The 53,879-nt window shown below is 36.5% G+C and carries 79 protein-coding genes and 3 tRNA genes (2 of these 82 cut by a window edge); 6 read left to right on the forward strand and 76 right to left on the reverse strand.

Features of this window, described 5'->3' with window-relative positions; genetic code table 11:
* From NH286_RS03055 to NH286_RS03405, 71 genes are all read right to left on the reverse strand, one after another.
* Positions 1–1,193, reverse strand: the 5' portion of a protein-coding gene (locus NH286_RS03055) for an acetate/propionate family kinase (RefSeq protein WP_106460055.1). It extends 1 nt beyond the left edge of the window; 1,193 of the gene's 1,194 nt are visible here — the first part of the coding sequence; its start codon is at positions 1,191–1,193; only part of the stop codon is in view: it crosses the left edge, with 2 bases visible at positions 1–2.
* Positions 1,194–1,255: 62 nt separating this feature from the next.
* A complete protein-coding gene (locus NH286_RS03060; protein WP_265236740.1) occupies positions 1,256–1,636 on the reverse strand; it encodes a hypothetical protein in 381 nt (126 codons plus the stop codon).
* Positions 1,633–2,103, reverse strand: a complete 471-nt coding sequence (locus NH286_RS03065) for a prepilin-type N-terminal cleavage/methylation domain-containing protein (protein WP_265236742.1) — start codon at positions 2,101–2,103, stop codon at positions 1,633–1,635. Before NH286_RS03065 ends, NH286_RS03060 begins: the two co-directional genes overlap by 4 nt.
* A complete protein-coding gene (locus tag NH286_RS03070; protein WP_265236743.1) occupies positions 2,087–2,449 on the reverse strand; it encodes a type II secretion system protein in 363 nt (120 codons plus the stop codon). Before NH286_RS03070 ends, NH286_RS03065 begins: the two co-directional genes overlap by 17 nt.
* On the reverse strand, positions 2,439–2,876 hold the full coding sequence (locus tag NH286_RS03075; protein ID WP_265236745.1) for a type II secretion system protein: 438 nt from the start codon (positions 2,874–2,876) through the stop codon (positions 2,439–2,441). Before NH286_RS03075 ends, NH286_RS03070 begins: the two co-directional genes overlap by 11 nt.
* A gap of 4 nt (positions 2,877–2,880) precedes the next feature.
* Positions 2,881–3,582 (reverse strand): prepilin peptidase, encoded by a 702-nt coding sequence (locus tag NH286_RS03080; protein WP_265236747.1) that lies wholly within the window; start codon positions 3,580–3,582, stop codon positions 2,881–2,883.
* Between the two features lie 5 nt (positions 3,583–3,587).
* Entirely contained in the window at positions 3,588–3,959 is a 372-nt protein-coding gene (locus tag NH286_RS10650) for a prepilin-type N-terminal cleavage/methylation domain-containing protein (protein WP_106460049.1), read from the reverse strand.
* A 1-nt stretch (position 3,960) separates the two neighbouring features.
* Positions 3,961–5,055, reverse strand: a complete 1,095-nt coding sequence (locus NH286_RS03090; RefSeq protein WP_265236749.1) for a type II secretion system F family protein — start codon at positions 5,053–5,055, stop codon at positions 3,961–3,963.
* Complete coding sequence (frr, locus tag NH286_RS03095; RefSeq protein ID WP_265236750.1) at positions 5,056–5,616, reverse strand: ribosome recycling factor; 561 nt, start codon at positions 5,614–5,616, stop codon at positions 5,056–5,058.
* A 1-nt stretch (position 5,617) separates the two neighbouring features.
* Positions 5,618–6,331, reverse strand: coding sequence for a UMP kinase (gene pyrH / locus NH286_RS03100; RefSeq protein WP_106460046.1), 714 nt, complete (start codon positions 6,329–6,331; stop codon positions 5,618–5,620).
* A gap of 580 nt (positions 6,332–6,911) precedes the next feature.
* Positions 6,912–7,313: a type II toxin-antitoxin system HicB family antitoxin gene (locus NH286_RS03105; RefSeq protein ID WP_265213384.1), complete on the reverse strand. Its 402-nt coding sequence runs from the start codon at positions 7,311–7,313 to the stop codon at positions 6,912–6,914.
* Positions 7,314–7,359: 46 nt separating this feature from the next.
* A complete protein-coding gene (locus tag NH286_RS03110) occupies positions 7,360–7,647 on the reverse strand; it encodes a type II toxin-antitoxin system HicA family toxin (RefSeq protein ID WP_265236752.1) in 288 nt (95 codons plus the stop codon).
* A 506-nt stretch (positions 7,648–8,153) separates the two neighbouring features.
* Positions 8,154–8,561 (reverse strand): hypothetical protein, encoded by a 408-nt coding sequence (locus NH286_RS03115; RefSeq protein ID WP_265236754.1) that lies wholly within the window; start codon positions 8,559–8,561, stop codon positions 8,154–8,156.
* A 12-nt stretch (positions 8,562–8,573) separates the two neighbouring features.
* A complete protein-coding gene (locus tag NH286_RS03120; protein WP_265236756.1) occupies positions 8,574–9,350 on the reverse strand; it encodes a peptidoglycan amidohydrolase family protein in 777 nt (258 codons plus the stop codon).
* A gap of 123 nt (positions 9,351–9,473) precedes the next feature.
* Positions 9,474–9,938: a hypothetical protein gene (locus tag NH286_RS03125; RefSeq protein ID WP_265236758.1), complete on the reverse strand. Its 465-nt coding sequence runs from the start codon at positions 9,936–9,938 to the stop codon at positions 9,474–9,476.
* 17 nt (positions 9,939–9,955) lie between these two features.
* Positions 9,956–11,482, reverse strand: a complete 1,527-nt coding sequence (locus tag NH286_RS03130) for a hypothetical protein (protein ID WP_265236760.1) — start codon at positions 11,480–11,482, stop codon at positions 9,956–9,958.
* Positions 11,482–11,814, reverse strand: coding sequence for a hypothetical protein (locus NH286_RS03135; protein WP_265236761.1), 333 nt, complete (start codon positions 11,812–11,814; stop codon positions 11,482–11,484). Before NH286_RS03135 ends, NH286_RS03130 begins: the two co-directional genes overlap by 1 nt.
* Entirely contained in the window at positions 11,814–12,095 is a 282-nt protein-coding gene (locus NH286_RS03140; RefSeq protein ID WP_265236763.1) for a hypothetical protein, read from the reverse strand. The genes NH286_RS03135 and NH286_RS03140 overlap by 1 nt, the downstream gene beginning before the upstream one ends.
* The gene (locus NH286_RS03145; RefSeq protein WP_265236765.1) at positions 12,088–14,016 is read right to left on the reverse strand and encodes a hypothetical protein; all 1,929 of its coding nucleotides are present in this window, start codon (positions 14,014–14,016) and stop codon (positions 12,088–12,090) included. Before NH286_RS03145 ends, NH286_RS03140 begins: the two co-directional genes overlap by 8 nt.
* Positions 14,009–14,476, reverse strand: a complete 468-nt coding sequence (locus tag NH286_RS03150) for a hypothetical protein (RefSeq protein ID WP_265236767.1) — start codon at positions 14,474–14,476, stop codon at positions 14,009–14,011. Before NH286_RS03150 ends, NH286_RS03145 begins: the two co-directional genes overlap by 8 nt.
* Positions 14,469–14,810 (reverse strand): hypothetical protein, encoded by a 342-nt coding sequence (locus NH286_RS03155; RefSeq protein ID WP_265236769.1) that lies wholly within the window; start codon positions 14,808–14,810, stop codon positions 14,469–14,471. The genes NH286_RS03150 and NH286_RS03155 overlap by 8 nt, the downstream gene beginning before the upstream one ends.
* A complete protein-coding gene (locus tag NH286_RS03160) occupies positions 14,807–15,556 on the reverse strand; it encodes a hypothetical protein (protein ID WP_265236771.1) in 750 nt (249 codons plus the stop codon). Before NH286_RS03160 ends, NH286_RS03155 begins: the two co-directional genes overlap by 4 nt.
* A complete protein-coding gene (locus tag NH286_RS03165; protein ID WP_265236774.1) occupies positions 15,553–16,650 on the reverse strand; it encodes a baseplate J/gp47 family protein in 1,098 nt (365 codons plus the stop codon). The genes NH286_RS03160 and NH286_RS03165 overlap by 4 nt, the downstream gene beginning before the upstream one ends.
* Positions 16,629–17,081, reverse strand: coding sequence for a DUF2634 domain-containing protein (locus NH286_RS03170; protein WP_265236776.1), 453 nt, complete (start codon positions 17,079–17,081; stop codon positions 16,629–16,631). The genes NH286_RS03165 and NH286_RS03170 overlap by 22 nt, the downstream gene beginning before the upstream one ends.
* Before the next feature lie 9 nt (positions 17,082–17,090).
* Positions 17,091–17,480: a hypothetical protein gene (locus NH286_RS03175; protein WP_265236777.1), complete on the reverse strand. Its 390-nt coding sequence runs from the start codon at positions 17,478–17,480 to the stop codon at positions 17,091–17,093.
* A gap of 8 nt (positions 17,481–17,488) precedes the next feature.
* A complete protein-coding gene (locus NH286_RS03180; protein WP_265236779.1) occupies positions 17,489–18,466 on the reverse strand; it encodes a hypothetical protein in 978 nt (325 codons plus the stop codon).
* A 1-nt stretch (position 18,467) separates the two neighbouring features.
* The gene (locus tag NH286_RS03185) at positions 18,468–19,118 is read right to left on the reverse strand and encodes a LysM peptidoglycan-binding domain-containing protein (RefSeq protein ID WP_265236781.1); all 651 of its coding nucleotides are present in this window, start codon (positions 19,116–19,118) and stop codon (positions 18,468–18,470) included.
* Positions 19,115–21,544, reverse strand: a complete 2,430-nt coding sequence (locus tag NH286_RS03190; RefSeq protein ID WP_265236783.1) for a tape measure protein — start codon at positions 21,542–21,544, stop codon at positions 19,115–19,117. The genes NH286_RS03185 and NH286_RS03190 overlap by 4 nt, the downstream gene beginning before the upstream one ends.
* Positions 21,545–21,689: 145 nt before the next feature.
* Entirely contained in the window at positions 21,690–22,076 is a 387-nt protein-coding gene (locus NH286_RS03195; RefSeq protein ID WP_265236785.1) for a phage tail assembly chaperone, read from the reverse strand.
* Between the two features lie 8 nt (positions 22,077–22,084).
* Positions 22,085–22,531, reverse strand: coding sequence for a phage tail tube protein (locus NH286_RS03200; RefSeq protein ID WP_265236788.1), 447 nt, complete (start codon positions 22,529–22,531; stop codon positions 22,085–22,087).
* 10 nt (positions 22,532–22,541) lie between these two features.
* Positions 22,542–23,624 carry a phage tail sheath C-terminal domain-containing protein gene (locus tag NH286_RS03205; protein ID WP_265236790.1) on the reverse strand — a complete coding sequence of 361 codons (1,083 nt, stop codon included), beginning with the start codon at positions 23,622–23,624 and terminating at the stop codon, positions 22,542–22,544.
* Positions 23,625–24,284, reverse strand: coding sequence for a phage tail terminator family protein (locus tag NH286_RS03210; RefSeq protein ID WP_265236792.1), 660 nt, complete (start codon positions 24,282–24,284; stop codon positions 23,625–23,627).
* Positions 24,284–24,703, reverse strand: coding sequence for an HK97 gp10 family phage protein (locus NH286_RS03215; protein ID WP_265236794.1), 420 nt, complete (start codon positions 24,701–24,703; stop codon positions 24,284–24,286). Before NH286_RS03215 ends, NH286_RS03210 begins: the two co-directional genes overlap by 1 nt.
* Positions 24,703–25,068, reverse strand: coding sequence for a hypothetical protein (locus tag NH286_RS03220; RefSeq protein WP_265236796.1), 366 nt, complete (start codon positions 25,066–25,068; stop codon positions 24,703–24,705). The genes NH286_RS03215 and NH286_RS03220 overlap by 1 nt, the downstream gene beginning before the upstream one ends.
* On the reverse strand, positions 25,065–25,466 hold the full coding sequence (locus NH286_RS03225) for a hypothetical protein (RefSeq protein WP_265236798.1): 402 nt from the start codon (positions 25,464–25,466) through the stop codon (positions 25,065–25,067). Before NH286_RS03225 ends, NH286_RS03220 begins: the two co-directional genes overlap by 4 nt.
* 9 nt (positions 25,467–25,475) lie before the next feature.
* On the reverse strand, positions 25,476–25,670 hold the full coding sequence (locus tag NH286_RS03230) for a hypothetical protein (RefSeq protein ID WP_265236800.1): 195 nt from the start codon (positions 25,668–25,670) through the stop codon (positions 25,476–25,478).
* Positions 25,671–25,681: 11 nt separating this feature from the next.
* Entirely contained in the window at positions 25,682–26,545 is an 864-nt protein-coding gene (locus NH286_RS03235; RefSeq protein WP_265236801.1) for a capsid protein, read from the reverse strand.
* A gap of 12 nt (positions 26,546–26,557) precedes the next feature.
* Complete coding sequence (locus tag NH286_RS03240; RefSeq protein WP_265236803.1) at positions 26,558–27,136, reverse strand: capsid assembly scaffolding protein Gp46 family protein; 579 nt, start codon at positions 27,134–27,136, stop codon at positions 26,558–26,560.
* 98 nt (positions 27,137–27,234) lie between these two features.
* Positions 27,235–28,545: a DNA cytosine methyltransferase gene (locus NH286_RS03245; protein WP_265236805.1), complete on the reverse strand. Its 1,311-nt coding sequence runs from the start codon at positions 28,543–28,545 to the stop codon at positions 27,235–27,237.
* Positions 28,546–28,572: 27 nt separating this feature from the next.
* Positions 28,573–28,661 (reverse strand) — tRNA-Ser (locus NH286_RS03250).
* A 40-nt stretch (positions 28,662–28,701) separates the two neighbouring features.
* Positions 28,702–29,748, reverse strand: a complete 1,047-nt coding sequence (locus NH286_RS03255) for a minor capsid protein (protein WP_265236807.1) — start codon at positions 29,746–29,748, stop codon at positions 28,702–28,704.
* A complete protein-coding gene (locus NH286_RS03260; RefSeq protein WP_265236809.1) occupies positions 29,714–31,078 on the reverse strand; it encodes a phage portal protein in 1,365 nt (454 codons plus the stop codon). The genes NH286_RS03255 and NH286_RS03260 overlap by 35 nt, the downstream gene beginning before the upstream one ends.
* A gap of 2 nt (positions 31,079–31,080) precedes the next feature.
* The gene (locus tag NH286_RS03265; RefSeq protein WP_265236811.1) at positions 31,081–32,355 is read right to left on the reverse strand and encodes a PBSX family phage terminase large subunit; all 1,275 of its coding nucleotides are present in this window, start codon (positions 32,353–32,355) and stop codon (positions 31,081–31,083) included.
* Positions 32,342–32,785, reverse strand: coding sequence for a helix-turn-helix domain-containing protein (locus tag NH286_RS03270; protein ID WP_265236813.1), 444 nt, complete (start codon positions 32,783–32,785; stop codon positions 32,342–32,344). The genes NH286_RS03265 and NH286_RS03270 overlap by 14 nt, the downstream gene beginning before the upstream one ends.
* Positions 32,786–32,793: 8 nt before the next feature.
* The gene (locus tag NH286_RS03275) at positions 32,794–33,579 is read right to left on the reverse strand and encodes an S-adenosylmethionine synthetase N-terminal domain-containing protein (protein ID WP_265236816.1); all 786 of its coding nucleotides are present in this window, start codon (positions 33,577–33,579) and stop codon (positions 32,794–32,796) included.
* Positions 33,580–34,500 (reverse strand): DNA-methyltransferase, encoded by a 921-nt coding sequence (locus NH286_RS03280; protein ID WP_265236817.1) that lies wholly within the window; start codon positions 34,498–34,500, stop codon positions 33,580–33,582.
* Positions 34,497–34,850, reverse strand: coding sequence for a ParB N-terminal domain-containing protein (locus NH286_RS03285; protein ID WP_265236819.1), 354 nt, complete (start codon positions 34,848–34,850; stop codon positions 34,497–34,499). Before NH286_RS03285 ends, NH286_RS03280 begins: the two co-directional genes overlap by 4 nt.
* 325 nt (positions 34,851–35,175) lie before the next feature.
* Positions 35,176–35,667 carry a hypothetical protein gene (locus tag NH286_RS03290; protein WP_265236821.1) on the reverse strand — a complete coding sequence of 164 codons (492 nt, stop codon included), beginning with the start codon at positions 35,665–35,667 and terminating at the stop codon, positions 35,176–35,178.
* Complete coding sequence (locus tag NH286_RS03295) at positions 35,667–35,891, reverse strand: helix-turn-helix transcriptional regulator (protein WP_265236823.1); 225 nt, start codon at positions 35,889–35,891, stop codon at positions 35,667–35,669. Before NH286_RS03295 ends, NH286_RS03290 begins: the two co-directional genes overlap by 1 nt.
* An 11-nt stretch (positions 35,892–35,902) precedes the next feature.
* The gene (locus NH286_RS03300; protein ID WP_265236825.1) at positions 35,903–36,277 is read right to left on the reverse strand and encodes a hypothetical protein; all 375 of its coding nucleotides are present in this window, start codon (positions 36,275–36,277) and stop codon (positions 35,903–35,905) included.
* On the reverse strand, positions 36,274–36,609 hold the full coding sequence (locus NH286_RS03305) for a MazG-like family protein (RefSeq protein ID WP_265236827.1): 336 nt from the start codon (positions 36,607–36,609) through the stop codon (positions 36,274–36,276). Before NH286_RS03305 ends, NH286_RS03300 begins: the two co-directional genes overlap by 4 nt.
* On the reverse strand, positions 36,606–36,950 hold the full coding sequence (locus tag NH286_RS03310; RefSeq protein ID WP_265236829.1) for a hypothetical protein: 345 nt from the start codon (positions 36,948–36,950) through the stop codon (positions 36,606–36,608). Before NH286_RS03310 ends, NH286_RS03305 begins: the two co-directional genes overlap by 4 nt.
* Positions 36,944–37,222 carry a DUF3310 domain-containing protein gene (locus NH286_RS03315; RefSeq protein ID WP_265236831.1) on the reverse strand — a complete coding sequence of 93 codons (279 nt, stop codon included), beginning with the start codon at positions 37,220–37,222 and terminating at the stop codon, positions 36,944–36,946. The genes NH286_RS03310 and NH286_RS03315 overlap by 7 nt, the downstream gene beginning before the upstream one ends.
* Positions 37,223–37,224: 2 nt before the next feature.
* Positions 37,225–37,632 (reverse strand): hypothetical protein, encoded by a 408-nt coding sequence (locus NH286_RS03320; protein ID WP_265236833.1) that lies wholly within the window; start codon positions 37,630–37,632, stop codon positions 37,225–37,227.
* A gap of 55 nt (positions 37,633–37,687) precedes the next feature.
* Positions 37,688–38,062, reverse strand: coding sequence for a hypothetical protein (locus NH286_RS03325; protein WP_265236835.1), 375 nt, complete (start codon positions 38,060–38,062; stop codon positions 37,688–37,690).
* Complete coding sequence (locus NH286_RS03330; RefSeq protein WP_265236837.1) at positions 38,037–38,444, reverse strand: RusA family crossover junction endodeoxyribonuclease; 408 nt, start codon at positions 38,442–38,444, stop codon at positions 38,037–38,039. Before NH286_RS03330 ends, NH286_RS03325 begins: the two co-directional genes overlap by 26 nt.
* A gap of 20 nt (positions 38,445–38,464) precedes the next feature.
* Positions 38,465–38,668 carry a hypothetical protein gene (locus tag NH286_RS03335; RefSeq protein WP_265236839.1) on the reverse strand — a complete coding sequence of 68 codons (204 nt, stop codon included), beginning with the start codon at positions 38,666–38,668 and terminating at the stop codon, positions 38,465–38,467.
* On the reverse strand, positions 38,668–38,829 hold the full coding sequence (locus NH286_RS03340) for a hypothetical protein (RefSeq protein WP_265236841.1): 162 nt from the start codon (positions 38,827–38,829) through the stop codon (positions 38,668–38,670). The genes NH286_RS03335 and NH286_RS03340 overlap by 1 nt, the downstream gene beginning before the upstream one ends.
* 15 nt (positions 38,830–38,844) lie before the next feature.
* Positions 38,845–39,306 (reverse strand): single-stranded DNA-binding protein, encoded by a 462-nt coding sequence (locus NH286_RS03345; protein ID WP_265236843.1) that lies wholly within the window; start codon positions 39,304–39,306, stop codon positions 38,845–38,847.
* A complete protein-coding gene (locus tag NH286_RS03350) occupies positions 39,299–39,472 on the reverse strand; it encodes a hypothetical protein (protein WP_265236845.1) in 174 nt (57 codons plus the stop codon). The genes NH286_RS03345 and NH286_RS03350 overlap by 8 nt, the downstream gene beginning before the upstream one ends.
* Entirely contained in the window at positions 39,462–40,223 is a 762-nt protein-coding gene (locus NH286_RS03355) for a phage replisome organizer N-terminal domain-containing protein (RefSeq protein WP_265236847.1), read from the reverse strand. The genes NH286_RS03350 and NH286_RS03355 overlap by 11 nt, the downstream gene beginning before the upstream one ends.
* On the reverse strand, positions 40,224–41,117 hold the full coding sequence (locus NH286_RS03360; protein ID WP_265236849.1) for a recombinase RecT: 894 nt from the start codon (positions 41,115–41,117) through the stop codon (positions 40,224–40,226). It lies immediately after the preceding gene.
* The gene (locus tag NH286_RS03365; RefSeq protein WP_265236851.1) at positions 41,110–41,406 is read right to left on the reverse strand and encodes a hypothetical protein; all 297 of its coding nucleotides are present in this window, start codon (positions 41,404–41,406) and stop codon (positions 41,110–41,112) included. The genes NH286_RS03360 and NH286_RS03365 overlap by 8 nt, the downstream gene beginning before the upstream one ends.
* On the reverse strand, positions 41,399–42,334 hold the full coding sequence (locus NH286_RS03370; protein ID WP_265236852.1) for a YqaJ viral recombinase family protein: 936 nt from the start codon (positions 42,332–42,334) through the stop codon (positions 41,399–41,401). The genes NH286_RS03365 and NH286_RS03370 overlap by 8 nt, the downstream gene beginning before the upstream one ends.
* Complete coding sequence (locus NH286_RS03375; RefSeq protein ID WP_265236854.1) at positions 42,331–42,612, reverse strand: hypothetical protein; 282 nt, start codon at positions 42,610–42,612, stop codon at positions 42,331–42,333. Before NH286_RS03375 ends, NH286_RS03370 begins: the two co-directional genes overlap by 4 nt.
* A complete protein-coding gene (locus tag NH286_RS03380; RefSeq protein WP_265236856.1) occupies positions 42,609–42,794 on the reverse strand; it encodes a hypothetical protein in 186 nt (61 codons plus the stop codon). The genes NH286_RS03375 and NH286_RS03380 overlap by 4 nt, the downstream gene beginning before the upstream one ends.
* An 81-nt stretch (positions 42,795–42,875) precedes the next feature.
* A complete protein-coding gene (locus NH286_RS03385; protein WP_265236858.1) occupies positions 42,876–43,136 on the reverse strand; it encodes a hypothetical protein in 261 nt (86 codons plus the stop codon).
* Positions 43,137–43,144: 8 nt separating this feature from the next.
* Positions 43,145–43,402 carry a hypothetical protein gene (locus NH286_RS03390; RefSeq protein ID WP_265236860.1) on the reverse strand — a complete coding sequence of 86 codons (258 nt, stop codon included), beginning with the start codon at positions 43,400–43,402 and terminating at the stop codon, positions 43,145–43,147.
* Between the two features lie 14 nt (positions 43,403–43,416).
* Complete coding sequence (locus NH286_RS03395) at positions 43,417–43,584, reverse strand: hypothetical protein (RefSeq protein ID WP_265236862.1); 168 nt, start codon at positions 43,582–43,584, stop codon at positions 43,417–43,419.
* A complete protein-coding gene (locus NH286_RS03400) occupies positions 43,581–44,363 on the reverse strand; it encodes a phage antirepressor (protein WP_265236864.1) in 783 nt (260 codons plus the stop codon). The genes NH286_RS03395 and NH286_RS03400 overlap by 4 nt, the downstream gene beginning before the upstream one ends.
* 41 nt (positions 44,364–44,404) lie before the next feature.
* Complete coding sequence (locus NH286_RS03405) at positions 44,405–44,632, reverse strand: helix-turn-helix transcriptional regulator (protein ID WP_265236866.1); 228 nt, start codon at positions 44,630–44,632, stop codon at positions 44,405–44,407.
* 171 nt (positions 44,633–44,803) lie between these two features.
* On the opposite strand from NH286_RS03405, the gene NH286_RS03410 reads away from it, so the two are divergent.
* The 4 genes from NH286_RS03410 (at position 44,804) to NH286_RS03425 (ending at position 48,114) form a co-directional block, all read left to right on the forward strand.
* Positions 44,804–45,451, forward strand: coding sequence for a LexA family protein (locus NH286_RS03410; protein WP_265236868.1), 648 nt, complete (start codon positions 44,804–44,806; stop codon positions 45,449–45,451).
* An 18-nt stretch (positions 45,452–45,469) separates the two neighbouring features.
* Positions 45,470–46,138, forward strand: coding sequence for a hypothetical protein (locus tag NH286_RS03415; protein WP_265236870.1), 669 nt, complete (start codon positions 45,470–45,472; stop codon positions 46,136–46,138).
* Positions 46,139–46,174: 36 nt separating this feature from the next.
* A complete protein-coding gene (locus NH286_RS03420; protein WP_265236872.1) occupies positions 46,175–46,873 on the forward strand; it encodes a hypothetical protein in 699 nt (232 codons plus the stop codon).
* A 143-nt stretch (positions 46,874–47,016) separates the two neighbouring features.
* Positions 47,017–48,114: a tyrosine-type recombinase/integrase gene (locus tag NH286_RS03425; protein WP_265236874.1), complete on the forward strand. Its 1,098-nt coding sequence runs from the start codon at positions 47,017–47,019 to the stop codon at positions 48,112–48,114.
* Between the two features lie 71 nt (positions 48,115–48,185).
* Here NH286_RS03425 and NH286_RS03430 read toward each other — a convergent pair.
* A tRNA-Leu gene (locus NH286_RS03430) sits at positions 48,186–48,271 on the reverse strand.
* A gap of 1 nt (position 48,272) precedes the next feature.
* Positions 48,273–48,349: transfer RNA gene (locus tag NH286_RS03435), tRNA-His, on the reverse strand.
* Positions 48,350–48,672: 323 nt separating this feature from the next.
* Between NH286_RS03435 and NH286_RS03440 the strand changes: the two genes are divergently transcribed.
* Together NH286_RS03440 and NH286_RS03445 are read left to right on the forward strand one after the other, a co-directional pair.
* Positions 48,673–49,278 carry a regulatory protein RecX gene (locus NH286_RS03440; RefSeq protein WP_265236876.1) on the forward strand — a complete coding sequence of 202 codons (606 nt, stop codon included), beginning with the start codon at positions 48,673–48,675 and terminating at the stop codon, positions 49,276–49,278.
* Positions 49,278–49,532: a GIY-YIG nuclease family protein gene (locus tag NH286_RS03445; protein ID WP_106460044.1), complete on the forward strand. Its 255-nt coding sequence runs from the start codon at positions 49,278–49,280 to the stop codon at positions 49,530–49,532. Before NH286_RS03440 ends, NH286_RS03445 begins: the two co-directional genes overlap by 1 nt.
* On the opposite strand, the gene NH286_RS03450 is transcribed toward NH286_RS03445, so the two are convergent.
* The 3 genes in view from NH286_RS03450 to NH286_RS03460 are tightly spaced (at most 14 nt apart) and all read right to left on the reverse strand, a layout consistent with a single transcriptional unit that may run on beyond the window.
* Positions 49,521–50,447: a ribonuclease E/G gene (locus tag NH286_RS03450; protein ID WP_265236878.1), complete on the reverse strand. Its 927-nt coding sequence runs from the start codon at positions 50,445–50,447 to the stop codon at positions 49,521–49,523. The two genes, NH286_RS03445 and NH286_RS03450, sit on opposite strands and share 12 nt — an antisense overlap.
* A complete protein-coding gene (locus tag NH286_RS03455) occupies positions 50,444–51,067 on the reverse strand; it encodes a hypothetical protein (protein ID WP_265236881.1) in 624 nt (207 codons plus the stop codon). The genes NH286_RS03450 and NH286_RS03455 overlap by 4 nt, the downstream gene beginning before the upstream one ends.
* Before the next feature lie 14 nt (positions 51,068–51,081).
* Positions 51,082–53,879, reverse strand: the 3' portion of a protein-coding gene (locus NH286_RS03460) for a penicillin-binding transpeptidase domain-containing protein (protein ID WP_265236883.1). 559 nt of this gene lie beyond the right edge of the window; 2,798 of the gene's 3,357 nt are visible here — the last part of the coding sequence; its start codon lies beyond the right edge, outside the window; the stop codon is at positions 51,082–51,084.

Below are 53,879 nucleotides of genomic sequence, written 5' to 3' on the forward strand. Positions count from 1 at the left end.
CAAGCTTCTACGAGAGATTTTGTATCTCTTGCTATCATTAATTCTTCGTTTGTAGCTATTACCATAACCTTAACTTTAGAATCATCTGTAGATACTACATGGCAACCACCACGAACATTGTTCTTTTCTTTATCTATTTTAATACCAAATAATTCAAATCCTTCCATGATATCTTCTCTCATAGAAATTGAGTTTTCGCCGATACCACCTGTAAATACGATAGCATCACAAGCACCTACTTCTGCCATGTAGCCTGCTATATATCTTTTTACTCTTGTAGCAAACATTTCTAGGGCAGCTTTGGCTCTTTCATTGCCTTCATTTGCAGCATTTTCTAGGTCTCTAAAGTCTGATGATACACCTGATACTCCTAGAACACCTGATTTTTTATTTAGGACATTTTCCATTTCTTCTGGAGAAAGATTTTCTTTTTTCATAATGTAGGTTACAGCAGCTGGATCTATATCACCAGATCTTGTTCCCATTACAAGTCCTTCAAGTGGAGTAAGTCCCATTGATGTATCAAATGATTTACCATTTTTAACAGCACAAATTGATGAACCATTACCAAGGTGAGCTGAAATGATATTTAAATCATTTACATCTTTGCCAAGTACTTCTGCTGCTTTATTAGTAATAAAGTTGTGGCTTGTGCCGTGGAATCCGTATTTTCTTATAGCTTCTTCTTCGTAATATTTGTAGTCTATACCATATAAATAAGTTTTTGCAGGCATTGTTTGGTGGAAAGCTGTATCAAATACTGCTACGTTTTTAACGTTTGGAAGTAATTTTTCACAAGCTTCAAGTCCCATTAGGTTAGCTGGGTTATGAAGTGGTGCAAATTTTGTATATTCTTCTATAGCATCTCTTACTTCTTTATCTATTAAGGCAGATTTAGTGATTTTTTCTCCACCATGTACAAATCTGTGGCCTACAGCATCTATTTCTGAAAGGTCTGCTATGACACCGTTGTCTTTATCAACTAAAGCATCAAATACATGAGCAACAGCTTCAGTGTGATCTTTCATAGCTTCTTCTATTATATATTCGTCATCACCCTTTTCTTGGATAAGTTTTGAACCTTCGATACCAATTCTTTCTACTAGGCCTTTTACCATTACTTCTTCATTTTCCATGTTGAATAATTGATATTTTAGTGATGAAGAACCACAATTAATTACTAATACTTTCATTTTTCCTCCAATATTTTTCTTCTATTTACCTACATTATACCTTAAATGTTACTTTAGCAATATTAATAAATTCGCTTATTTATAAGAATAAATTTATCATTTTCATCAAATTTATATTTTATTAGGGCTCTGCTTATTGTATTTTTGTACTTTGATTTTAAATTGAACTGTAAATTATTTTCATCCTCAGATTGGTAGATTTCAATATCAGATCTTAAATATAGCACTCCTTTTAATGAGTTTGGTTCAAGGTTTTTATCAAGACTTAATTCTTCTATAAGAACATTTGCAAAACTTTCTGCATCAAATAAACTTTGTTTTTTATCGTTAATTTCATTTGAAAGTTCGGTATCAACTTGATTTTGTCCTGCTATAAAGCTTACGCTTAGGGCAAGTAGTAATAATATTATTAGCACATATATACTAATAAAGGCTTTTTTCATAGTTTATCTCCCACATCAATGGCTGTTTCAAAGTTAAAATTGCCTCTTAAACTTCTTATATAAACCCTAATTAGCTTACTATCCTCATCCAAAACCAACTTTATCTCTTTTATTTTAGCTATATTATTATCTCTGCCAGAAGCATCTGTTGACAGGTTATCTCTATTAATTTTTAGAATTTTATTGTCACGATAAAAATAGCATTTTGAATCTTTACCATCCCTATTAGTCTTATAAAAATAAAAATTACACACTTCATTATCCCTAGTTTCAATCTTTTTTGACCTTCTGATATTAGTATCAACATAAAGCATGGCGGTACATGCTTCCTTATACTCGGCCTCTCTAGTAATGGATGATGAAAGAATATTGAAATTCACCTTGAAAAAAGATGATAAAATAACGACTAAGATTGAGATTATAGCAAGGCTTATTATCAATTCTAAAAGACTAAAGGCTTTCTTCATCTCTAACCTCTATTACTTCTAAGCTATCATTTCCATAAGATGCCTTTACTTTTATGTATCTATCTGACTTAAGTCCTGAATTTTTATAAGGACCTATTGAGATTTTTATCTTATAATCCCCAATTTGTACTTCATTTTCTAGTTTATCTACATTCTTATTTTTCCTTGCCATATCCTTACCAAGCTCTAGTCCTGCTTGAAGGGAAAATGTCACTTGGGCCTTATCTTTTATTTTCTCTGATATTTGCATATTATTCCTAGCTGAAGGAAATACAAATAAGGCTATAAGGCTTAAAATCATAAGTGATACAATTATTTCTATTAAGCTAAAGGCTTTACTTTTCATTTAAATATCCTGTCAGTGCGCTTATGGTAAATTTTCTAATTTTTTTGCTTTTATTATTGATAAATACCAGCTCATATGTGCCGTTTTTAAGAGTACTCGCATAACCATCTGGCTTAAATTCAATTACAGTATCTGAATAGGTATAGCTTATATGTTTAAAAGCCTTAGATTTTGGATCGTTTATAGTGGTCTCATCACTATGAGTAGTATTCAGATAATAAAAATCTTTCCTTAAATCAAGATAATATGGAATACCTATAGCCATGGCTTTTTTTCTTGCCAAGTTATAATCATTGATAAAATTTTCCACCTCAATATCAGCTGCTCTATCTTCGATAAGAGATATTTTCATCATCGGAATGGCAATGACTATACTAATTATTGCAAGTACTATTATCAATTCTAATAAGGTAAAGGCTTTTTTCATAGTTTCATCCTAAAATTAATACAAGAGCAAAAGCAAGCAAAATTGATGGACATAGGGCAATCTCTCCTTTTAGGCTTTTAATCTTTATGGATTTAATAATTGCAAAAATCGCCCCTATCCATAAAGATATCAATACAAATTTAATTATTATGCTATTATCTAAAAATAAAAATAAGCCCAGGTAATAAAACAAATCTCCATCACCTAAGCCTCCCTTTGACAAATATCTAATTAATAAAAACACCAAAACAAATATAAGAGAAATCTTAAAAAATTCAAAATCATATTCAATGTATAAAAGCCTATATAGAAAACCAAGACAAATTAGGACGTAGCAATCTATATCATATATCTCCATATAGGAATAGTCTGTTAAGGCTATCAGAAGGCTTGTGACAAGGCCTATACCAAGAATAAGAGCTCTTATACCTCCATAAATATTAAAGGCAAATATAAAGGCTAGGCCGCCTAAAATTTCTATTAAAAAGGTTTTGATAGAAATCTTGTCCTTACAAAACCTGCATCTACCCCTTAAGATTATAAAAGAAATTATCGGAACTAAGTCATAGGGCCTTATTCTTTTACCGCAAGATTCACAGAAGCTTGGCGGACTAATGATTGACATGCCAAGCCTCCTGCGAGCCATCAAGGCGGATATGAAGGAGCCTAAGCATGCTCCTAAAGCAAAGATTAGTATGTTTTCCATATTTTCTATTGTATAGGATATACTTTTTCTTTACCAAATTTAATGGTAAGATTCCCATCAGTATATTCAACCGAATACTCAGAGGATTTATTTAAACCTTGAGGTGGTTCAGGCCATTTATCAATATATGTTAGAGCGTCACCCTTGTTAGTTTTAGTCCAAGTGAAATCTCTAGACTTACCACCTTCACTAGAATCAAGTTCCCTTAACTCAGCGGCCGATTTCAGCATCTCTATATTAGCCTTATGAGCAGTTTCTGCTGCTTTTATCTTAGACTTGTTATATCTAGGAATTGCTATTGCAGCCAAAATTCCTAGTATAGCTATTACAATTATTAATTCAATTAATGTGAATCCCTTTTTCTTCTTATTTCTCATCTTATACTCCAATATTTACTGCATCAAACATAGGAAGCGCAACCGCTATAACAACTATAAAAACAATTATACTCATTATAATAATTAGAACTGGCTCAGCAAGCCTTGCAAGTCTTTTGGTTCTGAATATATACTCACTTGCAAAATAATCCTTTGATCTTTTTAAAATATCATCAAGTTTGCCAGTCTTTTCACCAATCATAAACATAGATAATAAAAGAGGTGAGAAAATATCAGCTCTCATCAAGGCTTGGGCCTGGCCTAAGCCCCTATCAATATCACTTCTAATTTGAGAAAAAACTTCTTTAAGGTAAGAATTAGAAAATGAATCTCCAATAATTTCAAAAGATAAGATTGGATCAATTCCCCCAGTTCTTAATATGTAAAATAGCGAAGTTAATTGATATTCAAGATTCAATCTCCTTATCTTAGAAAAAATTCCATATTTAAATACAAATTTATCCATTTTTATTTTTTTAGTTTTATCTGTCCTAAAAAACAAAACAATAAAGATAAGTAAGCATAGAATCAAAATAATGAAAATGAAATTATTTGATAAAAAGCCTGAAAATTCTATTAAAAATCTAGTAATAAATGGCAGCTTCATATCAGCTCCCTCAAAAACGCTCACAAAAGTAGGCATGACATATTCTAAAATAAGTCCCACCATTAAGATAGTCACAACTAGAACTATAACTGGATAAGCCAAGGCTTCCTTTATGCTTTCTCTATTTTTACTATCTTCGTATATAAATTCTGATAAATCATCAAGAATTGAAGAAAGTCTGCCAGTCTTATCTGATGACTTAACTGAAGCAATTACAATAGGTGTAAAGTATTTTTCTGCCATAAGGAAAGATTCGTAAGGACTTTTGCCTAGATTTAGATTTTTAATTACAATATCTAAAGCTATATTTAACCTCTTATCGAGATTTTGGGTCTTTATCACCTTCAAACTATCAAAAAGTGATATACCTGAATTTAATAACAAGGATAATTGCTTTAAAAATAAGAACATAAGCCTAGGAGAAATTTTCCTAGGGCTTATGTCCTTATTCAATAGGTCCTTTATTTTATTTAAATTGACTCTTTTCACCTATACGTTCATCAACTCTTGGTTTTTCTTCTTTGCGATATCTTCGATTGACTTAATATATTTATCTGTGATTTTTTGAATTTCATCTTCTAGAGTGTACCTATCATCTTCAGTTACATCTCCAGCCTTTTCGCTCTTTTTGATTTCATCCATAGAGTCACGCCTTTTATTTCTTATAGCAATTTTTGCATCTTCTGCATAAGCATCAACTTCTTTGGTATATTCTTTTCTTCTTTCTTCTGTAAGAGCAGGGAAAGGTAGTCTAATAATTTCACCATCATTTTGTGGTGTTATACCAATATTTGACTTTAAAATCGCCTTTTCGATTGGGGCAATATTAGTCTTATCCCATGGTTTTATAACAAGAAGTCTAGCTTCTGGGATTGAAACTGTTGCGGCTTGGTTAATAGGAGTTTCTGTGCCGTAATAAGAAAATGTAATTCCATCAAGAACAGCCTCAGTTGCTCTACCAGCCTTAATAGTTGAAATTCTTCTTTCAAAAGAATCTACTCCTGCTTTCATGCCCTTCTCGGCATCTTGTCTTATTTGCTCATATAGCATATTAAAAACTCTCCTTTACTCTTGTACCTAAATCTTCATCTTCAAATACTTTGACCATGTTTGATGGGTCATCTATATTAAATACTATAAGTGGCATATCATTATCCATACACAAAGATGTAGCAGTTGTATCCATAATCTTAAGCTGTCTTTGTAGGATCTCCTTATAGGTAAGCTTATCAAATTTAACAGCATCATCATAGACATTTGGATCCTTATCATAGATGCCATCAGTACCAGTTTTACCTAAAAGAATAACATCAGCACCAATCTCTAGTGCCCTAAGGCTTGCTGTAGTGTCTGTTGAAAAATATGGGAGACCAGTACCAGCAGAGAAAATCACAATTCTGCCTTTCTCAAGGTGTCTGATAGCCCTTCTTCTTATATAAGGTTCTGCAACCTCAGTCATAGAAATAGCAGTCATAAGCCTAGTATCAAGGCCCATCTCTTCTAGAGTACCTTGAATTCTTAGTCCATTCATAACAGTGCCAAGCATGCCGATATTATCAGAGCTTGCCCTGTCGATATTTGTGCCAGACCTACCCCTCCAGAAATTACCTCCGCCAACAACAATGGCAACCTCAATTCCTCTTAGGGATAAAGTCTTAATATTAGTACAAATGTTATCAATAACTTCATCATCAAAGCCAAAACCAGCCTTGCCAGATAAAGCTTCTCCACTTAACTTTAATACAATTCTTTTAAAATCTTGCAAAATATTCCTCCTAGCTTATATAAAGTATAAACTATTTTAGCAAAAATTAAAAGAGCAAAAACGATTTTTTGCAAAATATTTGAAAATAAGTTTATATGTATATTTTATCATAAATATAATAAAAAGTCATCTTTTATTAGTAAATTAAAATATGGGTACAAAAAAAGACGTTATTTCTAACGTCTGAAGCTTGGTGCGGGATAAAAGTAACGAAGACCCCTTGCAATCACAGCAACCCAAGAAAAGAAGTGGGATAAGTCGGACTAAATCGGAGTATAGTGGATTAAGTTGCCCACACGTTGCCCACATAAGAAGAGGAGGCTCAAGCCTCCCTTTTTATTTATATTTACTATATTTTATAATCATTTCTGTATAAATTTCATTTTCTAAAGATATGTACTTACAAATATTGAAATCAAGCTGATTATTCATATTTTGCGTTCTAAGGCTTTTAAATTTCTTAGACATATAATTACCCTCTTAAGAAAATAACTTAGCCCTTATATATCAGCAATTTAAAAATAAGCACAAAAAACCACCCATTTCTGAGTGGTTTAGTGGTATTGCCTTTGACTTTATTCTATACTAACTTTAATTCTTTTTCAAGAGCATAAGTTAAAATTTTTGAAAAATTAAGCCCTCTGCTTTCTCCAGCTTTAGCTAAAAATTCTGGTATGGTGCAATTCTTTTTTACTTTAGTGTCATTTTCTAATCTAAAATATCTTCCTAAATCACAAACAACAAAATTTTTAAAGTCGTATTGATCTTCTGTTCCCTCATCTTCATCAGGCTCAATAATCGTTTCTCCATTACAGAAAGCATCATAAGCCATCAATTCAATAGCATCCTTAGCCATATACAAAGCTTCTTCTAAATCTTCACCTTGTGTAGCTATTGGTATACTATCATTCCATACTGCGTACCCTTTATTCGTTTTTTTAAGGTAAATCGGATATGCTTTAACATCTTGTGCCATTGTCATAAATCCTCCCTATATAATTATATTGCCTTACCCCTAAGGGTAGCAATTAGGGTCTAATCCCTAACTGCTTAAGAATTTTTTTAGCGGTGATTTCATTTATTTCATTATGTCTAGGTAATTGTGTTTTTTTATTACCTTGAGCATTTTGATAAATATCGTGGTCTGAACCATGTCTAACAAAACTTCCGCCATGACTTAGTATAATTTTTATTAAGTCTTTCTTCTTCAAAGGCAATACCTCCTTTCTAATAACTACTATACGCCCTTTAATACGCCTGTCAAGAAAAATAAAAATAAAAAAGCACTCCAGGTGCATAGCATTATCTGCTAGCATTAATCCTTCACAAGTGCTTTTTTGGTTTAAACCCTATGGTTAGACCATATAATTGCCCTCGGTAGACTTCGTCACACCAGTTTTAGTACTCACGAAGGGACTTTTCCGCTTTCCGACTAGTCTTATACACTATACCTTACTCTTAGAATATTTCCTCCAAAAATTCTTTTTATACCTAAATTATACCTCAAAAAAGAGCCAAGACCCTATCAGCAAAAAACCTCCAGCATCCTAGCTCTAAAACAATGGTAAAGAGTACCTTGTATATAAATCTTACTCCTTTTAGTCCTTAATTCCATAAAATTTTTCACAAAAAAAGACCTACCCCAGCACAAGAGTAGGTTTTATGTTATAGTATAAGATTTCAATATTTATGCTGTCTTTAAGTCCGATTCATCGACCCAAGTCGGAAAGCAATTTTTGCACGTCAACGTGAGTCGAAAATCATTTGGACTTAAAATCAAACTTTTTTTAGATTTTGATACCACTACATCAGTAGTTTTTATTTATTTACTAGTATTATACTTCTTTTTAGCCTCGTTGACTCTTCTATGGACTGCGTCGTCTATATACTCATCAAGATTTTTTTCTGATCCAAGATAATTAGTCAAAAGCTCCTTACTTTTATCGTCCAAATCTTTTTTGATTTTCTCCTTGGCATCATTCAAAACTTTTTCCTTTGCTTTTTCGTCAAACTCCAAAGTTTCAGAATTTTTCAAAGGCTCTACAAACGTTTGATTGAGACTAGCCACGATGGTCTCCGCCAAATCTATAACTTGGTCATAGACATACTTTTTAGTCTGATTTTCTTCCTTTTCAGCAATAGCCCTCGCCTTCTTAATCTCCTGATTTACAAGGCTTAAAAAAGCTATTAGACACACGACACCTATTAAAATTATAAAACTATCTTTCATCTTTTATCCTTTCTAAAATTTAATCCATGACTTGATATTTCCGCTAGTACATCTATAAGCAACCCATCTTCTTTGGCCTGACTCACCGATATAAGATAGCCACCTATAGCCGTTACCTTCCCAGACCTCATCATAGTAGATGACTTGACCAGGTCTATACTGGGCAACTACAGGGCTAGCAGTAGATGGGCCACTTCTTACATTGCAGTAAGCAGTAGTTAATCCGTGCCATCTCTCATTTTTAACCTTCCTAGCCCCAGCAATCACACTTGGACTTGGAGCAGTTTTCTTAGGTTCTGCTTTTTTCTTAGGCTCTTCCTTTTTATCCTCGCTGCCAACCCATCTGAAAAAGCGTACAGGATAATACCTATCATCTAGGTAATACCAGTAGCCCTCGTTCTCGTTGTTAGTGGTTACAGTCCAGTTAGAGCCAGCGTTACAGTGGATAATCTCACCTTTGCGTGTAAAAATTCCTGTATGACCATAAGCCCCACCTGATGCTCCCTCCTTACCTTTTACAAAGATATCACCACGCCTTACATCCTTATAGGATATCTCTTTAAGATACTTGCCTTGGCGGGCTAGCTTAAAGAGGTCCTCAGTGCTACCATTCCACATGGACTCAGGGATAAAGCCCCCAACCTTGGCACACTTATAGACAAAGCCAGAGCAATCCTCAAAAGGTGACCTATAAGAGGCCTCCGCTCCAATCCTGCCACCACCTAACTTATACTTAGGTTGGTGCCAGCGACTCTTTGCATACTCCATCATCTTTTCAATACTTGCCATATATACCTCCTTGTGTATATGCTTGTGCAAATCAAACACTTGTAATTCCAACACTTCCCTAAGGCCTTGTGACTATCCTTGTGAAGATATCTCAAAACCTTGTGCATCAAAAAAGGGACTTAACTAGTCCCTCTTAATCCTCAATATTTCCTGCTTCACTTCTTCCAACATCTCTTTAGTAGCAAGCTCCTTAGTCGTATCTTGGACTATATCAAGCCTACCGATGATATCCTTGACATCGCTTTTAAGCTCCCCAAAATTCTCTTCAGCACAAATATTATGTTTATCTAGCAAAGAGTCGCTATTTTTTAGTGCTTCTGTAAATTTTAGGATGGCCTCATTAGTCTGACTATGGAGGTCTATAAGGCTCTTAGTTTGCTCCCTTTGTGCTTGCCTGTCCTCTTTTCTTTCTTGTCTTTCAATCTCTTTCTCGGCTTTAAAGTTTTCTCTATCAAGCTTTTTCTGCTCCTCAAACTGTTTAAGACTTGACCTGCCAAAGACAAGGATCAAAAGGATAACTACTACAGACACTGCTATAGCTATCCCTTGATTAGCTGCTAGTTCAATAATTTTTTCATATAAAGTCACAATTTAACCACCTTCCTTTACACAATATCTGACCATCCCCCTACTTCTTCAACAAAAATCTTAGCTTTAAACTTAACTTCATTGCTTAAAGCATCAATAGAACCTTTATCCAAAATTTTAAGAGTATATCCAGGTCTATTAGGATAGATTTTATATAAGACCTTGTCGCCTTTCTTCTTTATGTCATAGGCAAGGTCTTCCGCCAAGTATTTAAATTTATCTTTAAATTTTAAATACATACCCGTCCCATTAGAGTTTATTTTAAAATTTTCAACATCTATTCTACGACCCTCACATCCAAAAAAAACGGGCAAACGCAAAATTTGATTTTCTAACATAGCATTAAAACTAGTATCAATACCAGGTTTCTCTAATAGCTCTAAATTACCAAAATACAAGATTGAGTCCCTATCTAGAGAGTTATAATGAATACTTTCATCTGCATCACTATAAGGTTGAAACCACACAAGGCTCGTATCTTCAGGCTGGTCAATAGACACTACAAAAGACTTAGGACCCTGAGGTCCAGGAGGCCCCATCTTACCATCCTCAGAAATCTTCTCCCACTTTTTAGTAATTAAATTATAAACCGAAGCTGTGGAGTAGGTTTCTTCTCCTGTTTTATGCCATAATTCTGTTTCATAAATAATTTGTTCTTTATAATTTAAGTAGAATTGTGTGTAACCATATTGCTTTAAAGATTTATCATCATACATTATATATTTTTTTAATATCTCTAAATCTTCATCTGATATTTTAAACCCATAATATCCTTCTTCTGTACCTTTTACTTTTTTTATAATCTCTGCTTCAAAATTATCAATTTTTAATAAATCTGCATCTTTTAATTCCTCGGGATTCTCTATCCCTCCAACTACTAAATTCACATCTTTATCAGTGAAGCCCAGTTTTTCCATTTCCCCAAAAAAACCAAATGCATATCCTTTTAAAAATATTTTTTTATAGGTTCCTCGCTTATTATCATTCTTAACCCACACTACATCCTTATCAGTAGGCTCAGTAGAAGAAAAGATTATAGACTTATCACCCTTAGGGCCCTTTTCTCCCCTAGGTCCAGTCGAACCAGTTAGACCTCTTTCACCTTGTGGGCCTTTAGGTCCAGTAGGTCCAGCCTTGCCCTGAATACCCTGTTTTCCCTCTGGTCCAGTATTACCAGTCTTACCAATAGGACCTTGAGGACCTACATTTCCAGTTTCTCCTTTATCCCCTTTGATTCCCTGAGGTCCTTTAGGGCCTGTCTTACCTTGAATACCTTGTACGCCCTTATCTCCTCGGTCCCCCTTGGGTCCCACAGGCCCTCTCAGCCTCTCAATATCCTCCTTGCTCAAATCTTTAATGATGATTTCACCAATGGTCATATAATCTAAATCTTTATACTTATTAAGCCCATTACCAAACTTCATCTTCTGAGTATCAGACTCAATTGCAATCTCCCCATCTAGAAGAATACCATCCCAAGCTTCCCATTCCTTTTTAGTCGCTCTCATAAACTGAAAGCGACCATTAATATTTGCTAGTGCCATTATTTACCCTCCTTAGTTTCCTCAGATTCATTCTTATCTTCGCCCTCAGACTCTTTTACATCATCCTTAGGGTTTTTACTAGGCTCTTCTTCTTTAGGCTCTTCTGGGCTTACTTCTGCCTCGATTTCCTTAATTTCTTTCTTATCCTCGACAGTTTTTTCTTCCTTTGCTTCATCCTTTGCTAAAGGCTTGCCATCTACTCCTAGCCCCTCAGCTTCTAAAGCCTTAATTACCTTTTGCTTAAGGTCATCAGGGAAGACATCCTCAATCTTGCTAAATCCTATCTTTATACAAGTAACATAAGGTCCTATCATAAAATCATATATTGCCATTATTTGATACCTCCTATAATTTGGTAGACTGCCACTAAATTCTGGGCTTGCTTTTCTTCTAGTTCTTTCTTAGCCTGTGCAATCATGGTGTAGGTAGATACCTGTGCCATTGCACTTTCAGCCTTTATCTTTTCAATTTCTGCCTTTAGTTCCCTATCCGACAAGGACCCAACGTTGATTTTATCAATCGCTTCAAGGACGGAAAAAGGAGCGTTGTAATCGCCCCTTGCCCTTAGTTCGTTTATTTCTCTTATCGGTTTTGGATTATATACTCTAATCAAAAGCTCCTCCTGTACTGCTTATATATGATGGTCCAGTGCTTGTCCCTCTCTCAATAATAACTCTAATATTTATCCCTGCCTTGCTTGCAGTTTTGGTCTTGTTTTGGAAGGTATAAGCCCTATTATCTAGGACCATCTTTGTTGCATCCTCCCAAGTTGGCTTGGCGTCAAAGGAGTTATTGCATACTTCATATTTAACTATAGCTCCCTTACCTACATAGGCTCCAGTAGTCGCTACAAGCACTCTTGTTGCCAATTCGTCAGTAGCTATACCTTTCCTAGCCAGAATTACAGCGACCTTACTTACCACCCTAGTAAAGCTTACTATCCTTGTAGACTTAAAGCCCTTATCATCCTCGACCAGGATTCTTATAGTATGCTTACCAGGTTTAATTTTTAGCCAGTCAGTCTTGCTAAAAGTTACGACTTGCTCCCTACCATCTGATATCGCTTTTCTTGCTTGCAAGACTTGATTATCCATAGTCACAGTCGCAAACATCTTATCTTTTTCAGGATCAGTCGCAGAGTAAGTATAGCTTAGTATCTTATCATCAAAATTACCCAAGTGCTTATCTACATCAGCAATGATAGGAGGCATGTTATTTCTAGTAAAGGTGATACGCCTATAAACAGTAGCAGTCCCGTCATTAGCCTCTATCTCGATGGTATTTTGCTTGTGAAGTTCAAATTTCTTAATCTGGTCAGCGGTAATAGTTATTACTAAATCTTGGCCTAGGGTAGCATTATATAAGGTCCTTATGATGTTACCATTAAGCTTTTCAACGACCTTCACATTATCATTCTCATTATCCTTAACTTGGTAAGTATAAGAAAAACCTGTATTTTTAGGCCCTAGGTTTACATCTTGGCCAGAAATAACTGGAGCCGAATTCACCTTTTGGAAAGTGTAAGTCCTTACAGAGCTTGCCCCCTTACTATCAGTCGCTATAACTTCAAGCTTATGGCGGCCTAGGTCTACCTTTTTGATATCAAGCTTATATACACGCCTTACCCCTAGGGTAGTTTTAGTAGGAGCTTGTAAGATTCTACCATCAAGCTTTATCTCGACCTTTACTTCGTCCCCATCGGCATCTTGGATAATATACTCGACATTTACATCCTTAAAGACCCCGCCTAAATCAAGGTTAGACCCTGATATGGTAGGAGCCTGATTAGACTTAGTAAACTTATATACCCTAGAAGTAGATGCATTCTTTGAGTCGGTAGCAGTCACAGTAACAGTATGAGTACCCAAAGAGTAATCAGCCAGCCTTATCCTAACTACCTGCTCACGATTAAGAGGAGTATCGATAGGGTACTGAATAACCTTATCATCCACCATAACTTGGACCTTAACCTTATCCCCGTCAGGGTCGCTAACAGTGTATCTTATATCAAAATCCGACTTAGTGCTGCCGATATCTGTGTTAGTACCAGTTAAAACAGGTGGTCTATTAGCAAGGCCTGCATACTCGTAGAAGTAGTTATTTTTTATAGCTTTATCAGGATAAGCCATCCTATCAGTGCTAGTAACCTCATCAAGGTAGTTACCCTTAACAGTCCTGGTCTTTGTAACATCTCTATACCTAGTAACTGGGACATCTCTATACCTAGTAACAGGCTTACTAACAGTTTTGTAATGTGATATTTCTTCATACTGATAAGAGTAAGCGTAGTTTCCAGAACTAACCTGAAAAACAAAAGTAGATCCGCCGTGTATAGCTTCACAACTACTAGCAGCACTTTCAGCCTCTCCCCTAGTATCATATCCTGATTCAGTACCTTTTTTGGTCTCATATACAGGTTCTTGTTCATTTACCCAGTCAGTATATGATTCAGACTCATAAGCCGTATAGGACTCCTTAACCACATAAGATTCTTCCTTAGTAGCAAATCTTTTCCATTTGTGTAAACTAGCCATTTAAAACCACCCTTCCGTTAGCCTCATCATACCATCCAGCCTCGACTTCCAAATCGCCATCAAAAACATTAGCCACGAAGGTGTTATAAGGCATGTTATTAGAGTTTTGACCCACAAGGGTGGCCACCTGCACTTGTAAAGACCTAAAAGCATCCTCAAGCTTGGTAGTCCTAGCCCAGTTTATCAAGTCATTCATCTCCATCCTGCCCAGATGCTCGGCGTTTACAGGCGTCCCCTCCTGAAAAACATTGCCATCATATCTTATATGCTGGATGATAGGATTACCATCCTTATCCTCCCCAGCCTTAATCTCAGCCCTATAGTCTGCAAGCTCAGCTATATGATCTCGCCAACCTACAAGGTCAATAGGCATAAGGGCCAATCTCTCTTTATTAGCCTCATTTTTATAAGCCCCAGATTCCTCAAGCTTATAGTATTCTTGTAAGCTAAAATCACTCATTACTATCCCCCCTTAATTTAAAAATGGACATAGGCTCAGTAATCTCCTCTTCTACAAATCGAACGTAAAAGCTTGAAACAATCCCATATCCATTATTTTTTACATACTTAACAGGCTTAGACAAGAGGATATTCCCCTTACTATCCATAAGCCTAATATCGCTAATTTCACCTTTACTAGTAGAGGTATTGACAAAGACCGTAAGAGCATTGCCCTTAACCTTAACGTCCATAATTTGTGCTTCCTTAGCCTTGCCATCAAGCACAACCTCAGCCCTACTAATCTTCTCCTTAGTTTCCTTAGCGATTTGCTCGATCAAATAATCACTAATCATTCATCCTCCTTACTAAAATCAATAATCCTAGAGCTTGAAATATCTTGTACATACCAAATCTCAGCTGGTTTAAAGTCGTTAATATCAGCACTTCGTAAGTCCTTACCAGCCCTTTCGTAGTACTGCTTAGAAGTATTAAGACCAGTAAGAGCCTTAATCTCAACCCTTTCCCTCATACCGACATTTCGTACATAAGGAATATCCCCGCAAAGATTCTCACCACATAGCCAAAGTTTGTAGGAGTTAACCCCATACTGACTTTTAAGCTTAAGCAAGCGGCCAAAAAATAAGTTTACCTTATCTTCAAGGTGGGCAGGTACGACCTCCCTTATAGCCTTATGAAGCTTGTCTAGGTCTACCCCCTCTTCGCTTACAACTAGATCAAGGATAAAAGCGTACTCCTTATAGTTTTCAGTATATCTTGCAGGTAAAGAAAAAGCCTTGCATATATCAAGGACAACCTCCTCAGTAGTAGTTTTCTTAGCCCCAATCTTAAGTAAAACTTCCTTAATCCTATCATCGATACTCCCTGACCCTGTCAATCCATAGTCATTTTCAAACCTTTTTAAAAACTCCCTAGGATTATCAATCTCCCCCATAAGACTTGCAGTAAGTCCATAAAGAAATTGATTGATTTTGTCATCAAGCCTATAAAATTCCTTATCCTCAGCATAAAAAGTATCGTCAAGGTCAGCAATCTCACCTATAAAGCTTGGTAGCCTTCTTTTAAATCTTTCACCTCTCATGATATAGTCACATCCCCTATAAGAAAAATTTCTTCATCCTTAAGGGCCAGAGAATCCTTATTGCCATTTATAGACATTTCAACTATATCGAGGACTCCTCCTATAGAGTAAAGAACATCAATAGCCTTAGCCACTGTAAGCCTTGCTTGTAGATAGCTAACACTGCTATCGATATAAGCTTGTAACCTTTCCTTAAGCTCCTTAGCTATCATGGTCTTAGTCTTGCCAGAGCCAGGGTCTAAATCTACCCTAGCTTTAATATTAATCCTTAACTCCTTAGCAGTAGACACCTTAATCAAAGCACCTATAGGGGCAAGGGCCTCGCCTCTTCTTTCGCCTTCATGATCTATATGGTATTGAACCTTTTGTATCAAGTCCTTAGATGCAGGCTTCTGATTAAAGTCTAAAATCGACACCTTAACAGTCCCAGGGCCATTCCAAAGTGGGAAGACCTTAACCCTACCGACACCGTCAACCTCTCTAGCCCAGTGCAAATAGTGCCACTGATTGCCAGAAGTTCCAGGATATCTCATCCTTAAAAGAGTTCTTTCTCTTAGACTTTCATCATCTTCTATCTCAGCCCCTCCACTAATAGGATTAGCATTAGTAACAGACTCTATGCCTATTTGGGCTTGAAATCTATCAATTTCATGACTACCTATATTGCTACCAGCCCCCTCAAGGTCTGAGGCGACCTCCACATCTAAATATCCACTAGGCCCTATATATGCAGGTTTTAAAGTATAAAAACTTTTCACTCCAGCATAGACCTTAAGGCCAGCAGGTATAAAGCTATCAGGCTTGCCAGTAAATCTTACAAAACCAGTAGACCTAGTTTTCTTTCTCCTAAAAATCCCGACCTCTTGGGCCTTCTTATCTAAAAATTCTCCTGAGGCAGTATCCGCAAAGTGCATATCCACAAGCCAATCTATATAGGCATAGAACTTAGCAAGCTCCTTAGCTACCGCCTGAATATTATCACTAGCAAAAGACCCCTCGACCTTGTTAGGTGGATTTTTCAAATCCTCCTTCATCCTCTTAGCTATCTCTTGCCAGTCAAGGCTTTTTAGCCTTACTCTATCTGTACTTGGCATGACACCCTCACAATCTCATCACTAAAAACAGTAGTATAGTAGACATCCACATTAAGGCCTGCCTTAACAGGCTTAATATCAATCTTATTAATCGATACCATAAAAGGATGGACCATAACTGCTTCAATGATGTATCTCTTAATTTCAGCCTCCTTAAATTTAGATGAAATTACTTCACCTATGAGGCTATATATCTCAGTCCCAAAGCGGTCAGTATAGGCGGAGTGCTTAAATCTTGATGTAATCATAGCCTTATATATCCATATCTTCATAGCCTCATTACCATAAACATAGTAGTGCTTGCCATGCTTGGTCTTTAGCTGATTATTCTCAAAATCATAAGCATATTCGCAAAATCCCTCACGCTCCAAAACTTCTTCATCTTCTTCTATTTCCTCAAGATAGGACATAGACTTAGGTAAAACCCCCATCTATCCTCCTTACTGTCTGTGTACTTGAGGATGGATTTCTTTTTCTTCACCGATTTTTATAAGTCTTCCGTGAATTATAAAAGAATCCCCCCTATCAGTAACATCTATCAAATCTCCTACAATAAATCTTCTTTCGTATTGATCAGGCTCAAGCTCCAAGTCCCCTATATCAACTTGTATTTTTTGCTTATAAGGGGAATTAGTCTCAAGGTCATCACCCAAAACCTCCTCATACTGCTTAATCCTATCAATAGCAGGTAAGTACATAACAAAGTTTTCTGAAGAGTACTCCTGGCCATTAATAGAAAAAGCAAAAGGCTTTATACTAGTAACAATCCCGATTTCGCTTGAATCTTTTTGATTTTTTAAATCTTTGACATCTCTAACCAAAGCATCCATAAGACCTCCTAAAACTCACTAACTAGCTTTAAGTCCACAGTATGGACTGCATCATCTAGGTAATGCTTATCAGACTCTATATAAAACTTGCCTGAAACAATAGAAGACTTAAGCATAATTGACTTGCCAGATACCATGTCCCAATTGCCAATACATTTGACCTCGACTTCTTGCTTGGCTCCCTTCATAAGTCCAGCAACCTCGCTAGAGTCACCTTTAAGGACCTTTTGAATCTTACCAAACCTTTCTTGGCTTGCCTTATCAGAGCCCCCGTCTTTCTTTTCATCTTTCTTTTCATCCTCCAGGGCCTTAACCTCATTGACCAAGTCATCAAGGCTTTCCCTATAGGATGTATCTAAAAGCTTGCCGACTACAGGCTCATTTTTTTCCTCTATCACGACATCTACCATATCGCCAGCCTCAAAGACATTTATAACCCCGTCGATATCGACCAGTTTATAAACCTTTCCAGTCTTTTCACTATCCTTCTTGTAGGCCTCCATGATAGCATCATAACCCGTCTTATCCCTTAGGTTATAGTCATCTATACCAGTATCAGCAAGCTTACCTGGAGTAAGGCCCAGCTCAGAAATCACAGTGGTAGCAACTTCCTTGGCAGTCTTCTTATTAAAAACTTGAGTTTCAGGTTGGTTTTTATTAAGGTATATGGCCTTATCATAGCAAGATATATCCACATCTACCGAATTATCTTTCACGCTCTTAGACCAGATAACCCCTTCATAAAACTTAACAAAAGATTTTTGTTCATAGGCTTTTTCATAAAAAGCAACCGCCGCCCCCAGGTCTACATTATAAGCTGGCATAGTCTTATCGACATCCCCTCTTAAGGCCTTAAAGTCCAAGGTCCTAGTAGACTCCTTAAGGGCTCCAGCTACGCTTATATCGCCTACAAAGTCAGATATATCTATAGACTCACCCGAAGCCCCAGTAATAATAGCTTTTATCTTTATTTGTTCACTACTCATACTAGCTCCTTATAGGCATCTTAAGCTTAGTCCCTATTTGAAGCTTCCTAGGGTCCTTTACCCCGTTAAGCTTGGCAATTTCCTTCCACCTAGACCCATCGCCTAGGTTTTTATCAGCCAAGTCCCAGAGGGTATCATTTTTTTTAACTACATAGATACCGCCATCATCCTTATTAGCTTCCTTAGGCCTATCCTTAAGCATAGATACACCACTAGGAGGGCTAGAACGCTCCATATTTAGATAAGAGTACTCTTTTAAATTAAGAGTGAAGACTATATCACCAGACCCGTCCCCCTCAGCATGGCCATAGTCAAAAGACTCAATAGCCATAGCAAGGTTGATATCAGTATCCATAATAGCAAGCCTTATAGGCTTACCTGATAGCCTCCACTTGTCAATCATAGCTACACAAGTGTTAGGATCAGGAAAATTATTAGAAAACAGAAAAGGATAAGGCTTAGATGGAAAGGTTGAATTTATCGTAATTGTCTTAAGTTTCTTCTTACCTATAGCCAAGACCTCGCCCATATTTATAGTACTAAAATCATAAGTATTATGAGGGCTTGACAAGCTATGTTCCTGCAAAGGCCAAGGTAACTCCAATACCTCAGCCCTACCATTAAAAGATAAAACTAATTGCTGCATGCTCATACAACTACCCCCAATCTTCTTAGCTCCTTAGATATAACACGGCCGACATCCTGATTAGTCATATTAGCCCCAGACACATTTATAGTAATGTTAGGACTAGATATAGACCTATCAACATTAGAAGTATTCTTAACTTCCTTCCTGATAATCCTATCAGTCTTCCCAGCAGGATAAATCTTAGTTCCCTGAGGTAGTCTCATCATCTCCTGGCCACGCTCATTGATCTGAGTCATACCACCAGCAAAGTACTCTGTACCTGTGGCGTGCCCTTTTTTGCCTAGTCCTAAAAATGATACAGCCGAATTAATTTTATCAGATACCCAACTACCTATCTTTCCAGGAAGGCCAGATAATGCACTTGCTGCATCAGATACAGCCCCTACAAGATTATCAAAGGCGGTTTTTGCTGCATTTACAGCATCACCGATAAACTGAAAGGCCTCTTTAACCCATCCGCCTACTATATCAGCAAGCTCACTAAATTTAGGTATAAGTGACTCAGCTGCCAAAGTCTCTAGGTCAGTAAGGGCTGGAAGTACGACATCAGTTATAAAACTAGCCAAAAGCTCCCAAACAGGCTGCAAAGCTACTATCACATCAGCCAAAACTCCTAAGGCTCCAGAAACTATTTCTATTATCCCATTTAAGACATTAAAATTATTAGTGGTCTTATCTCCAAAGAAACTACTTAGAGCCTCAGTAACAGGAGCGAAAGCCTCCGCTAAAACATCAAAGGCTGCCGTAAACTTTTCCTTAAGTGGACCGACAACCTCTACCAGTTTGTCAAAGGTCTTTCCTAATCCATCTCTTGTTTTTTCCATAACAGGAGCCATAAAGTCTTTAGCAGCAGATAGGCCCTTCTTAGCCTTTTCTACTCCACCGCCTATAAAACCTTTAATACTGTCCTTGTTAATCTTAGACCCTATCTTCTTAGTCAAAGGTGCGAAAAAATCCTTGGTCTTGGCAAAAGCTTGTTTACCTTTTTTGATACCATCATCCATAAATCTCTTGAGGCCATCTCCAGCTTTCTGGAAGGTTGGTATCATTGCATTTAATGCGTCATTAACCTTTAGCAAGGCAGGTGCCATAGTTTCAAAGACACCACCCTTGTCACCACCTGTACCACCTAGAAGTCCAGCCCCTAGTTTAGAAAGGGCAGAACCGAAATTCATCTTAGCAGCATCCCAAGTTTCATTCATTTCTTTAGCTGAATTACCAGCTGCCATAGATGCAGCCTTAAAGGCATCTTTAGAAGAAATCTGACCCTTAGAAATCATCTCCCTAGCTGTAGCAGAATCTACACCCTTCATCTCAGCAATCTTATCCAAGATAGGTAGACCCCTGTCAGATAACTGCATTAGTTCGTCACCCTGGAGCTTGCCAGTGGTTTGGATTTTATTCATCAAAGAGCCAATCTCATTAAAGTCTGACCCGGTCGCCGCTGAAATATTCGCTATATCCTTAAGATAACCGCCAAGGTTTTCTTGCTTAACTCCTGCCGCTATAGCAGAAGATGCGGTAGTCATTGCATCGCCAAATCCATAGGCAGTTCCTGTAACTGCATCCATAGCAGATTTAGATATGCTTTTAATTGCTGCATCATCAAACTTTCTAGACCCGTCAGCGTTGGTCTGACCCCTTAGCCTGGCCTTAGCAGCTTGGATATTGTTAAGCCTATCAAAGCCCTTACCTATAGTAGTCTGGAAAGTACCACTTAAAGCAGATAGCCCCTTGGTAATAGCCCCAGTAATAAGGTTACCACCGACTATGGACCCCAGCATACCCAGGCCACCGCCTCCACCAGGTCCTCCAGCGTCACCTCCACCGCCAAATCCACTAAAAGGATTAAGCTTAGAAAAGAAACCGCCGACCTTAGAAAATCCTGACTTAAGACCTCCGAACATCTTATCAAAGCCACCCTTAAAGGCTGACTTTATAGGATTTTCCATATCAATATTGACCTTGTGCCTTCTGCCAGTGATATTTTTAAGTTCTTTTTGTAAGCTCCTAGCTTCCTTCTTCGCAGCCCTAAAATTAGACAAATCCATCTTAAAATTATTTAAAGAATTAGATATATTATTAAAAGGCGACTTCAAAGAATTAGCCGTATTCTTAACCGCTGATAAGTTAGACTTAAGTTTCTCCAGGCGGCCCATCTTGGTGGTAATTTCGATACTATAAGGCTTATTAAGCTTATCCAGCTTACCTTGTATCATTCTTAGGCTATTATTGACCTTATTAGATCCAATTTCTTTTATATTTACCGTATATTTTCTATCAAAAGCCGACTTCATAGCAGAGCTAAAGCTGCTAGCCTTACCCTTTATAGACTCCATTGCAGAAGCCATGGCAGAAGTCGACTTGGCAATATTTTTAGCCTTGGAGGAATAATCATCCACCAGGGTAACTTTCTCTACGATTGCCATTTGCTAGCCTCTCTTTCTCTTTCAGCCTCCATAATTCCTATAATCAAATTGATCTCAAAACTATCAAGACTAAAAATATAATCAAAGCTGTGTCCTCTCTCAATCATGTAAGCTACATAATTAAGCTCAGAATCTCCAGCCAATATTAGTTTTTTACTTCTTCAACCACCTTAAGGGCTTCTTTGTCAAAACCTGCCTTTTCTACTAGGATTGTAGCTATAGAAGACACCTCACCAACAAGCATAAGCTTATCAATTAGGTCAACCGCTGCCTTAACTTCAAAGCCTTTCATCAACTCCTCATCATCAAGCTTAGGATCAAGACAACAAGCGTAGATTAAATACTTGTTTTGCTCATAACCAGGATTATCCCTATTTTTGCCATAAGCTTGGGCATCTTCATAGTCAGCTATACTTGGTAGCCTAAAAGTAAAGGTGCCAATATCTGGCACCTCAATTTCAATCTTTTTATTCTTCTTATCCTCGATAATATTTTTCTTAGCAAGTAACTCTTTTGCACTTAACTTAGCCATAAATCCTCCTAGTATACACCTTCAGCAATATCAACATCATTTGGAGTAAATCCAAAGTCATAAGTTTTTTCTACAACCTCGCCCTTGGTGAAATTTGTCACAGGTAAGTTATTAACCCAGCAATTTCCGATATTAACACGTTCTTTTTGACCGCCTACTGCGTCAGGGTCTGAGAGAGCACTTGATAATAAAAATCTAGGGTCTCTGCCCGCTTTTAAAACATCAAGATACTTCTTAACACCCCTAGTATAAACGTGTTTAATGGTAATACTACCAGTACCAGCAAGTCCGTTAGCCTTGCTATCCAGGTTATTGTTAACATAAACATCGCTTCTTTGTATCTCAATATTAGCCTCTACACCTTCGCACTCAAAGATAAGCTCCCCATCTATATGAAGAGTACCCCAAGTACCAGAAAGTCTTCTAAATCCTTTATTTTGACTTAATTCTGCCATCTAATCCTCCTTATTCATTCCAGAAGTTTATATATAGGTCTTCCATAGCATCGATAAGAGAAACATTGCCCTCAAGAAAAACCTTAGAACCAGTATTAAACTCTTTGATTTGCTGGGTAGTCATATAATCCACCTCAGCCCCTCTTTCGGTAGCATATTTAAGGTTGGCATTGATATTTATATCCACCTTATTCCTATCGTTGTTTTCAAGGACGCTTCCCTTTAGTTCAGAAAAATAAACCCTATTGATCATAGCAATAAATTGCTGCTTATTATCATAAGTATTAGGGACCTTACCGACATAGTACTTATCAAAAGTATCTCTAATGTCATCCTTAATAAAGTGCATAGCTTCAACAATTTTTATCTTCTTAAAGTCATCACCCTTCTTATCCCCTCCATCAGTAAGGGAGTTTACAGCCCTGGCCACCTTGTAATTCTCACCATCATAGGTTAAGAAAAGCTTGCCTTGATCAACCGCTGCATCTTGATTATCAATAAAATCAAGACTAGCTTCACTAATCTTAGGCCACTTAAAATAGGTTAGGGACCTATTTAAAGGTAGGCCTGCAAGCTGACTAGCAACAAGAGCGGTAAACTCCTGACCAGTATAGTTAACCCCATCATAGGTGATAGACGAAGTCGCCCAATTTATAAGGGTTTCGTGATTAGCATTTACTAAATTAAATCCTACAAATTTAATAGTTTTATCACTATTTATAGCAACCTTATCATGCCAACCCATAACCTTCTTAACATCCTCAGCCTCTAGGTTAGGAGCAGCATAATAATTAAACTTAACAAGCTCATACTTCTTAAGAACCACATCAAGAGGATTTTTCTCGCCAACCACTTCGATAAGCATCTTGTTAGGAGTCCCCTCAAAGGCTAGCCTTATAAGCTCAGCATTCTTCTTGCTAAATTGTATAGTCTCTTTCATGTCCAAAATAGTACTAAATTTATATGAACCTTGTTCATTTTCATTTTCGCCCTTAAGAAGTAAAAGTACTATTCCCCTCTCACTTCTCTGGATAGCAGATAGGCCTTGAGATTCAAACACTATCTTAATTTCAGGCATTCCAATTTTAGCCATTTATACCTCCAAAATTTCATAATTTAATTTCAAACTTTGCATTAGTTTGATTTTTTCTTCTTCGTAATCTTTCTTTTTGTCTTCGCTCTTAAATTCGATATCCTTAGCAAAATCTTTTTTATCAGCAGGCCTTATGCTTGCATTAGTTTTAGGCTCTTCATCAGTCTTGCCATCAGAACCATCAGGCTTCTTACTTATAGGCTTTTCATAGTCCTTGTTATAAGCCTTCATCTGGCCATCATCAGCCAAGTGGTAAGCCTCTAACTCATCAGCAAAATCAAATCGAACCAAAAAATGTAGGTCTTGATCAACCAGCTTATACTCAGGCGGCTTCATACAGTGCAAATGTCTTTTTTCAACCATTGCTCCGTCCTTGCCATAGGCTCTAACCGATAAGCCCAAAGAAAAAGCACTCATCAGCTTATCCGCAACCTTGAGTGCTTCTTCGATAGTATTATCTTTAGCAAAGTAAATAATATCTAAATCTATGGACTTGTTAATAATAAATCGTGACTGAGGGCTCGTAGAAAAAGTTATAAGCTCTACACTCATAAGAGGCCTATCAAGCTTGTTAATCCTCTCCTTGTAGGTCTTAATATTCTTAAAACTTGCTTTTATAGTATCATTGACCGCTACAAAAACATCTGTAAGCTTTATCATCAGTTACCCACCGCCTTTTCAACTTCTCTTTTAACCGCAGGCCCTAAAGTTCCTTCAAGCCTTCTAGTTCCATCCCTTAACATGTAGTGACCAGGGACATAGTCAGCCTTAAGCCTCTTACCTATAGCGGGGACAAAGCGACCAGGCTCTTGGCGGTGTCCGTACTCAACATGTTCCGCATACTCAAGGTTATTTGATAGGTCCATTTCAAACTTAAGTCCCTTTTTATCAGGACCAGTAAGAGTCCAGGACCTCCTCAAGTCTCCAGTGTCTACAGGAGTATTAGCCCTGACATCATCTCGCCAGTCTATACCTTCATCGCTCATAGCAGATATAACCGCCTCGTCAATCCTAGGACTTAAATTAATGACTCTATCAAGCAAATCATCAAGACCCTTAGTATCAATCTTAATAGTCATCAAGCATCATCCTTCCTGATAAGAGGAGTCTCCCTGTGGGACTGATAAATAGCCCCTTCACCTGCCCTAAATTCATAAGGATTGCCAAGTACATCAGCTATTATCCAGTCGCCAGGCTCAATAGTGATTTCAGGCCTGGTAAAAAGTGTAGCTATATACATAATAGGCTGGGTAGTGTCAGTAATATCAGAGGTGGACCCCTGATTAAAACTCACCGCACACTCAATATCCTTATAAACTTCCTCAAAGACAAAGGAATCAAAGCCCAGCTCATCCTTAGATGGGACAGGCCTTTTAACCGTGCAGGTATGATAGTAAGTCGCAGCCAAGATATCAGCCTCACCCTTAAAAATAGGCTTAGTCATAATAGCCCGACCTTCCTATACTGCCTAATCCTAGCCTTATAGTCGTTTATAAAGCCCGCTGGATCAAGGGCAAGGTTAGAAGGCGACCCATATTCAGTTACCTTAGCATTATCTCCATATGATATGGTAGTATCACCCCTAGTTACTGAAGAAATCTTCCTAGAATCAGGATTGTTAGCCGCATCTAAAGCTTTTTGCTTATAATAATTAGCCTTGGTATACTCAGCTACCATCTGAATAACTATAAGCATAAGACCAGTCGGGAAGTCCCAGCGGTTACAATAAGCAAGGACCTGACTTTCTATAAGGTCAAAATTAAAGCTTAAAATCTCATCGCTTGTAGCTTCATTGACCTCCTTATCCATCAAAAACCTTGCTTTTTCAATCTTTTTCTCCATTACAACCTCCTATTTTGCAGAGGTCTTTTTATCCTCTTTTTTAGCCGCTGCCTTTGCAGGTGCCTCTTCTATTTCTACGACAAAGCCAGGGACAAGCTCATTAAGTTCATCAAACCTAGCCTTGGATACTTCAAATTCATCTCCTACACTCCTGTAGGTATCTTCTTTTAAATCATAAAAACATCTTGTAGTCTTAACTAACATTTAATCACTCCTTATCCAGCAATTTGTGCCTTGATTATAGCTACCTTATTGTCTTCTGGTACATAGTTTGCTAATTGACCAGCACCTTGGATAGCTACACCATTGTAATCAGCAGAATCTATAGTCCTATAAGTATCGATACCTAGACCAACAACCCCGATATTATCAGGTACAAAGATTGAGGTAGTATTCTTTTGGAAATACTCTTCTGGTAATTCTCTTAGGACAAAGCCTTTGAATTTATATAATATTTGTTCATCCACATTAGCAGAAGAATTCTTCGCAGTAGTGGCAAGTTTTGAATTAATTAAGATGTCGTAAACATCTGGAGTAACATAAGCATTCCAAGTCCTAGACTTAGATACTTTCTTATTTATAAAAGTCTTTCTAGACTCAAAGAAAAGCTTAATAAGGGCTTCCTCAGTAAGGGCCACTTGTTTAGTTTCTCCAGCGTTGGTATCAAGGATCTTGCTCATGTATTGGTTTAGGTATTCAACCCATTTTTCAGCGTGTAGGGCAGCCCTTTCAGCTAGTACTTGGGCTGGTATATCATTAACAGTAAACCTATCCAGACCCTCGTGGATTGCTATAGGCTCATCGTATTTTACAGCCTTGTCAATAGACTTAATTTCTTGTCTTGGTCCAAACCTATTAGAATTGCCAGTACCAGTACCAAAGGCCACGTTTTCGCCCTTGTCATACTTATTAATTACAACATTTGTTGGTGATATTTTTAAATGTAGAAAGTCCTTGTCATATTCAGCACCTTCTGCCACTTGTAAGCCACCACCAAAGGTATTAAAAAAGTGTTGTTTTGTTTCAAATATTTTCTCAATAACTTGTTTATATTTCTTTGAATAAATTTTCATTGCCATAATAAAAAACTCCTATCTTATTTTTTCAGCCGCAGTAAGCCATGGATCAGCAGGCTCTTTACTATCTCCAGTTCTTGGAGGGTCTGATTGATAAATTTCTTTCTTAACCCTCTCCAGGTCTTCCTCATAGGTCTTTTTAAAGTCCTCAATGTTAGCCTTGGTAGTCTCGATGTCTCCTTGCATCAAAAACTTTCCAAACTTTTGGGGAATCTTCTTTTCTTCAAGTACCTTAGAAGTCTCATTTTCAAGCTTCATAAGCCTAATTTCTTCCTGGGCCTCTGCCAGTTTCTTCTGTGTTTCAGCTCTTTCTTCCTCAGCGAGTTCCTCAGCACTCATCTTAGCCCTAGCCGCTTCCTTAGCCTTTTCAGCCTTGACAATCTCATTGACCTTATCCTTGCTAAGCATGCCCTTAGTAGCTTCCTTGACTGCCTTATTAACCGCTTCTTGTAACTCTTCTTCGCTATAAGAGATAATATTTTCACTATCCTTGCCCTCGTCTTGCTTAGTGGTATCAGCTTCCTTAGCCTCAGCCTCATCAGCACCCTCAGCAAATCTCTGCAAATTAATATCTCTAATAAATAAATCTTTCATTCCTACCCCCGTTTAAGGTCCGTATGACCATATATTTCCACACTTCTTTAACGTCGAGTGAGTCAAAGACAATAAAAAATCGCACGATTTCCGCACGATTAATTTTTATTAAACAACTGCATAAAAATAGCAGCTAATACATCTACTACGATTGCATTACCTGCCTGCTTATATAACTGACTATCGCTATTTACTTTTCTAGCCTTGTAAAAATCTTTATCTTCTATTCCCATGAGTCGCCAAAACTCTAATGGTGTTAGCTTTCTGATCCTAAAATCATCTGTAACCACTCCCCTATCATTATTACAAGTTAAGGTCTGACTACAATCTTTTTGCACCCTACCCCTACGATTGTTGCAAGTAGGATTAATAAGGTCTATACCGTCACCTTGGTGGGCTTCTAGGTAACCTTTCTTGGTTCCGTTTTTAATTGGTATGGTTTTGTTAGTATCGCTTGTAACTAGATAGTTGTCTTTTTCAACTGTTGTTAAGGTATTAGTGATCCCATTTTTATTAAATTCTAATTGCTGTACATACTTTTCGTCTTTTTTTCTGCCCCTACTTGCTGCAATAGCTGGTAAGTCTATGCTTATACAAGGTTGCCTTCCTCCACCTTGACAAGTGTTTAAGGTAGGACTTAATCCCTCTTTGTCAAACACTCTATATCTTTCTGGATTATCTCTTTTATCATTGTTAAGCTTATAAGTTTGTATAAGTTCCGTTTCTACGGTTGAAGAATCAAAAACTGTTTTACCCTTAACACCCCAATTTCTTACAATTCCTACAAGTTGTTTTACTCGATCATTGCTTAAATAATATTTTTCATCTACATTGTGTTCTAATACATCTTTAAGTCTGGTTTCTAATACTTGTTTTTCTGGAAATTCAAATCCTTGTTTATCATCTAGTATAGATATACAAAATACCCTTTCTCGATTTTGTGGTACTCCATAATCTTTTGCATCTAATACCTTTGAATAATTCGCATAACCTAAAGAAGTGAGTGTATCAAGCCATTTCTGATACCCTCCCTCATTTTTCTTAAAGGTTAGGGCCTTTACATTTTCCATAAGTAAATATTTAGGTCTTTTTTCCTCGATTATTCTTTCACATTCCCAAAGTAGGCTACTTCTTGTGCCGCTTTCTTTGTCAAACCCTTTTTGTTTTCCTGCCATAGAAATATCCTGGCAAGGAAAAGAATAGGTAAACAAGTCAAAATCTGGTAAGTCTTTAGGGTCTATCTTGCTAATATCACCATAATTATTTACTTGTCCGTGTATAGCCTCGTATGAGTCAATAGCAAATTTATCTATTTCACAAATTCCTACCACCTCATGGTCTATGCCCGCTCTTTCAAGTCCCATTCTTTGCGTGCCTATACCTGCAAAGCTTTCAAAAACTCTTAACATAGACTAATTCTCCTTATTTCATTTATCTGGCGGCAAGAGAGGGACTCGAACCCTCGCACCTTTTAAGGCCTAGCTAGTTAGCAACCAGCACCCTTCACCAACTTGGGTATCTTGCCAAACAAAAAAGACGGCTTTCACACCGTCTCAATTACTTATTTATTTTTTTCTTTCTATCCATTCTCGCCATTCCTTATATTTTAAACCTAAAGGAACCTTGATATTCCTACCGTCTTTATCTTTAGCCATCCTAGTCCTATCTCCATAATCTTCCCTGTATTTTATAGTCGTAGTCCTACAATTAGGATGGAAAGGCGGGTAATTGATACCTACCTGGATTTTATCAACTGGATAATGTTGGCCATCTTTTTCTTGGCAAATAGAAGATGTTCTGTTGTCTAAAGTCGCCAAAAGCTCATATTCCTCGACCCCTAATTTCCCATAGGTCAAAACATCAGCCTGACCCTTAACATAAGCAGTTTCTGTTCTGATAAGCCTCTTGGCATTAGAGTAGTATTGCTGGCCATAGACCTTGGCAAAGTCCCTGGATAAGTTTTCAATCGACCTACCAGCAATGATATTCTTAGCCACCATAACCTGGGCCCTCTTTGCTATAAAATAAGAGCTATTCCAAATATTTTGAGAATAATTAGCCCCTGACCAAGGCAGCTCAAGCACTTTTTTAACCTGATTTCTAGAAATACCGACCTTGTGCCTATCCATAAGCTTTAATACTTCAGGATTTTTGTCTTTATACTCATCATAGACATTTTTATAATAGCTATCCTCAATGGAATCAGACAAAAAAGACCCGATAACCTCTTCCTCCTTGCTAGCAATAATAGCCGACTGGGCCAATATTTCAGCCTGCAAGGCCTCTAATCGGTTAATTCTAGACCTCATAGCAAGGGTATTAAGTTCAAGCAAGAGGGCCTTATCCTCAGTCGCCTTAATCTGATTTAGGTATTCCTCCATAGTCATACGCCAGTCTCTAAATTCTTGACCTTTGATAAGTTCCTGGGCTTTTTTAGCCGATACCATATTATCGACCATAAATTGCCCGTAGAGGCTTTTTATAGACCTGTCTATATCTTTACTTGCCTTATCATAATATCGTCCCAATTTAAGGACCACAGAGTCAGCCTGACCTAATAGGTCTAATAGCCTATCCTCACTTCTCTTTTGCCAGTAGGTCTTCTTCTTCATCGTGACCTCCTAGGTTCTTATAAGCCTGCATAGACTTATCAAAATTTTTTTGATCTTCATCAGCTTTTTTCTCCATCTCATCAGCAGGGTTTTCTATAAAAGGCAGCAAAGATAACCTGGTCTCAGTCGATACATCTTGACTTAGGTTTTGGACAATCTGAGTAAGCTCAAGGATATTTTGAGGTAAAGAATCAGAAAATTGCATCTGGATTTGATTTCTAACAACCTCTTCATTATTAGCAATTTCCAAGCGTGCTGCAATTAAGGTCATCCTCTTAGTCAAGGACTCCCTAAAATACATCTCCTTAGTATTCCTTAATTCCTCAGCGGTAAGAAGCTTAAGCCTTAAAGATATACCAGGTAAATTAGTACCAAAAGACTCATCAGCAAAATCAGGTGTAAAGGAAAACTTGTGAATATCCTTATTAACTCTAAGTTTGAAATTCTCTACCCATGAATCGTTAACATCCTTAATAACCCACTTAGCATCTCCATCTGAGTCAAGCAAGAGAATTCTTTCTTCATTCATCTTCTTAACATCTTCCACATTAGTAGCCCCATAATTAACAAGGGCCAAGTAAGCATCGCTAAACTGGTCCATATCATTAAGGGTATTAGATTGCTCACGATTATAAGCATCAATCAAGGATATAACTTGCTCAAAGTCCCCTTGGAGCTCCTTATTATTTTTAAAATGAATCAAAGGCACCGCCTTAAATGGATGCGGTTGTTCTTTATCTTGTAATTCAAATTGACCGACATGGTTTTCATCTGAGTAGAAATAAACCTTAGAATCATCATATAGATAAGCATAAGTAATAATCTTGTTATTAAGTTCAGATGTAAAATACCTGACACCAAACTTAACCTTATCCTCGATGCTCATGTCATAGATTAAAAAAGCATTATCAGGCTCAATAGCCTTAAATCTGATATTACCATCAGTATCAATCCACAAAAGCTCATAGGCCTCACCCTTGATAGAACAGGTCTTGGCCAGAGTCAAATTCTCCTTGGCCTCGTTATTTCGGTTACATACTTCCTGGTATTGCTCCAAAAATTTATCGTCTTGGTCCTCATCAATGGCAGTAGCCACATACTTAACCGACTGACCCATAAAAAAGCCCGTATTAAAATCAGTAATATATTTAGGATAAGGATGGACCAATTTATTGTCTTTATCCTTATCAGCCGCCCCTTTCTCTAAAATTGAATGATTGCCTAAATAATAATCTTGTAACTTCTTGTATCTTTCAATCAGAGCAGAATGTTTCTTAATAAAGTCCACAACATCTTTTGGACTTAGTTTGTCTTTGTTAGTTCTAAACATAATTATAAGCCCAGAGCCTTCTTGCTCATAGACCTTACCTTCCTTTCTAGCATATCTTCGCTTAGTGCATACCTAGTAGCGTCAATTGTGTGATTGTCCTTATCTTCAAGCCTTGGAATTGTATCGCCCCACCTATCAGTCTGATAATCAATGTTCTCAAACTCCATCGCCGTGTTAGGACACCTCTTAGGATCAATAATAATAGCCTCCAAATCATCAAGCCATTTCTCCCCAAACTCCACCGAGCCAGGTTTCTTTTCAGCCCCAGCAATCTGGACGCCATAAGACTTAACCTCAGCAATCGACTTAGGTTCAGCAGAGTCAGCTATAATCCTAGTATCATCAAAGCCACGCTTTTTAATTAAATCAGCAGCCTCACGGTTAGAAATCTTAACTCCATATAATTCATCAAATATAAAAATCCTTCGCCTGGTCTTATCATAATGAATACGAACCATAGCCAAAGGATCAGTAGCATAGCCCCAGTCGAGGCCTTGTCTTATATTGTCAAAATTATCAATCTCTTCTCTTTTTATCTCCCTAAAGACTAAATTATCAAAAGGAACAACCCCAGAGCCAATAGCCTTACCCATATACTCCCATTCATATTTTAAAGGCTTTTTTTTCTTAACGTGTTCAGCCTCATCTTTAAAAGCTTGAGAAATATAAGGATTATCCAAATAAGTCGAATGATGAACATAAGTCAAATCGGAAACAAACTGACTCTCAAACTTCTTATTAACCCAGGATTGCTTACGCTTGGGAGGGTTGTAAGAGTAAAAAAGCTTATACGATAATCCCTCTGGTAATTCAGCCCTCAAGACCGAATTTTCAATCATAGAAACTTCTTCCTCAGTCTTAAACTCCGCCAACTCCTCAATCCATAGGGTAGCAACAGGGAACCTCGCCACCTTCAAAGACTTAATCTTAGCAGGGTCATCAGCCCCACGAAAGATAATAGAATTGCCACGAGGTAAATAAGTAATCTTTAAAGGGCTTTTACCAAAAGCAAAATAAGCCCCAACCCCAAGTACATCCACAGCCTCCTTAAGCTGCTCATAAACCGACTCAAAAAGGGTATTGCCAACCTTACGCACACAAAGGACAGAAATAGGATTATTGATAATATCCAGAATAATCTCCAAAGAAATCATAAAAGACTTACCAGACCCACGGCCACCTTTTAAAACATATCTTAAATACTCTTTATTCTTAATCTTTTTATGAAAATCAATAAAGCAAGGATTGAAAAGAGTCGAAAGCCTAGCTGATATCATCGATTATTTTTACTCCTTCGATTAAGTTAAGGTCAACCTCTTTAGCTTTTCTATCGAGCCAAACATCGGGCTTTCTATTCTTTAGCCAAAATATCTGGGCTGTGGTGTCGGGCATAACATGTCTAGTAATCGTGGTTTTTTCAACATATTTTTTACCATCAACCATCTTCTGAACGGTTTTCACCTCATCATAATCGTAACCTAGGGCCCTTTTTAGAAGTTTATTTTCAACCTCAATGTCGACTACTTCCTTCCCCTTTTTTAAGGCTGCCGAAATTGGCGGATACTTATCCCTCCAAACTCTTAAAGTAGAATAGGCAATCCCCATATTCTTAGAAATTTGCTCATCAGTAAGTCCATCCCTGGCCCAGGCCTCTATTTTTATTAAATTGTCTCCCTCTAGCCATTCTTGATACTTACCTCTAGCCAAATAATCACCTACCTAATCAGTCCCCACTCAGCGAACTTCTCAAATCCTCCGATGATTTCAATATAGTTTCTAGCAATACGGACTATCTCTTCATAAGGTCTACCGTCTATTATTTCATCTCCAATAGCACACGATAACTTCACTTCTTCCCCTGTTTCCTGTGCCTTTAAATGTGCATAGATATTAACTGATACATCCGCCTTGGATAAGTCTTTTCCGTGTAAACCTCCACCAGTCACACCATCTCCCATATCTGAGCCTAACTTTCTATTAGTGCAACCAGTATCAACATCGAGTCCGCCTGTCCAATCCCCTAAAGGATTAATAACTGCTCCCCTATACTTATCTTCTATTTCTTTACTATCAGCATTTGACTGGCAAATAATAAGCCTTCTTCCATCAAGGATGTACTTCCCATCTTCCCCGTATAGATCATAAATGTTTTTAGCTATTAAGGTTAGATGTTTTTGCTCATTAGTAACAGGGCTACCCTTAAAAATTCCATTGTCCCCACACCTAACTTTGCCATCTTGATTTTTAGCAAGGTGTTCATCTTGTCTAGCATGGATAATTTCCACATCATCAATCCCTGCTATCCTCTTAACTATTTTTTGTATATCTTCAAAATCAAAAAAACACGAAGATTCAATAATAATATTGCATACCCCGTGTCCAATTAAAACCTCTACTGCTATTTTAGGCTCTTCTTCAATTTTATATCCCAAATCCACTATTGCTCCTGCTATCCTATCAGCTATCTTGTCAGGATGCATCGGATTAACTTTTTCAAACATTTATATCTCCTCCTCTAATATTGCTTTATGCCCAGTAAATTCTTCCCACCTATTTATAATCGCCTCTGCATAAACAGGCTCAAATTCCATCAAATAGGCTTTTCTACCTGTTTGCTCGCAAGCTATCAAAGTGCTGCCGCTTCCACCAAATAAGTCCAAAACTCTTTCTCCTTTTCTTGAGGAATTGAGAATCGACTTAGCCATAAGTTTAATAGGCTTCATGGTTGGATGTAGCTCGCTTCTTTCAGGTTTATCTTCTCGAATAATTGTAGAGCCAGAATCGATGATATCTTCAAGAGTTTTTGCATAGTCTCTTAACTCATCATAATCCAACTGATTTATATTAGGTTTGTTGTCAATTACTGTTGTTTCTGTAAAATCTTGGCAATAGTAATGTCCAGCTCCTTCTTTCCATCCATACAAGCAAGGCTCATGCTTCCAGTTATAATCCTGTCTAGATAAGGTAGCCTGACTTTTTACCCAAATCAAAACTTGTCTTGCGGGCATATCGAGCTCGGTCAAAGCATAATGCCAAGGTGCACTTTTAGCATCTGCGTGCCAAAGATAATAAACCCCTCCTGGTTTCAATACTCTTTCTATTTGTTTACAAGCTAAATAAGCAAACTCTTTGAAATCATCATCTGATAGATTGTCATTTTCAATCTTGCCAGCTGCATTCTCATAATTAACATTATAAGGTGGATCCGTAACACATAGATCCATTTCTTGGTCTTGAGTTAACTTGTCTACATCTTCAGGCTTAGTGGAGTCGCCACACATAAGCCTATGGTCACCCAAAATCCATATCTGCCCTTTAGAAACTTTGCACTCTTCTCTATCTTCTAGGATGGATACATCTTCGACATCTTCGATAATTTCCTCAGCCAATTCTTCAAGCTCATCGAAACCAAACTGAGTCATATCAATGCCTTCCACCCCCCTAATTCATTTTCAAGGGCTTCGAGGTCCCACTGTGCAAGCTCTCCGACCTTATTATCAGCAAGCCTAAAAGCTTTGACTTCATTATCAGTTAAATCGTCAGCTACAATCACAGGGACTTTGTCCATATCTAGTTTTTTAGCTGCAAGCAACCTGGTGTGACCAGTTACAATCTCGTTTTGGCTATCTACAACTATAGGCACCTTAAATCCAAAATTCTTAATCGAACTAGCCACCGCATCTACTGCATTTGCATTATCCCTAGGGTTATTTACATAAGGTATAAGCTCTTCAACACTCTTATAGACTATATTAATCTCTTTTTTATCCATAAATCCTCCTTTTCTTTAAGCCTATCAGCCAGACCATCCACCAAAAACATTTAGCATTTGAAAACACAAAGAGAAACCACTCTCTATAAAGTGGGGAAAGAATGGAAACCCCACAACCCGAATACTTATAATCTATTTTGAAAGGAGGTGCTAATCGTGGATAGCCTGACTCATAAGCTTAAATTTTATAAAAGAAAAGGACAGGCCCTATTGCCTATCCTAGAGTTAAACATCTCCGAAACATTCTTACAATACCATTATAGCACATTATAATGGCTTTTGTGTCGCTTTTTTGTCTCATTTTTGTCTCAAAACTGTCGCAATCTTACCTTACATCGATTTCACCTCCCTCAATTAGATATAACTTACTAAATATTTCAAGCAAAGCTGAATCACTTCGCCTTTGTGCCGTATCTTTTGACATTTTTAGAAATTCCCCGCATTTCCTATAAGAAAGTCTTTTATCCTTCGTAACCACCCACATATGATGAACTATAAACTGCTTGTCTGTGTCAAGATCTTTTATAGCATTAGTCATTGCACGATTTTCTAGTTCAATGATTTGTATATTTCTTTTGCAAATATCAATCTTATCAATCATATTTACCTGCAAATCCTCTTGACTAGATCCACCGCCCTTAGCTACATCAGATGCAGACCAGGAAGCCCCGATTGACAATCTATCTTTGTACATTTCAATCTTAGTCTTTTCCGCCTCCATCCTACGCATATCCTTGCCATAATACCTTAGCCTGGTTCGAATAGTTTCTATTCTCTCTTTTTCTCTTTCTTCCTGCCTGATTCTATCAAAATCCATTATCCCTTCTTCCTTTTGTCATATCTTTTTTGTAGGTTCATCCATGTCTCAGCACTTACTCCAATAACCTTTTCAATCCTTTTAGCAAGGTCATAATCGATAGGATAATCACCCTTAAGCAAAGCTTGATAATCCTCCACCTCAAGGCCAAGCCTACTAGCATAATCATCAAGCATATGGTCTTCCACATACTCACCAGGTGCAAAAAAAGTAGAATCGCTCATAATCAATCTCCTTAAGCATGTTTTCTCTTAGCCTTCATATCTTCGATTTCCTTTTTCTTAAGTTCTCTTAAATCATCATCAATCTTATAGACCTTTTTATCCTGAACTACAATGGTCTGGATATTCATATTTGCCCTGATGTCCTCAAAATCCACCAGGTCTGTATTGATACAATCCAACTTATTAATCAGTCTTTCTCTAAATCGATTAAGTATAACATTCCCCCATCCGAACTCATCTGATAAAGTCTCACAAACCAAGGCTAGAAAAGACTCAATTAAAGATGTACTAGTATTAGAAGCCGCAACCTTTTGTACTTCTTTATCGTAAATTCTCCTAGACCTCATCTTTTCCGCTGGACTCAATCCCTTAAACTTAAAACTCATAAGTCCTCCTCTTTTATGAAAGTCCCCCTGATTGTGCGGCCCTTTCTGTTGCTTATTTTCTTGTAGGCCATTTCTAAACATTCAATAGGATCTATTCCTATTTGCTTACATAAGATAATTAGTGTTACAAATATATCGCCCATTTCTAGTTTTAAATTATCCAGGAACCTCTCAGACACCTTTCCGTCAAAGACTGATATATCCATTTCTGTTTTAAACTCGAAGACCTCTTCCACGAATTTCAAAAATTGTCTTGGAGCATTAATCACGTGTAGAAGGTCTTTATCCTCCGCCCATTCAATAACCTTAGTTTGTAGTTCTTTAAAATTCATTCTTCTAACTCCTCATTATTTTTAATTATCTCTCTAGATTCCTCTATTTCTCCGTTAATTTGTTTTAAGTCGCTTTTATAAAAATCAATGAATCTCTCATCTGGATTGTTTTCTAACCTTTCTTCAAGACTCTCTTTCCTACTATTCAACCAAGAAAAATGGTCTTCTTCACTTGATAGGTAAACATATAGTATAGGTTCTAGGCTAGCTCTTATTGATTTTCCACAATTAGGACACTCGACAGACTCATCAGTTTCGTTTCCACTTACTTCGCTTGTTTCAAAAATATCTTCTGGGTTTATTTCATGATTACAATATGGGCAAAAATCACTTCCTAACATCTTTTATCCTCCATTTTCTCATCAATAACTCTATTAGCCACATATAAAGCGACCGCCACCACTAAACAAAACAAAAGGCTTTTCCAATCATGCTTATCCATAAAAATCTTTAAAACCATAAGCCACAAAAGCCAATCGTTGATATCTTTCTTCCCAGCCCTAGCTATATACTTAAAAGCATTACCAAGGTTAAAATCAAGGTCAAAAGCATCTATCACATCAAAGGCTTCTAATCCGCCGCTCTTATAATAATCTGGTCTAATTTCTGTCATCTTCACTCTCCATCCCCACTACCCAAAGGTGCATAATAAATACTTTTGATTTTAAATGCAACTACAGAATAATAATAATCCCCATTTCCATTATCAGCATATAAATCCGCTTGCCCTATCTTGTTTTGATTGTGAACAAATACCACCTCTTGGGTACTGTAGGTTTCATCTTCACAACGGTTATTTAAAATAGGTTTATTGAATCTTATATCCGTGATAACAGCTTCTAATTCGACATTTTTAAATTCCCCAGAAGCTGTTGCACAACAATCAGATTCTGTCATTTCAATAGTTATTACTGTTCCATCATCTAACTTTAAATAATCTTGATTCCAATCAACGATTTTTTTACCTACAAGTCTATCAATCATATCTTGTTTATCTTTATACTTAATTTCTTCGTAACACACTCTACTTAACTCCTACTCAACGCTACTCAACTTTTCTCCGTTTTACTCAACTCTTTCATCCTATATTTTCTTTCCAATCCCTTTTGTTAATCTCAATAAGCTGGTCCACTAATCTTTTACACTCGCTCAAGGTATACTCCTCATCCTGCACCTCTGGACTATCTCCATAATGGTTACAATCAAAACCTATTAAAAATCCGTCAATTCCGTCAAGTTCACCTGAAAAAGTCAATCCGCCATGCACATCAATATCATCTTCTACATCATCATAATCCACACCATAAAAAGGATGGTCTTCAGGTATCACCGCATATCCGCAATACCAAGTATTGCTCGCACTTGTGTCTGGAAAAAATGGATAAATGCTATATTCATACAATTTCTTTACAACAATTGTATATCCCCTATAATCTTCTTTTTTTACAATCATTTGTTTCATCTCCAATCCTTTCAATCTCAATCTCAACCCTAGGCCTATCCTTATCAAACAAAACCCTAGACCCATCAACTGACTTCACAATCTTATAATTATCATCAGTAATCACCCCATAGTCCTTCAGAATATCACAAGTCGCCGCAAGTAGATTATTTAGATCCACACAGCGCTTAGTCTTCCTGTAATACACACACTTGAGATTAATAGGATAATCAATATTTTTCTTATACTTCCCTGTAATTTGCCTTCCGCAATCCTCCGCATACTCCTTATACCTAGAAGACTGGGACAAAAATCTTTGCCCCGTCTTGTGATTTTTAAATATCTGCATGCTGTTCTTTTTCGTCGCAGGATTGCCATATAAGACTAACTTCATACATCACCTTTCTTTAGGACTCAATCAAGCAACATTCTTTTTACAAGTCCTCTTTTTACTCTTTCGCTATCAATAATCTTAACAAAACAAGACTCTTTTCTTGCTGGATACTCATCATAAACTACATATGAGTATAACTGGTCAAGCTCCAAATCTGTTAGCTTATCAAAATCCAAAACCTTAACTAATAATTTATTTAGCTTATCTTTGTAATCATCAGCCATCAATCCTCCACAAACCAGTAAACAATTTGATTAAAAGCAATCATACCTACTTCGTAATCATCTCTACGTATTCTAAGATATCCCTTTTCTTCATCGACACTATAATCATCAGCTTTAATGTTTTTTTCTCTGCCATTTACAAATCCAATAATAATATTCATACAATCCTCCTATTATCAAAATGGAATACGACCATCGTCCTGAATCTCCTCAAAATCGTCCTCAAAAAAGTCCTCAGATTGATTTTTATTGCCTTGATAGGTATTTACACCTGAATTGCTTTTGCTTCCCTCCTGAGTCGAATTAGATAGATATTCCACGCTTTCTGCTACGATGTCAGTAGTGTAAACAGTCTTACCTGTCTCCCTATCTTGATAAGACCCAGTCTGAATCCTGCCCTCAACAGCACACTGACTACCCTTAAAAAGGTATCTAGAGGCATTCTCCCCCATCTTGCCCCAGACAATAATCCTAGGGAAGTCAGCGGTCTGGCGATTACTCGCCTCCGCCTCCTCTCTCTTATCCCTAGACATCTTCCTATCAAGGGCTAGGGTAAAGCTACATATCGCTTGATTAGTTTGTGTATATCTTAGCTCAGGATCCTTGGTAAGCCTCCCGATAATAATTGCCTTATTCATGTAAACTCCTTGCAAAATCACTGACTTTTTTGTGCAAGCCATCAAATACTTTTCTTATCTTTTTAGCATCTACATCAATAAAAAAACCATCTTCATTGTCTTGTGAAAGCTCAGTCAGAATATTATTAAGCATTTCTATTTCATCATTTGTTAAATCAATTTTCATATGTTTTCATCCTCATTTTCTTAATCTCTCTATCAGCCACAAAGCCAACTGTAAAATCCTCATAATTATCTACATCTCTTAGCATCTCAAGTACATATTTAAAGCTAGAGACCTTTACTTTTCTTTCATCCCTAATCACTACTAGGGTATACAAGACATTTCTCCATCCATATTGCTCGATAGCTCTATCAAATAAAGCCCTATCATCCACACTTGAGTTGTTCTTAACAGACTGGCAGTAGCAGCGATAAGTTAATTCTTCCTCTATGCTGCTGCTCTTACTCTTATCTCTTATCTCTTGCTCTATATCTTGCTCTTGCTCTGTGTTGCATTTTGTTGCATCGGTGTTGCATTGCAACGCTTGACCGTTCGATTGCAACGCTTTTTGTTTTCTCCTATGCTTCCTAGAACGTCTTGTTGAAGCCGTTTCAGACCCAATCAGGGCTGGTACTTCATTTAGAAAAACATCATCATTTACATACTCGATTAGATCATTAGCATTGCAAAAAGCTAGAGTCATTTTTATATCGTCAATTTCTTCATCAATGTCTAGGGCTAATTGATGATAAATATCTTCATCAGTACCCTCAAACTCGATAACGCCCTCGTTATTTATGCTTAAAAGCTGGAGCTTAAGGTAGATGATGGTGTAAGTATCACCACCAGCCACCTTTCTTAGTTTTTTCATCTTTCGACTATCAAAGAAATCATCCTTTAATTTTAGCCAATAATACCTCTTATTATCACCCAATTAGACCTCCTCAACAGGCTTAAAATCATCATCAAAGAATCCAGACTGTTTGTCTACATCTATAATCTCTCCAGTCTCCTTATCAACATTAGCTGGAGCTTCCTTTTCTTCTTCCTCTACTACTTCAGGCTCAATCTCATAATCGACTTGGTAGACTCTTTCACCACTTTCAGCCTTGCTAGTCTTCTCAAAGTTAGCATTATCAAAGTTTGTAGCTTGGACTAGTGCCTGACTTTCTATAGCCTTAGGTGCATATTTTAAGACTTGGATCAGTGCAGATTTTTTCGCCATGGAGTCAAAATTTGTCTTCCAAGGCCCACTGTTATATGATTTTGAATAGGTCTTACCATATTTTTGTGCATCAGCCTTTGACATATAAAAGACATCCTGGCCCCCGTCCTTGGTTTGATAGATAGCATAGTAACCTATGACATCCCCACTATCACCAGTTAGGCAAGGCTTGTGTGAAATCTCCCCACTACCATAATCAAAATCAAAGTCTTCATTTGCTCTTACTTCCCTAGCGGTTATCCTCTTAAATTGCCCAGTATTGTAGGCTAATTTAAGCAATCCTTGATATCCAAGCTGGAAGTTAACAGTTCTACCATAAGGAATGAGGTAGGCCTCCCCAAGCGGAGTATTAAACTCAAGACCAAGCTGGGCAGAGTTCATAATTGCCGCCAATAAAGACTCCTGACTACACTCAGCAAGTTTAGGATTAGAATTAATAGCAGTAAGGGCAGTCCTTATAAATTTATCTACAGGCAGATATGAAGGTAAAGCGTTTTGAATCTCCCCCTTCATTGCCATCAATAACCCTCTAACCGTATTGTTTTGCTTCTTTGCTGGTGCTTTGTTTTGTGTGTTCTTTAGTGCTTGTTTTGCGTTAGTCATTTTTAATCTCCTTTACAAATAGTGCATCGCTATCTTTTAATATTTTCATTAGCTCTTTTTCATCTTTACCATATTTAGAAACCAAGACAGTTCCTATTACCCCCGCTATTTGCATTTGACTAAATAATCCAGGACGGTTCTCATCATCTGGAGTACCCATTAACGTTTTAAAACTCTTAATCAATGCCTCTTCGCTGGCATCCCACATAGAATCTATCAATCCATGCATTGAACACCTTAGTAGTCCTTTCAATAACTCATTTAAATTTTTACAATCCATTTTATTCATTTACAATCTCCTTTAAATTAAATCTCCTGTACTCGCTATCCTTTAAGTACTCTTTATAAATCTCAGGCTTATCAGCTTTTAATCTCTTAGTGTCAATCCTACTAGTAACAACAGGCCTATAAGTAACCTGTAAAAATTCGCTTCTGCCATAGTCGTGGTCTCCTAACTGTAGCTTGATTTTCTGCTCAAATTCCTTTGTAGAAGCCTCTAAATCTTTTATAAGGCCTTTGGTCTCAAGATAGGACTTAAAATCTAACTCATCAACATCTAGATCAATAGCATCTTCAAGACCACCCTTAAATTTATCTTTTAAGGCTGTATCATACTCATCCGACCCATCAGGAGCTGGCATTTCTTCCTTTTCTACATAGTTAGTCCAAAAATCTATCTCCTGGGCCTCTAACATCTGAATCACTTCTTCATCCCTCTCAATCTCCCTGATAATAAAATCAGTAGAGAAAATCAGGCAAGCTATATAACACTTCTTAGCCCCAGTAACCATCATGTAGTGGTGGCATTGTAGTTCGTAATTTATAGGGATTGCCCCATCTGCCCACTTATCTTTTGCATAAGGGCTAGTAGTCTTACACTCAAGGATTGCATCCTCCCCGACCACTTCCCTATCTATATCGGCAAACATAAAAGGATAATCCTTCCTGGCCATCATAAAGTTATTTCTACGAACCTTCTTGCCAGTAGCCTCTGTAAATCTCTTAGCCACATAATCTTCAAGGTCTCGACCCTGCCTTAGGATCTCATTATCAATATCTTTTACAACCTGACCAGTCTTTTCAAGGTAAAGACTAGCTCGACTCTTCCAAGGATTAAGACCGCAGGCAGCTGCTGCATCAGACCCGCCTATACCCTTAGTCCTCATCTTAAGCCAATCCTCCCTGGTCAGTTCAGTTAAATTAGCAATCTTTTTCAACTCAAACCTCCATATATATCAAGCCAATATCCTGCTTCAATAGCTTCCTGACTATGAAGATTTTCTAAATATAAGGCCCTTTCGTACTCCTTATCATCTGAATTAAGCTCATACTCAACATCATCAAAGTCTACATCATAAGTCGATTTGGCCTTGATATGCTCATCCAAGGACTGGATAGCAAGCTTGAAATCCCCGTCATACTCTCTTTCTAAATCAGCCCTGTCTATCTTAAATTCACATTCCTGTGATAAATTCCTCGTATACTTAATAATCATAATTTATCCATATACCTCCTATGTCTTTCCCTGCTCTCAATAGCTATATCTACATGCTTAAGCTTGGTCATATTGTCATCTGTCATGCCCTTGCTTAAGAGTATCTCCCTAACCTTTTCTAAATCTTCATCAGATAGTGTCTGAATAGATTCGCTAAATTCTACTTGATCTTTCGCTTTCAAAACTTGTCCTTTTTTCTTAAAACTTGTATAATTTTCATGAGTAATTTCTTATTTTGCCTAGTTCACAGCTAGGCAATTTTTTTATATCATCCATAGCCCGATAACTAAACTTATAATCGCAAAAGGTATGCCCCAAATTTGACAGTAAGGAGTCTTGCCATACATAGCAATCATAATCCACATAAAGGCTATCAAAGTAGTAATCACCTTTTCTGTAAGCCTCTTAGATACAAAGCCCTCAATCTCCTTAAGCATCATAGACTCATCAAAATTTCTAGCTCCATACTTAATAAGTTCAATCCTCTTCTTCCTGCTCTTTGGCACTCTAAATCTTTCTTGCATAATTCCTCCTACTTAAATAAATCTCTTTTTCCTTCTAAACATTCATCAAAAGCCCTTTTATCAACCAGATATCTCCAGGTCTGAAACTCTTCGCCCCTTGGTGGTAAACCTATAGCAAAAGTCAACCTATCCTCCTTGCAAGCCCTCTTTAAACAATCAAGGCTTATACCAGGTAGCCTGGCCGAAGCATAATCAATATCGACCACCCTCACTTCCTCAAGGCTTTCTTCTATAATCTCATGCATCTCAGTGATCTTTGCTTCCACAAATAAGCACCTCCCTATTCATCCTTAGAAAATATGAATAATTTAATTTTGCCTTCATCTTCAACAGCTCCAACCCCTTTAATCTCAAGGCTGTAATCTTCACCGTCAATCCTTACAAAATTGAAAATCTCTACTTCATCATTAAAAATATCAAGTGTTTCTTTTAATTCTTTAACTTTCATTGAGCGTTCCTTTCTATCATAGGTAAATAACCATTTCTCTTAAGCTCTTCATATAAGAAAATTCTTCCTTTTTGAGTCCACTTAGTAAGCAATCTAACATCTGTAGTTCCGTCTTTTTTCTCATACACGTGAGTTTCAGAACTCGTATAGCCTTTGTCTTGAATATTCGCATACAATAACCATTGCTCACCTTGTTTATATTGAATTCTCAAATCATGAAGTAGCTTATTCATCTGATAAGCACTCATTCCATAATCCTTAGCTATAGAGCTAACTTTTATAAGAGACTTATTTTGTAAAATCTTATCAACATAATCAGCCTTAGGTCTAAGCTCGCCTATGATCTGATCTTTTTTATTGCTTTCAAATTTTAGTTTTTCGATTTTCTTTTCAGCTATAATCATTGCCCTAGCCAAAATCTCTTCATCACTATCATTTTCTTTAGCAATAATGTAACCGCCATCTCTTCTAATGGATGGAAGTACTTCAGATGTAACCCATCTTTTAAACCTTTTTGCTTTTTTCATCTCCGAAGACATTATCAAGGAATATAAACCTGACTCGTTTATTATTATCATTTTTTGTCTTCCACCAGGTGTCATCAATTCGGTGACCCCTTTGTCTTCTTCGTCAATATGCTTTTTGATTGCATTTGCTGGACTAGAATATTCTAAAATCTCAGCAACATCTTTCCCAACAAACCAAGGTTCACTGTTTTCATCTATAATCTTTCTTATCTGCCCAAATTCTTCATTATCAAAAATTTTTAAATCTTTCATTTTTCCTCCTATACAATTAATATCGTTATTTTCTATATTTTTTAAGCGTTTTTACAATTAATACGTGTATTTTTGTTTAAAAAAATATCATCAATACCAACACCGAAATAATCAGCTATTTTCTTAGCAGTAGTAAGACTCATCCTAGAAGTATTTTCAGCAGTACTAATAGTCTGCTGGGTAACCCCTACCGCCTCAGCTAATTCTTTCTGACTAATTTTTTTCATAGCCCTTAAAACTCTTATATTATTATCTGGTATAACAACCACCCCCTAAAATATTTTCGCTTTAGTAATATTGTTAATATAACAATACACGTATTAATTGTTTTTGTCAAATATTTTTTCAATTTTTACGTGTATTATCTTTAAAATACACGTATTAATTGTTGTATAAAACCTGTTATAATTGTAAAATACAAATAAAAGGAGTAACAGTTTATGAAAAATCTAAATGATAAAATAAGATCCCTTAGAAAAGAGAAGGGATACACGCAAGAAGACGTTGCTCACAAATTAGATATGTCTACCAGTGCATACGGATACTATGAGCAAGGAAAGACAACACCGCCACTAGCGAAACTTAGAATGTTAGCTGAATTATATAATATATCCATCTCCCAGCTTACAGGTGAGCCTAAGGATACCCTAGAATTCATAGCTCAATCAGTAACCGTCCATACCTACCCTTATATAGATGACTATGTATCGGCAGGCAGTCCAACCACAATAGGTGGCATGGAAAACCTCCCAAAAATCCAAGTTCCAGATGAATTAACAGGCAATTATGCAGGTAGTAACAAACTATTCTTTTTAAAGGTTAATGGCGAATCAATGAACAAAATTATCCCAAATGACTCGGTGATAGGAATAATCGAATATGACTCAGTTTACGACCTTAAAAATGGTGACATTGTAGTTTACTCAACGCAAGACAATGAATTTGCCGTCAAATACTTTTATAGAGATGGTAACAATCTAATATTCAGACCATCCTCAACTAATCCAAACTACTACGATACAATCTTTGATATAAAAGATAATATTAAAATAATAGGAAAAGTAGTCCAATACTCAGTAACATTATAAACTTATGAGAAAGCAATTATGAGAATATTTAAAAAAATATTTAAAATAGCTCAAAAGACTCCAATAGATAAAGAAACAAAATACCAGGAATATTTAAAAAGAATAAAAAGTGGAGAAAGGCTTGAAGGATCGGACCGGGAAGATTTTTGTGAAATCTCAGCCGATAAAGCAATAGACGAAAGAAAAAATAGCGATAATCCAAAATTTCATAAGACTGACAATGAAAAAAAGTTAGAAAGTGAATTTCATAAAAAAAATCATTCAATAATTGAAGACTACGAGAATAGAATATACATATCAGATAAAACTGATTACAACAAATTAAAATCCAACCTCGTAGCTTATGATGAATTTAAAGAATTTTGTTACAGCAATGGAGATGGTGGGAAAATATACTTCCAGGATATGTGGGAATTTTGCTATAATTCTAAAATAGAATGCTTCTCGTACAAAGAAACAATATTAGAAAACATGCAAAACTATTTAGATGCCAATAGAGCCGTTGTTGATATAATCGAAATTCTTAAAATAAACGAAACTTATTTGCAAAAAGACTTAAAGGAGAAAATAAATTACTGCACTCCTCAAGAAATAGGAGCAATTATAAAAGAAATGGTTAGTAAAAATATAATAACCAGGGAAAAATATAAAAACACATATTTACTTAAATTAAACGTTGATATTTAGCCGCAAGGCTTTATATATAAATAAAAGGAGGAAATCATGAAAAAGTTAATCGCACTAATGGCACTAGCCTTGACACTCACAGCTTGTGGAGGCAACCAAAAACCAAAAGAAACGAAAGAGGAAGTCAAGCAAGAAGAAGTCGCAAAAGAAAAAACAAAGAAAGAAACTAAAGAATCTGAGGAAGTAAAAGAAGATATTCAAGAAGAAAATGAAGATGACATTTACTCATACGCTGGAAAAACATTCAAAGAAAATGGAAACACTATTGAAGTAACAAAGGCTGGCAGAGTTGACCAAACATATAAAATAGGTCCAGTAAACCTAACAGTCAATGGGGTAATGGTAGGTAGATTTACAGGGTTAAATGAAGAATTAAAAGCTTATTACGACACTGACCAACCAATAGATATTGTAACAATAGGTTACTCAGTAGAAAACACCGAAGATAAAAAAGTAACCTTTTATGTAGGCCAATCCCCAATCACAACCGACACCAAAGAACAAATTGATCCAGATTTATGGACAAGTCAAGAAGGTGGCGGTGAAATGCTCGGTCAAGTAGAAAAAGATGGTGCTAGCATATTCTATCCAAAGAATGCAGAAAACATTAAAGAGATAACATGGCACATAAATTCAGTAAATGACGAAAATTTTTCAACTATAGCAGAAGGAATAAAACTCAAATTTACTTTTAACGATAAAGGTAACCAAGTAACAGCAGAAGAACTCAAATAAAACAAAGCCCTAGGATAAGCCACCCTAGGGCTAAAAAAACACATTCAATTAGACACTTAAAGGGTATAGAAAAGTCCCACCCACAGGGGCAGGACTCATCCACACACATCCACTATACCCAAACCCAAAGAAAGGAGCAAAAAATGGCACAAAAAAGAAGAAAGCTCCCCAATGGCACGGGAAGCATCGAAAAAGTAGAACTAACCCCCCAAGGCAAAAAAAGAGTCAATCAGTACAGGGCAAGACTCCCCAAAAAGAAAGGCAGAAAAGATATAGGTTTCTACAGGTCCTACAATCTAGCCCTAGATGCCTTAATCAATTATCAAGAACCAGAACCAGTAGTAACCTTCGCCCAGTTATTTGACAAGTACACATCCACAAACGACTTTAAAAAGCTGGTCAAGAAAACACAAAACCGCTACTATAACTCATATGAAAGGTTCGAGGAACTCCACGATATAGACATCCACGAAATAAAATACTCAGACCTCCAAGATGTCCTAGATCAGATGGAGCTAGATGGCTATGAAAAAGTAAAAGATGGAGAATTAAAACACTATGAATACTCCAAATCATCAATCGAAAGATTAAAACACTTGGTATCAAAAATCTACACCCTAGCAATTAAAAATAACATCATCCAGCTAGACCTATCAAAATATCTAGAAGTAGGAGGGGTAGGAATAAGAAGAAAAAAAGAAATCTTCACCAAAAAAGAAATCGAAAGTTTATATTCATCCATCCCAAGTAATCCAAATGCCATGCACGTCCTAAATTTAATTTTCACGGGCTTTAGGACAGGCGAATATATAAATCTACCTATAAGCAAAATAAAGCTAGCTGAAAGCCAAATAATCGACTTTGGAGAGAAAACAGAAGCAGGCAGGGTAAGAAAAATGTTCATCCACCCAAAAATAAAAGACATCATGACCTATCTAGTCCAAGAAAGTAAAACAGGCTACATCCTAGAAGCAAAAAAGCAAAGTGGAGAAATCTATCAACCAAGCGATACCACTTTTTATAAAAAAATATATTACCCTGCCCTAGAAAAAGCAGGAATAAAAAAGAAAATCCCCTACTCATGTAGGTATACTTTCGCCACCATAGCCCACCAATCAGGAGTAAGCGACAAAGCTCTACAAAAATTAATGGGCCATGTAGATTTTTCAATCACCGCCAATTCCTACATTCAGGATCTTGATGATTATATCTACCAAGAACTACAAAAAATAGAAATATAAACCCAGTTACCCACATAAAACCCACACACAAAAAAGAGAACGTTGATATTCCAACGTTCTCTCAATATTCTTGGTGCGGGATAAAGGAGTCGAACCTTCACGAGAAATTCTCACTAGATCCTAAGTCTAGCGCGTCTGCCAATTCCGCCAATCCCGCATGGGGTGAGTAGTGAGATTCGAACTCACGCTCTCCTGGGCCACAACCAGGTGTCGTAACCAACTGGACCATACCCACCACGCTAAGTTGTTCTCTACTAATGTCTCACTGACTATTACAGTATACAACTTTTTATTTACTTTGTCAAATGTTTTTTTAAGATTTTTATTTAATCTTTATCTCATAAGCTCTAAAGCTTTCTTACTGACAAATAATATAATACCACGTTTTTAAAAATAATGCAAATTTTTTCCTTATTTTATTTTTCTATCTTTTGAAGTAGAATATCAAGAGAGGTGAATTATGAAAAATACAAGAAAATTTATTTTAAAATTATTTGCTATTGTTATCGCTATAGCTATGATTGCTCCCCTTGTTTATAACGCTATATTGTCTATGCAATGATTATAGAAAATATTGAGTATTCAGAAAAATATAATTTAATTAGGCTTAGCATTTCTAATGAGAAATTCTTTGTTGATTATGATCTTTATTATGAGCTTAACCTAGAAAAAGATGAGGAATTAGACTTTGATACCTATAAAATAATCTTGGCCAATGATGAGTATAACAGGGCCAAGAATTTTGCCTTGTCTAAGATTTCTTATTCACAAAAATCTACTTATGAAATCAAAAAGAAGTTAGCTGAGAAGAAATTTTCTAATGAAGTTATCGATAAGGTTGTTGCTTTTCTCGATTCTTACGGGTTTTTAGATGATGCAGCTTATGTCAAAGCTTACATCACTGATAAGGATGAGATTTCAAGATGGTCTCGAAATAAGATTTCTTATATGTTAAAAACCAAACACGTAGATGATTTACTTATAGAGGAATACATTGGCCTTGTGGATGATCAAAGGGAATATGAAAAGGCTAGTTTTTTTGCTGATAAAAAGATTAAGGATGATTTTTCTTTTGAAAATAGGCAAAAGGTCTTTAGGCATTTGGCTGGCAAGGGCTTTGATATCGATATAATTAATAAGGTCCTTGATGAAAGATTTAAGTAATGCATTTTGTTTATATTCTAAGATGTGCTGATGATAGCCTATATACAGGTTATACTAATGATCTTAAAAACAGGATTAAGGTCCACAATTCTGGAAAGGGAGCAAAGTATACTAGAGCAAGGCTACCTGTTAGTCTTGTATTCTACAGAAGAGTTGATAGCAAATCTATCGGTCTTAAGCTTGAAGCAAGGCTTAAAAAATTAAATAAAAAGCAAAAAGAGGATCTAGTCCAAAAATTTGCCTTAGGAAATTAACTTTCTCTTTCTTAAGGATGTTTTTAGACTATCTCCTCTTCTTTTTATAGAAATTTCAAATAGGCCCATCTGGGTAAATCCAAATATTTCGGCTTCAATTTGGTATTTTTCTATGGCTTTTTGCATCTCTGCTGTAATTTTTTCCTTATCATGAACTCTTAAAAAGTCTATCAGACACATGCCTCCTATGTTTCTTAATTTAAGATTATAGGCTATAAAGTCTATTAGCTCTAAATTTATACCTAATAAAAAATCTTCTTTTTGCATTTTAGACTTTCGGCTTCCTGTATTTACATCTATTACAGTAAGGGTCTCTAGTTCATCTATAATAATCGATAAGTCTTTGTAATTTAATTTATTATTACTTATATCTTTTATCAAATCATTAAAGACTCGTGAATTTTTGATGTCTATTTCTTTAATTTCGTAATCCTTATATTTTTTAATATAAGAGTCTTTCTTAGAATTTTCTATAAGGAGTTTAGGGCTTGGAAAAAATTTTTCTTCATTAATTAGCCAGGCTTTCTTATCATTTAATTCTTCAAATAATATATCATCTTTTTTCTTTCCATACTTACGTTTTGCCTTTGCCTTTATTGGATATCTTTTTATCTTGTAAGATTCATTTTCTAAGGAGAAATTTTCACTGGCGAGCCCTAGCTTGCCATTAGCCGGCTCTCTTACATATTCTATGATTACATTATCTCCTATGGCATAAGACAGACTTGATTTCAAAAATAAATTTTCATTATCACTTATTTGTACGAAATATGAAGAGAGGCTATCAATTTTATTTACAACTTTTCCCCTATAGATATTATTAAGAAGAGAGTCATAGAAAATGACTTCCATAACTCTCTTATCTTCTTGTCTGATTATTATTTTTTCTTTTGGGTCTATATAAATATATTTCATTTTGCAAATATCATTTTTAGTTTTTCAAAAAATCCAAGACTTGGTATTTCTTCTTCTTTGTCTGCTATGAGATTATCTATAACAGTTTTGAAAAATTCATTTTCCTTTACGACTCCAAGAAATTTAGAATTTTTGTTATCGATTTTATCCTTATATTTTCTTATATCAAAGTCTTGTGGGGCCTTGTTTATAAAGAAATAATTAGAATTTAAGTCCTTATCTATATCTTTTTCTGATATTATGTCTATTTTTACTGCTCCTTTAATATCTAGGTCTAGATTATCGATAATTACTATATCACTATCTAATATATCTATTAAAGTATAAACATCTTCTACCTTAAAATCATATTTATCTTCTAAGAGTGGCGGGATTATAAAGCCTAGGTTAGAATTTTCATTTACTATGACCCTATCAAGACCGGCAAAGCCTAAGAAATAATCAGCTATATCATAGCTTATCATCCCATCTTTGCCAAAAAAGTCTTCCAAATTTTGCTTTTCATCTCTAAAAAATGATGTGAGTAGGACTTTTTCATTTTGGGCTAGTCTTTCAGAAAGATTTACAGCAAAATCTGTCTTCCCTATATTATTTTCCCCATTTATTAAATATATTTTCATAAAAACATCCTTTGTTAATTTTGACCATTTGCAGATTCACCGAGATTTCTAATATCATTTTCAGTTGGTTCTGCATTTATCATTTCTACGTTTAGGTCAAAGTACCTTGCTATTATATCTCTCATTATTGGTGATGCATTATAAGAAGTGTCACCTTGGGTTAGAACTATAGATATAGCTATCTCTGGATTATCATATGGAGCAAAGCCTACCATCCATGCATAGGTATCATAGTCTGTACCATCTGGGTTTTGACCTTCTACTTCTGCTGTACCTGTTTTTATACCAATATCTACCGGTAATTGATTTAAAACAGCATTATTCTGACTTACTAGAAGTGTTCCGTATTTGATATCTTCTAAATATTTTGGATCTTTGATATCTATTTTATCACTATGAGGAACATTTTCAAAAAGTACTTCGCCTGAATCGTGGTTTTTAATCTTGTTAATTAGGGTAAGTTTATTTAGATAGCCCCCGTTTGTTATAGTTGCTATAGCTCTATTCATCTGGATTGGTGTGTAGGAGTTTTGTCCCTGGCCTATTACTATATTTAACATATCTGTTATATCCCAAACCGCTTGGTTTAAATAGGTATATTTTATAGTATCAGCAAGACCTGCTCTTTGGCCTTCTGGCATGATAAGCGGATCGTAGCCTCTTTCGTCGAAGAAATCTATTATGGCTTTTCTTGACCATTCTTTAGGATTGTCAGTAAATTTAACTATATCCTTTATATCTTGTTCATACTCATCTTTAGTCTTTTTAACTCCTTCTTTTATGAAAAGAGTTAGATTTTTATCAAGATAATCTTTAAGCATTAGCTTAGTTACTTCTACTTTTTTACCAATTGAAGGAACATTGCCCTTAGCTTCCTTAGGTATATTGATTTCAATACCTGTTTCCTTATCAAGTCCGAGCATTTCTGCAGCAAGTCTTATATCATTTAGCTCAAGTTTGGTTCCTAAGGAGTCTCCATCTTCTGGGTTTTCTCCTAAGGCTAGGGTGTAGAAATAGTAGTTACATGAATCTCTTATAGCCCCATAGAGATTTTCTTCTCCGTGGGTTGCGCCTGTTTCTGTGTAGATTAGGCAAGAAAATCTCCTATTTCCTATTTCCATGAAGCCGTGACAGTTATTAACCGCAAGTGGATCTAGACCTTTTTCTAGGGCAGCTAGGGCTGTTACAAGCTTAAAGGTTGAACCTGGCATCACTGCTGTTTGGGTTGCTATATTTAGCATTGGTCTTGGAGCAAGCGGCCCATCACTTTCTTCTACTTGGAGCCCTTCCCAGTCTGATTGAGATATACCTGTTGAAAATAGGTTTGGGTCATAATTTGGATATGAAGCCATTGCTAAAACTTCACCAGTTTTAACATCAGATACTACTACAGCACCACTTTCTGCATGAGGAGCCATCTTAAATGGTCTAAATGAACCATATTCCGACTCATAAAATCCTGTTTCTCTCAATGCTTCTAGGACCCCTTTTAGAGAATCTTCGGCTTGTTTCTGAAGCTTGGCATCTATTGATAGGTAGACATCATCGCCTGGTTCAGACTTTGTTTGAGATATTAGTTTACGCCTGTTACCAGCTGAATCGACTGTTACAAGTGACCTACCATTTTTACCCTTTAGGTTGTCTTGGTAAGATTCTTCAATACCAGTCTTACCAATTATCTCATCTCTAAGATAATTTCTTTCTTTTACATACTTATCTACTTCCTCAGGTGTGGCTATTGGTCCCATGTAACCCAGTATATGGCTTGCAAGATTCCTATTTGGATAGGACCTTATTGGCATGGTTTCTACAACTATTCCTGAAGCAGAGTCTATTTTTTCTTCTATTTTTAGAACTGTTGATTCATCTAGGTTGTAGACTATATTTATTGGCCTATAACCAAAGTTCCCTTGGCGGTTTAAGGTGTTATCAATTGTAAGTATTCCAACAGCCTCAACATCATTATAAGATTCAAGATTTGTAACCTTTTTAAGGTATTTTAAGATTTGTTGACCATTTTTCTCCTTCATAAGGATATCTACTGTTTCTTTTGTAGAATTTGTCTTATCCTTATTTGCATAGTAGGTGTAAAAATCTTTTTTATCTGTAGTAAAGGTATAAGACCAATCTTCTGGATCATCTTCTGTGATATCTATGTTTGGATAAATATTATTTTTAGTATTGGCGTTTTGTGCCATGTATTTCACATATTCTGACAAAAGAAGCGGCTTTAACAAACCATTTTCATCAGCAAGTCTTGCAAGTTCGTCTACCGCAGAACCCGCTTGAGGATTCCTAAATCTCAAGTCTACTGAATATTGGTTCTTGTCATCTTTTGATTCAGTGATAACTTCTGTCTCAAAGTTCGCATATATCCCCTTATTTTCTAGCTGTTCAATTAGCATATTGGCTGGGATTACATAGGCTCCCTTATCATCTACCATGGCTGATGTTAAAACTTCACTTATTGTAGCATTTTTAACTATTTCATAAAAGTCATTAGCTGGAGTTGACTTAAGATTTATCTTATCAAAGACCTTGTGCAATCTCGCTTTTTTCTCTACCAAGTCCTGATCAGCTTTTATAGCATATTCATCCATGGTAAGCTTTCCTAATAAGTTATTATCTTCTAAAAGCTTATATGCTAATAGCCTTGCATGAGAGTTTTGTAGTATTGATAAAAGAACTGATCTATCATTTCCTACTGATTCTAAGATTACATCTGTAGGCTCATCATCTTTTGTAAATCCTATAGAAGCAAGCTTTTTCTCATAATTCTTCTTATATTCTAGCTTAAGATTGCCATTTACCT

The sequence above is a fragment of the Anaerococcus sp. NML200574 genome, from assembly GCF_026131665.1.
GTDB classification, from domain to species: Bacteria; Bacillota; Clostridia; order Tissierellales; family Peptoniphilaceae; genus Anaerococcus; species Anaerococcus kampingae.

What these genes read in the sequence shown, in the direction of transcription:
- NH286_RS03060 (WP_265236740.1), bottom strand. Translation starts at nt 1,636, where the DNA reads ATGAAAAAAGCCTTTATTAGTATATATGTGCTAATAATATTATTACTA.
- NH286_RS03065 (WP_265236742.1), bottom strand. Translation starts at nt 2,103, where the DNA reads ATGAAGAAAGCCTTTAGTCTTTTAGAATTGATAATAAGCCTTGCTATA.
- NH286_RS03070 (WP_265236743.1), bottom strand. Translation starts at nt 2,449, where the DNA reads ATGAAAAGTAAAGCCTTTAGCTTAATAGAAATAATTGTATCACTTATG.
- NH286_RS03075 (WP_265236745.1), bottom strand. Translation starts at nt 2,876, where the DNA reads ATGAAAAAAGCCTTTACCTTATTAGAATTGATAATAGTACTTGCAATA.
- NH286_RS03080 (WP_265236747.1), bottom strand. Translation starts at nt 3,582, where the DNA reads ATGGAAAACATACTAATCTTTGCTTTAGGAGCATGCTTAGGCTCCTTC.
- NH286_RS10650 (WP_106460049.1), bottom strand. Translation starts at nt 3,959, where the DNA reads ATGAGAAATAAGAAGAAAAAGGGATTCACATTAATTGAATTAATAATT.
- frr (WP_265236750.1), bottom strand. Translation starts at nt 5,616, where the DNA reads ATGCTATATGAGCAAATAAGACAAGATGCCGAGAAGGGCATGAAAGCA.
- NH286_RS03105 (WP_265213384.1), bottom strand. Translation starts at nt 7,313, where the DNA reads ATGACAATGGCACAAGATGTTAAAGCATATCCGATTTACCTTAAAAAA.
- NH286_RS03110 (WP_265236752.1), bottom strand. Translation starts at nt 7,647, where the DNA reads ATGCTAGCAGATAATGCTATGCACCTGGAGTGCTTTTTTATTTTTATT.
- NH286_RS03115 (WP_265236754.1), bottom strand. Translation starts at nt 8,561, where the DNA reads ATGAAAGATAGTTTTATAATTTTAATAGGTGTCGTGTGTCTAATAGCT.
- NH286_RS03120 (WP_265236756.1), bottom strand. Translation starts at nt 9,350, where the DNA reads ATGGCAAGTATTGAAAAGATGATGGAGTATGCAAAGAGTCGCTGGCAC.
- NH286_RS03130 (WP_265236760.1), bottom strand. Translation starts at nt 11,482, where the DNA reads ATGGCACTAGCAAATATTAATGGTCGCTTTCAGTTTATGAGAGCGACT.
- NH286_RS03135 (WP_265236761.1), bottom strand. Translation starts at nt 11,814, where the DNA reads ATGGCAATATATGATTTTATGATAGGACCTTATGTTACTTGTATAAAG.
- NH286_RS03145 (WP_265236765.1), bottom strand. Translation starts at nt 14,016, where the DNA reads ATGGCTAGTTTACACAAATGGAAAAGATTTGCTACTAAGGAAGAATCT.
- NH286_RS03150 (WP_265236767.1), bottom strand. Translation starts at nt 14,476, where the DNA reads ATGAGTGATTTTAGCTTACAAGAATACTATAAGCTTGAGGAATCTGGG.
- NH286_RS03155 (WP_265236769.1), bottom strand. Translation starts at nt 14,810, where the DNA reads ATGATTAGTGATTATTTGATCGAGCAAATCGCTAAGGAAACTAAGGAG.
- NH286_RS03160 (WP_265236771.1), bottom strand. Translation starts at nt 15,556, where the DNA reads ATGAGAGGTGAAAGATTTAAAAGAAGGCTACCAAGCTTTATAGGTGAG.
- NH286_RS03165 (WP_265236774.1), bottom strand. Translation starts at nt 16,650, where the DNA reads ATGCCAAGTACAGATAGAGTAAGGCTAAAAAGCCTTGACTGGCAAGAG.
- NH286_RS03170 (WP_265236776.1), bottom strand. Translation starts at nt 17,081, where the DNA reads ATGGGGGTTTTACCTAAGTCTATGTCCTATCTTGAGGAAATAGAAGAA.
- NH286_RS03175 (WP_265236777.1), bottom strand. Translation starts at nt 17,480, where the DNA reads ATGGATGCTTTGGTTAGAGATGTCAAAGATTTAAAAAATCAAAAAGAT.
- NH286_RS03180 (WP_265236779.1), bottom strand. Translation starts at nt 18,466, where the DNA reads ATGAGTAGTGAACAAATAAAGATAAAAGCTATTATTACTGGGGCTTCG.
- NH286_RS03185 (WP_265236781.1), bottom strand. Translation starts at nt 19,118, where the DNA reads ATGAGCATGCAGCAATTAGTTTTATCTTTTAATGGTAGGGCTGAGGTA.
- NH286_RS03190 (WP_265236783.1), bottom strand. Translation starts at nt 21,544, where the DNA reads ATGGCAATCGTAGAGAAAGTTACCCTGGTGGATGATTATTCCTCCAAG.
- NH286_RS03195 (WP_265236785.1), bottom strand. Translation starts at nt 22,076, where the DNA reads ATGGCTAAGTTAAGTGCAAAAGAGTTACTTGCTAAGAAAAATATTATC.
- NH286_RS03200 (WP_265236788.1), bottom strand. Translation starts at nt 22,531, where the DNA reads ATGGCAGAATTAAGTCAAAATAAAGGATTTAGAAGACTTTCTGGTACT.
- NH286_RS03205 (WP_265236790.1), bottom strand. Translation starts at nt 23,624, where the DNA reads ATGGCTAAAATTGGAATGCCTGAAATTAAGATAGTGTTTGAATCTCAA.
- NH286_RS03210 (WP_265236792.1), bottom strand. Translation starts at nt 24,284, where the DNA reads ATGATAAAGCTTACAGATGTTTTTGTAGCGGTCAATGATACTATAAAA.
- NH286_RS03215 (WP_265236794.1), bottom strand. Translation starts at nt 24,703, where the DNA reads ATGACTATTAAGATTGATACTAAGGGTCTTGATGATTTGCTTGATAGA.
- NH286_RS03220 (WP_265236796.1), bottom strand. Translation starts at nt 25,068, where the DNA reads ATGACTAAGCCTATTTTTAAGGGTGAGGCTGATATCTTGGCTGCGACT.
- NH286_RS03225 (WP_265236798.1), bottom strand. Translation starts at nt 25,466, where the DNA reads ATGGAGAAAAAGATTGAAAAAGCAAGGTTTTTGATGGATAAGGAGGTC.
- NH286_RS03230 (WP_265236800.1), bottom strand. Translation starts at nt 25,670, where the DNA reads ATGTTAGTTAAGACTACAAGATGTTTTTATGATTTAAAAGAAGATACC.
- NH286_RS03235 (WP_265236801.1), bottom strand. Translation starts at nt 26,545, where the DNA reads ATGGCAATGAAAATTTATTCAAAGAAATATAAACAAGTTATTGAGAAA.
- NH286_RS03240 (WP_265236803.1), bottom strand. Translation starts at nt 27,136, where the DNA reads ATGAAAGATTTATTTATTAGAGATATTAATTTGCAGAGATTTGCTGAG.
- NH286_RS03245 (WP_265236805.1), bottom strand. Translation starts at nt 28,545, where the DNA reads ATGTTAAGAGTTTTTGAAAGCTTTGCAGGTATAGGCACGCAAAGAATG.
- NH286_RS03255 (WP_265236807.1), bottom strand. Translation starts at nt 29,748, where the DNA reads ATGAAGAAGAAGACCTACTGGCAAAAGAGAAGTGAGGATAGGCTATTA.
- NH286_RS03260 (WP_265236809.1), bottom strand. Translation starts at nt 31,078, where the DNA reads ATGTTTAGAACTAACAAAGACAAACTAAGTCCAAAAGATGTTGTGGAC.
- NH286_RS03265 (WP_265236811.1), bottom strand. Translation starts at nt 32,355, where the DNA reads ATGATATCAGCTAGGCTTTCGACTCTTTTCAATCCTTGCTTTATTGAT.
- NH286_RS03275 (WP_265236816.1), bottom strand. Translation starts at nt 33,579, where the DNA reads ATGTTTGAAAAAGTTAATCCGATGCATCCTGACAAGATAGCTGATAGG.
- NH286_RS03280 (WP_265236817.1), bottom strand. Translation starts at nt 34,500, where the DNA reads ATGACTCAGTTTGGTTTCGATGAGCTTGAAGAATTGGCTGAGGAAATT.
- NH286_RS03285 (WP_265236819.1), bottom strand. Translation starts at nt 34,850, where the DNA reads ATGGATAAAAAAGAGATTAATATAGTCTATAAGAGTGTTGAAGAGCTT.
- NH286_RS03290 (WP_265236821.1), bottom strand. Translation starts at nt 35,667, where the DNA reads ATGGATTTTGATAGAATCAGGCAGGAAGAAAGAGAAAAAGAGAGAATA.
- NH286_RS03295 (WP_265236823.1), bottom strand. Translation starts at nt 35,891, where the DNA reads ATGAGCGATTCTACTTTTTTTGCACCTGGTGAGTATGTGGAAGACCAT.
- NH286_RS03300 (WP_265236825.1), bottom strand. Translation starts at nt 36,277, where the DNA reads ATGAGTTTTAAGTTTAAGGGATTGAGTCCAGCGGAAAAGATGAGGTCT.
- NH286_RS03305 (WP_265236827.1), bottom strand. Translation starts at nt 36,609, where the DNA reads ATGAATTTTAAAGAACTACAAACTAAGGTTATTGAATGGGCGGAGGAT.
- NH286_RS03310 (WP_265236829.1), bottom strand. Translation starts at nt 36,950, where the DNA reads ATGTTAGGAAGTGATTTTTGCCCATATTGTAATCATGAAATAAACCCA.
- NH286_RS03315 (WP_265236831.1), bottom strand. Translation starts at nt 37,222, where the DNA reads ATGACAGAAATTAGACCAGATTATTATAAGAGCGGCGGATTAGAAGCC.
- NH286_RS03325 (WP_265236835.1), bottom strand. Translation starts at nt 38,062, where the DNA reads ATGATTGTAAAAAAAGAAGATTATAGGGGATATACAATTGTTGTAAAG.
- NH286_RS03330 (WP_265236837.1), bottom strand. Translation starts at nt 38,444, where the DNA reads ATGAAGTTAGTCTTATATGGCAATCCTGCGACGAAAAAGAACAGCATG.
- NH286_RS03335 (WP_265236839.1), bottom strand. Translation starts at nt 38,668, where the DNA reads ATGGCTGATGATTACAAAGATAAGCTAAATAAATTATTAGTTAAGGTT.
- NH286_RS03340 (WP_265236841.1), bottom strand. Translation starts at nt 38,829, where the DNA reads ATGAATATTATTATTGGATTTGTAAATGGCAGAGAAAAAAACATTAAA.
- NH286_RS03345 (WP_265236843.1), bottom strand. Translation starts at nt 39,306, where the DNA reads ATGAATAAGGCAATTATTATCGGGAGGCTTACCAAGGATCCTGAGCTA.
- NH286_RS03350 (WP_265236845.1), bottom strand. Translation starts at nt 39,472, where the DNA reads ATGAAAATTGATTTAACAAATGATGAAATAGAAATGCTTAATAATATT.
- NH286_RS03360 (WP_265236849.1), bottom strand. Translation starts at nt 41,117, where the DNA reads ATGACTAACGCAAAACAAGCACTAAAGAACACACAAAACAAAGCACCA.
- NH286_RS03365 (WP_265236851.1), bottom strand. Translation starts at nt 41,406, where the DNA reads ATGAATAAAATGGATTGTAAAAATTTAAATGAGTTATTGAAAGGACTA.
- NH286_RS03375 (WP_265236854.1), bottom strand. Translation starts at nt 42,612, where the DNA reads ATGATTATTAAGTATACGAGGAATTTATCACAGGAATGTGAATTTAAG.
- NH286_RS03385 (WP_265236858.1), bottom strand. Translation starts at nt 43,136, where the DNA reads ATGCAAGAAAGATTTAGAGTGCCAAAGAGCAGGAAGAAGAGGATTGAA.
- NH286_RS03395 (WP_265236862.1), bottom strand. Translation starts at nt 43,584, where the DNA reads ATGAAAGTTAAAGAATTAAAAGAAACACTTGATATTTTTAATGATGAA.
- NH286_RS03400 (WP_265236864.1), bottom strand. Translation starts at nt 44,363, where the DNA reads ATGAAAGATTTAAAAATTTTTGATAATGAAGAATTTGGGCAGATAAGA.
- NH286_RS03410 (WP_265236868.1), top strand. Translation starts at nt 44,804, where the DNA reads ATGAAAAATCTAAATGATAAAATAAGATCCCTTAGAAAAGAGAAGGGA.
- NH286_RS03415 (WP_265236870.1), top strand. Translation starts at nt 45,470, where the DNA reads ATGAGAATATTTAAAAAAATATTTAAAATAGCTCAAAAGACTCCAATA.
- NH286_RS03420 (WP_265236872.1), top strand. Translation starts at nt 46,175, where the DNA reads ATGAAAAAGTTAATCGCACTAATGGCACTAGCCTTGACACTCACAGCT.
- NH286_RS03425 (WP_265236874.1), top strand. Translation starts at nt 47,017, where the DNA reads ATGGCACAAAAAAGAAGAAAGCTCCCCAATGGCACGGGAAGCATCGAA.
- NH286_RS03440 (WP_265236876.1), top strand. Translation starts at nt 48,673, where the DNA reads ATGATTATAGAAAATATTGAGTATTCAGAAAAATATAATTTAATTAGG.
- NH286_RS03445 (WP_106460044.1), top strand. Translation starts at nt 49,278, where the DNA reads ATGCATTTTGTTTATATTCTAAGATGTGCTGATGATAGCCTATATACA.
- NH286_RS03450 (WP_265236878.1), bottom strand. Translation starts at nt 50,447, where the DNA reads ATGAAATATATTTATATAGACCCAAAAGAAAAAATAATAATCAGACAA.
- NH286_RS03455 (WP_265236881.1), bottom strand. Translation starts at nt 51,067, where the DNA reads ATGAAAATATATTTAATAAATGGGGAAAATAATATAGGGAAGACAGAT.